The organism is Streptococcus sp. 68 (genome assembly GCF_013277415.1).
Lineage (GTDB): Bacteria > Bacillota > Bacilli > Lactobacillales > Streptococcaceae > Streptococcus.
In genome coordinates this window covers 1-54,315 of record NZ_VMMX01000012.1, presented here as the reverse complement: position 1 = coordinate 54,315, position 54,315 = coordinate 1, and the positions used below count along the sequence as shown (strand labels likewise).

General features: G+C 39.6%; 74 protein-coding genes (1 of these 74 only partly in view). 41 read left to right on the top strand and 33 right to left on the bottom strand.

The genetic code is table 11. From position 1 onward, the window contains the following. From HT720_RS07770 to HT720_RS07725, 10 genes are all read right to left on the bottom strand, one after another. Nucleotides 1-884 carry the 5' portion of a capsid protein gene (locus tag HT720_RS07770; protein WP_173275441.1) on the bottom strand. Its footprint begins 31 nt before the window's first position, so the window shows 884 of its 915 coding nt (coding positions 1-884); it begins with the start codon at nt 882-884; its stop codon lies off the left edge, out of view. Nucleotides 885-909: 25 nt separating this feature from the next. Continuing rightward, nucleotides 910-1,476, bottom strand: coding sequence for a phage scaffolding protein (locus HT720_RS07765; RefSeq protein ID WP_173275438.1), 567 nt, complete (start codon nt 1,474-1,476; stop codon nt 910-912). A gap of 125 nt (nt 1,477-1,601) precedes the next feature. Then, nucleotides 1,602-1,814, bottom strand: a complete 213-nt coding sequence (locus tag HT720_RS07760) for a hypothetical protein (protein ID WP_173235128.1) — start codon at nt 1,812-1,814, stop codon at nt 1,602-1,604. A 43-nt stretch (nt 1,815-1,857) separates the two neighbouring features. Beyond that, on the bottom strand, nt 1,858-2,271 hold the full coding sequence (locus HT720_RS07755; RefSeq protein WP_173275435.1) for a GTP pyrophosphokinase: 414 nt from the start codon (nt 2,269-2,271) through the stop codon (nt 1,858-1,860). After that, complete coding sequence (locus HT720_RS07750; RefSeq protein ID WP_173214019.1) at nt 2,268-2,477, bottom strand: hypothetical protein; 210 nt, start codon at nt 2,475-2,477, stop codon at nt 2,268-2,270. Before HT720_RS07750 ends, HT720_RS07755 begins: the two co-directional genes overlap by 4 nt. A gap of 1 nt (nt 2,478) precedes the next feature. Beyond that, a complete protein-coding gene (locus HT720_RS07745) occupies nt 2,479-4,203 on the bottom strand; it encodes a minor capsid protein (RefSeq protein WP_173275431.1) in 1,725 nt (574 codons plus the stop codon). Continuing rightward, nucleotides 4,166-5,593 carry a phage portal protein gene (locus HT720_RS07740; RefSeq protein ID WP_173275429.1) on the bottom strand — a complete coding sequence of 476 codons (1,428 nt, stop codon included), beginning with the start codon at nt 5,591-5,593 and terminating at the stop codon, nt 4,166-4,168. The genes HT720_RS07745 and HT720_RS07740 overlap by 38 nt, the downstream gene beginning before the upstream one ends. Before the next feature lie 11 nt (nt 5,594-5,604). Then, the gene (locus HT720_RS07735; RefSeq protein WP_173275425.1) at nt 5,605-6,861 is read right to left on the bottom strand and encodes a PBSX family phage terminase large subunit; all 1,257 of its coding nucleotides are present in this window, start codon (nt 6,859-6,861) and stop codon (nt 5,605-5,607) included. Further along, the gene (locus HT720_RS07730; RefSeq protein WP_345890281.1) at nt 6,851-7,336 is read right to left on the bottom strand and encodes a terminase small subunit; all 486 of its coding nucleotides are present in this window, start codon (nt 7,334-7,336) and stop codon (nt 6,851-6,853) included. The genes HT720_RS07735 and HT720_RS07730 overlap by 11 nt, the downstream gene beginning before the upstream one ends. Nucleotides 7,337-7,804: 468 nt before the next feature. Further along, nucleotides 7,805-8,233 (bottom strand): ArpU family phage packaging/lysis transcriptional regulator, encoded by a 429-nt coding sequence (locus tag HT720_RS07725; RefSeq protein ID WP_173275422.1) that lies wholly within the window; start codon nt 8,231-8,233, stop codon nt 7,805-7,807. Between the two features lie 129 nt (nt 8,234-8,362). Between HT720_RS07725 and HT720_RS07720 the strand changes: the two genes are divergently transcribed. Both HT720_RS07720 and HT720_RS07715 read left to right on the top strand, forming a co-directional pair. After that, nucleotides 8,363-8,578, top strand: a complete 216-nt coding sequence (locus HT720_RS07720) for an AbrB family transcriptional regulator (protein WP_049524334.1) — start codon at nt 8,363-8,365, stop codon at nt 8,576-8,578. Then, entirely contained in the window at nt 8,562-8,915 is a 354-nt protein-coding gene (locus tag HT720_RS07715; protein WP_112445311.1) for a type II toxin-antitoxin system PemK/MazF family toxin, read from the top strand. The genes HT720_RS07720 and HT720_RS07715 overlap by 17 nt, the downstream gene beginning before the upstream one ends. A 20-nt stretch (nt 8,916-8,935) precedes the next feature. Here HT720_RS07715 and HT720_RS07710 read toward each other — a convergent pair whose 3' ends face one another. The 12 genes from HT720_RS07710 to HT720_RS07665 form a co-directional block, all read right to left on the bottom strand. After that, the gene (locus tag HT720_RS07710; protein WP_173275419.1) at nt 8,936-9,343 is read right to left on the bottom strand and encodes a YopX family protein; all 408 of its coding nucleotides are present in this window, start codon (nt 9,341-9,343) and stop codon (nt 8,936-8,938) included. A gap of 11 nt (nt 9,344-9,354) precedes the next feature. After that, nucleotides 9,355-9,777 carry a hypothetical protein gene (locus HT720_RS07705; protein WP_050199228.1) on the bottom strand — a complete coding sequence of 141 codons (423 nt, stop codon included), beginning with the start codon at nt 9,775-9,777 and terminating at the stop codon, nt 9,355-9,357. Beyond that, on the bottom strand, nt 9,774-10,034 hold the full coding sequence (locus tag HT720_RS07700; RefSeq protein ID WP_173275416.1) for a DUF1372 family protein: 261 nt from the start codon (nt 10,032-10,034) through the stop codon (nt 9,774-9,776). The genes HT720_RS07705 and HT720_RS07700 overlap by 4 nt, the downstream gene beginning before the upstream one ends. Beyond that, a complete protein-coding gene (locus tag HT720_RS07695) occupies nt 10,031-10,459 on the bottom strand; it encodes a RusA family crossover junction endodeoxyribonuclease (RefSeq protein WP_173275513.1) in 429 nt (142 codons plus the stop codon). Before HT720_RS07695 ends, HT720_RS07700 begins: the two co-directional genes overlap by 4 nt. Before the next feature lie 156 nt (nt 10,460-10,615). After that, nucleotides 10,616-11,665 (bottom strand): DUF1351 domain-containing protein, encoded by a 1,050-nt coding sequence (locus HT720_RS07690; protein ID WP_173275413.1) that lies wholly within the window; start codon nt 11,663-11,665, stop codon nt 10,616-10,618. A 1-nt stretch (nt 11,666) separates the two neighbouring features. Beyond that, nucleotides 11,667-12,407: a phage recombination protein Bet gene (gene bet, locus HT720_RS07685; protein WP_173234082.1), complete on the bottom strand. Its 741-nt coding sequence runs from the start codon at nt 12,405-12,407 to the stop codon at nt 11,667-11,669. Next, on the bottom strand, nt 12,404-12,583 hold the full coding sequence (locus HT720_RS10280) for a hypothetical protein (protein ID WP_240149013.1): 180 nt from the start codon (nt 12,581-12,583) through the stop codon (nt 12,404-12,406). The genes bet and HT720_RS10280 overlap by 4 nt, the downstream gene beginning before the upstream one ends. Further along, nucleotides 12,580-12,702 (bottom strand): hypothetical protein, encoded by a 123-nt coding sequence (locus HT720_RS10375; RefSeq protein ID WP_275690485.1) that lies wholly within the window; start codon nt 12,700-12,702, stop codon nt 12,580-12,582. The genes HT720_RS10280 and HT720_RS10375 overlap by 4 nt, the downstream gene beginning before the upstream one ends. Continuing rightward, nucleotides 12,689-12,832: a hypothetical protein gene (locus HT720_RS07680; protein WP_173212775.1), complete on the bottom strand. Its 144-nt coding sequence runs from the start codon at nt 12,830-12,832 to the stop codon at nt 12,689-12,691. Before HT720_RS07680 ends, HT720_RS10375 begins: the two co-directional genes overlap by 14 nt. A gap of 16 nt (nt 12,833-12,848) precedes the next feature. Next, nucleotides 12,849-13,175 (bottom strand): hypothetical protein, encoded by a 327-nt coding sequence (locus HT720_RS07675; protein WP_173275410.1) that lies wholly within the window; start codon nt 13,173-13,175, stop codon nt 12,849-12,851. A gap of 10 nt (nt 13,176-13,185) precedes the next feature. Continuing rightward, nucleotides 13,186-13,476, bottom strand: a complete 291-nt coding sequence (locus tag HT720_RS07670) for a hypothetical protein (protein ID WP_020903598.1) — start codon at nt 13,474-13,476, stop codon at nt 13,186-13,188. A gap of 97 nt (nt 13,477-13,573) precedes the next feature. Next, a complete protein-coding gene (locus HT720_RS07665) occupies nt 13,574-13,717 on the bottom strand; it encodes a hypothetical protein (protein ID WP_173275407.1) in 144 nt (47 codons plus the stop codon). A 106-nt stretch (nt 13,718-13,823) separates the two neighbouring features. Between HT720_RS07665 and HT720_RS07660 the strand changes: the two genes are divergently transcribed. After that, on the top strand, nt 13,824-14,015 hold the full coding sequence (locus HT720_RS07660) for a hypothetical protein (RefSeq protein ID WP_125458557.1): 192 nt from the start codon (nt 13,824-13,826) through the stop codon (nt 14,013-14,015). 273 nt (nt 14,016-14,288) lie between these two features. On the opposite strand, the gene HT720_RS07655 is transcribed toward HT720_RS07660, so the two are convergent. From HT720_RS07655 to HT720_RS07610, 10 genes are all read right to left on the bottom strand, one after another. Continuing rightward, the gene (locus HT720_RS07655) at nt 14,289-14,552 is read right to left on the bottom strand and encodes an HTH domain-containing protein (RefSeq protein ID WP_173275403.1); all 264 of its coding nucleotides are present in this window, start codon (nt 14,550-14,552) and stop codon (nt 14,289-14,291) included. A 136-nt stretch (nt 14,553-14,688) separates the two neighbouring features. Continuing rightward, the gene (locus HT720_RS07650) at nt 14,689-14,904 is read right to left on the bottom strand and encodes a hypothetical protein (RefSeq protein ID WP_061438988.1); all 216 of its coding nucleotides are present in this window, start codon (nt 14,902-14,904) and stop codon (nt 14,689-14,691) included. Between the two features lie 33 nt (nt 14,905-14,937). Further along, on the bottom strand, nt 14,938-15,348 hold the full coding sequence (locus tag HT720_RS07645) for an ORF6C domain-containing protein (RefSeq protein WP_173275399.1): 411 nt from the start codon (nt 15,346-15,348) through the stop codon (nt 14,938-14,940). Further along, entirely contained in the window at nt 15,345-16,220 is an 876-nt protein-coding gene (locus tag HT720_RS07640) for a DUF3102 domain-containing protein (RefSeq protein WP_173275396.1), read from the bottom strand. The genes HT720_RS07645 and HT720_RS07640 overlap by 4 nt, the downstream gene beginning before the upstream one ends. Beyond that, entirely contained in the window at nt 16,217-16,414 is a 198-nt protein-coding gene (locus HT720_RS07635) for a helix-turn-helix transcriptional regulator (protein ID WP_173275394.1), read from the bottom strand. Before HT720_RS07635 ends, HT720_RS07640 begins: the two co-directional genes overlap by 4 nt. A 282-nt stretch (nt 16,415-16,696) precedes the next feature. Further along, entirely contained in the window at nt 16,697-16,879 is a 183-nt protein-coding gene (locus tag HT720_RS07630; RefSeq protein WP_173275391.1) for a hypothetical protein, read from the bottom strand. 12 nt (nt 16,880-16,891) lie between these two features. Continuing rightward, a complete protein-coding gene (locus HT720_RS07625; protein ID WP_000274132.1) occupies nt 16,892-17,077 on the bottom strand; it encodes a helix-turn-helix transcriptional regulator in 186 nt (61 codons plus the stop codon). A gap of 116 nt (nt 17,078-17,193) precedes the next feature. Further along, on the bottom strand, nt 17,194-17,403 hold the full coding sequence (locus tag HT720_RS07620; RefSeq protein ID WP_001166514.1) for a helix-turn-helix transcriptional regulator: 210 nt from the start codon (nt 17,401-17,403) through the stop codon (nt 17,194-17,196). Between the two features lie 15 nt (nt 17,404-17,418). Further along, on the bottom strand, nt 17,419-17,577 hold the full coding sequence (locus tag HT720_RS07615; protein ID WP_173275388.1) for a hypothetical protein: 159 nt from the start codon (nt 17,575-17,577) through the stop codon (nt 17,419-17,421). A gap of 265 nt (nt 17,578-17,842) precedes the next feature. Further along, nucleotides 17,843-18,118 (bottom strand): hypothetical protein, encoded by a 276-nt coding sequence (locus HT720_RS07610; RefSeq protein WP_173275385.1) that lies wholly within the window; start codon nt 18,116-18,118, stop codon nt 17,843-17,845. A gap of 163 nt (nt 18,119-18,281) precedes the next feature. Here HT720_RS07610 and HT720_RS07605 point away from each other — a divergent pair, with 163 nt between their 5' ends. The 33 genes from HT720_RS07605 (at nt 18,282) to gap (ending at nt 49,479) form a co-directional block, all read left to right on the top strand. Next, nucleotides 18,282-19,097 (top strand): S24 family peptidase, encoded by an 816-nt coding sequence (locus HT720_RS07605; RefSeq protein WP_173275382.1) that lies wholly within the window; start codon nt 18,282-18,284, stop codon nt 19,095-19,097. Nucleotides 19,098-19,104: 7 nt separating this feature from the next. After that, complete coding sequence (locus HT720_RS07600) at nt 19,105-19,569, top strand: hypothetical protein (RefSeq protein WP_031233729.1); 465 nt, start codon at nt 19,105-19,107, stop codon at nt 19,567-19,569. After that, nucleotides 19,562-20,350, top strand: a complete 789-nt coding sequence (locus tag HT720_RS07595) for a DUF1828 domain-containing protein (protein WP_173218409.1) — start codon at nt 19,562-19,564, stop codon at nt 20,348-20,350. Before HT720_RS07600 ends, HT720_RS07595 begins: the two co-directional genes overlap by 8 nt. 435 nt (nt 20,351-20,785) lie before the next feature. After that, complete coding sequence (locus HT720_RS07590) at nt 20,786-21,382, top strand: CD20-like domain-containing protein (RefSeq protein ID WP_173275379.1); 597 nt, start codon at nt 20,786-20,788, stop codon at nt 21,380-21,382. A 172-nt stretch (nt 21,383-21,554) separates the two neighbouring features. Further along, nucleotides 21,555-22,700: a site-specific integrase gene (locus HT720_RS07585; protein ID WP_173275377.1), complete on the top strand. Its 1,146-nt coding sequence runs from the start codon at nt 21,555-21,557 to the stop codon at nt 22,698-22,700. 197 nt (nt 22,701-22,897) lie between these two features. Further along, nucleotides 22,898-24,040: a tRNA guanosine(34) transglycosylase Tgt gene (tgt, locus tag HT720_RS07580; protein ID WP_173275373.1), complete on the top strand. Its 1,143-nt coding sequence runs from the start codon at nt 22,898-22,900 to the stop codon at nt 24,038-24,040. Between the two features lie 100 nt (nt 24,041-24,140). Then, entirely contained in the window at nt 24,141-25,958 is a 1,818-nt protein-coding gene (locus HT720_RS07575; protein ID WP_173275369.1) for an acyltransferase family protein, read from the top strand. 151 nt (nt 25,959-26,109) lie between these two features. Beyond that, nucleotides 26,110-27,261 carry an N-acetylglucosamine-6-phosphate deacetylase gene (nagA, locus tag HT720_RS07570; RefSeq protein WP_173275366.1) on the top strand — a complete coding sequence of 384 codons (1,152 nt, stop codon included), beginning with the start codon at nt 26,110-26,112 and terminating at the stop codon, nt 27,259-27,261. A gap of 162 nt (nt 27,262-27,423) precedes the next feature. Beyond that, the gene (locus tag HT720_RS07565; protein WP_173275363.1) at nt 27,424-28,482 is read left to right on the top strand and encodes a zinc-dependent alcohol dehydrogenase family protein; all 1,059 of its coding nucleotides are present in this window, start codon (nt 27,424-27,426) and stop codon (nt 28,480-28,482) included. 150 nt (nt 28,483-28,632) lie between these two features. Further along, nucleotides 28,633-28,998, top strand: a complete 366-nt coding sequence (locus tag HT720_RS07560) for a DUF1033 family protein (protein ID WP_000286405.1) — start codon at nt 28,633-28,635, stop codon at nt 28,996-28,998. Nucleotides 28,999-29,074: 76 nt separating this feature from the next. Beyond that, entirely contained in the window at nt 29,075-30,016 is a 942-nt protein-coding gene (gene comGA, locus HT720_RS07555; RefSeq protein ID WP_173275360.1) for a competence type IV pilus ATPase ComGA, read from the top strand. Further along, the gene (comGB, locus tag HT720_RS07550; RefSeq protein WP_173275510.1) at nt 29,964-30,980 is read left to right on the top strand and encodes a competence type IV pilus assembly protein ComGB; all 1,017 of its coding nucleotides are present in this window, start codon (nt 29,964-29,966) and stop codon (nt 30,978-30,980) included. The genes comGA and comGB overlap by 53 nt, the downstream gene beginning before the upstream one ends. 1 nt (nt 30,981) lies before the next feature. Next, nucleotides 30,982-31,305 carry a competence type IV pilus major pilin ComGC gene (gene comGC, locus HT720_RS07545; protein ID WP_000738649.1) on the top strand — a complete coding sequence of 108 codons (324 nt, stop codon included), beginning with the start codon at nt 30,982-30,984 and terminating at the stop codon, nt 31,303-31,305. Further along, on the top strand, nt 31,268-31,702 hold the full coding sequence (gene comGD / locus HT720_RS07540) for a competence type IV pilus minor pilin ComGD (RefSeq protein WP_173275356.1): 435 nt from the start codon (nt 31,268-31,270) through the stop codon (nt 31,700-31,702). The genes comGC and comGD overlap by 38 nt, the downstream gene beginning before the upstream one ends. Next, on the top strand, nt 31,665-31,967 hold the full coding sequence (comGE, locus tag HT720_RS07535) for a competence type IV pilus minor pilin ComGE (protein ID WP_188111084.1): 303 nt from the start codon (nt 31,665-31,667) through the stop codon (nt 31,965-31,967). The genes comGD and comGE overlap by 38 nt, the downstream gene beginning before the upstream one ends. Beyond that, nucleotides 31,930-32,391 carry a competence type IV pilus minor pilin ComGF gene (comGF, locus tag HT720_RS07530; protein WP_173275354.1) on the top strand — a complete coding sequence of 154 codons (462 nt, stop codon included), beginning with the start codon at nt 31,930-31,932 and terminating at the stop codon, nt 32,389-32,391. The genes comGE and comGF overlap by 38 nt, the downstream gene beginning before the upstream one ends. Further along, nucleotides 32,369-32,782, top strand: coding sequence for a competence type IV pilus minor pilin ComGG (comGG, locus tag HT720_RS07525; protein WP_173275351.1), 414 nt, complete (start codon nt 32,369-32,371; stop codon nt 32,780-32,782). Before comGF ends, comGG begins: the two co-directional genes overlap by 23 nt. Nucleotides 32,783-32,814: 32 nt before the next feature. Next, complete coding sequence (locus tag HT720_RS07520) at nt 32,815-33,402, top strand: class I SAM-dependent methyltransferase (protein ID WP_173275348.1); 588 nt, start codon at nt 32,815-32,817, stop codon at nt 33,400-33,402. Between the two features lie 60 nt (nt 33,403-33,462). Continuing rightward, nucleotides 33,463-34,416, top strand: coding sequence for a class I SAM-dependent methyltransferase (locus tag HT720_RS07515; protein WP_173275345.1), 954 nt, complete (start codon nt 33,463-33,465; stop codon nt 34,414-34,416). 50 nt (nt 34,417-34,466) lie between these two features. After that, nucleotides 34,467-35,657, top strand: a complete 1,191-nt coding sequence (locus HT720_RS07510; RefSeq protein WP_173275342.1) for an acetate kinase — start codon at nt 34,467-34,469, stop codon at nt 35,655-35,657. Between the two features lie 147 nt (nt 35,658-35,804). Beyond that, nucleotides 35,805-36,176, top strand: coding sequence for a ribonuclease P protein component (gene rnpA / locus HT720_RS07505; protein ID WP_173275338.1), 372 nt, complete (start codon nt 35,805-35,807; stop codon nt 36,174-36,176). Then, nucleotides 36,151-36,975 carry a membrane protein insertase YidC gene (locus HT720_RS07500; RefSeq protein ID WP_345890280.1) on the top strand — a complete coding sequence of 275 codons (825 nt, stop codon included), beginning with the start codon at nt 36,151-36,153 and terminating at the stop codon, nt 36,973-36,975. Before rnpA ends, HT720_RS07500 begins: the two co-directional genes overlap by 26 nt. 17 nt (nt 36,976-36,992) lie before the next feature. Next, nucleotides 36,993-37,979: an RNA-binding cell elongation regulator Jag/EloR gene (jag, locus tag HT720_RS07495; protein ID WP_173262330.1), complete on the top strand. Its 987-nt coding sequence runs from the start codon at nt 36,993-36,995 to the stop codon at nt 37,977-37,979. A 50-nt stretch (nt 37,980-38,029) separates the two neighbouring features. Continuing rightward, the gene (locus tag HT720_RS07490; RefSeq protein WP_173275333.1) at nt 38,030-38,653 is read left to right on the top strand and encodes a ribonuclease P; all 624 of its coding nucleotides are present in this window, start codon (nt 38,030-38,032) and stop codon (nt 38,651-38,653) included. Nucleotides 38,654-38,770: 117 nt separating this feature from the next. Continuing rightward, nucleotides 38,771-40,747: a transketolase gene (gene tkt / locus HT720_RS07485; protein ID WP_173275330.1), complete on the top strand. Its 1,977-nt coding sequence runs from the start codon at nt 38,771-38,773 to the stop codon at nt 40,745-40,747. A gap of 116 nt (nt 40,748-40,863) precedes the next feature. Beyond that, the gene (yajC, locus tag HT720_RS07480; protein WP_042900241.1) at nt 40,864-41,163 is read left to right on the top strand and encodes a preprotein translocase subunit YajC; all 300 of its coding nucleotides are present in this window, start codon (nt 40,864-40,866) and stop codon (nt 41,161-41,163) included. Nucleotides 41,164-41,209: 46 nt separating this feature from the next. Next, nucleotides 41,210-41,653, top strand: coding sequence for a low molecular weight protein-tyrosine-phosphatase (locus HT720_RS07475; RefSeq protein ID WP_173275328.1), 444 nt, complete (start codon nt 41,210-41,212; stop codon nt 41,651-41,653). Continuing rightward, nucleotides 41,640-42,050, top strand: a complete 411-nt coding sequence (locus HT720_RS07470) for an MORN repeat-containing protein (RefSeq protein WP_000429317.1) — start codon at nt 41,640-41,642, stop codon at nt 42,048-42,050. Before HT720_RS07475 ends, HT720_RS07470 begins: the two co-directional genes overlap by 14 nt. A gap of 298 nt (nt 42,051-42,348) precedes the next feature. Then, nucleotides 42,349-45,000, top strand: coding sequence for a bifunctional acetaldehyde-CoA/alcohol dehydrogenase (adhE, locus tag HT720_RS07465; protein WP_173275325.1), 2,652 nt, complete (start codon nt 42,349-42,351; stop codon nt 44,998-45,000). A gap of 111 nt (nt 45,001-45,111) precedes the next feature. Beyond that, complete coding sequence (locus tag HT720_RS07460; protein ID WP_173275322.1) at nt 45,112-46,023, top strand: XRE family transcriptional regulator; 912 nt, start codon at nt 45,112-45,114, stop codon at nt 46,021-46,023. A gap of 315 nt (nt 46,024-46,338) precedes the next feature. After that, nucleotides 46,339-47,022 carry an ABC transporter ATP-binding protein gene (locus tag HT720_RS07455; RefSeq protein WP_049512664.1) on the top strand — a complete coding sequence of 228 codons (684 nt, stop codon included), beginning with the start codon at nt 46,339-46,341 and terminating at the stop codon, nt 47,020-47,022. Next, entirely contained in the window at nt 46,991-48,292 is a 1,302-nt protein-coding gene (locus HT720_RS07450) for an ABC transporter permease (protein ID WP_173275319.1), read from the top strand. Before HT720_RS07455 ends, HT720_RS07450 begins: the two co-directional genes overlap by 32 nt. 176 nt (nt 48,293-48,468) lie before the next feature. After that, on the top strand, nt 48,469-49,479 hold the full coding sequence (gene gap, locus HT720_RS07445; protein WP_000260662.1) for a type I glyceraldehyde-3-phosphate dehydrogenase: 1,011 nt from the start codon (nt 48,469-48,471) through the stop codon (nt 49,477-49,479). Nucleotides 49,480-49,550: 71 nt separating this feature from the next. Here the strand turns inward: gap and HT720_RS07440 are convergent, their stop codons facing one another. Continuing rightward, complete coding sequence (locus HT720_RS07440; RefSeq protein WP_173275316.1) at nt 49,551-50,426, bottom strand: RluA family pseudouridine synthase; 876 nt, start codon at nt 50,424-50,426, stop codon at nt 49,551-49,553. Between the two features lie 86 nt (nt 50,427-50,512). Between HT720_RS07440 and pbp2a the strand changes: the two genes are divergently transcribed. The 5 genes from pbp2a to HT720_RS07415 all read left to right on the top strand — a co-directional run bounded on the left by pbp2a (nt 50,513) and on the right by HT720_RS07415 (nt 54,290). Continuing rightward, on the top strand, nt 50,513-52,708 hold the full coding sequence (gene pbp2a / locus HT720_RS07435; RefSeq protein ID WP_173275313.1) for a penicillin-binding protein PBP2A: 2,196 nt from the start codon (nt 50,513-50,515) through the stop codon (nt 52,706-52,708). A gap of 52 nt (nt 52,709-52,760) precedes the next feature. After that, nucleotides 52,761-52,913 (top strand): 50S ribosomal protein L33, encoded by a 153-nt coding sequence (rpmG, locus tag HT720_RS07430; RefSeq protein ID WP_173275310.1) that lies wholly within the window; start codon nt 52,761-52,763, stop codon nt 52,911-52,913. A gap of 9 nt (nt 52,914-52,922) precedes the next feature. Then, on the top strand, nt 52,923-53,099 hold the full coding sequence (gene secE / locus HT720_RS07425; RefSeq protein ID WP_001210991.1) for a preprotein translocase subunit SecE: 177 nt from the start codon (nt 52,923-52,925) through the stop codon (nt 53,097-53,099). 54 nt (nt 53,100-53,153) lie between these two features. Continuing rightward, nucleotides 53,154-53,690 carry a transcription termination/antitermination protein NusG gene (gene nusG / locus HT720_RS07420; RefSeq protein ID WP_000376734.1) on the top strand — a complete coding sequence of 179 codons (537 nt, stop codon included), beginning with the start codon at nt 53,154-53,156 and terminating at the stop codon, nt 53,688-53,690. A gap of 120 nt (nt 53,691-53,810) precedes the next feature. Then, on the top strand, nt 53,811-54,290 hold the full coding sequence (locus HT720_RS07415) for a sigma-70 family RNA polymerase sigma factor (protein WP_173229650.1): 480 nt from the start codon (nt 53,811-53,813) through the stop codon (nt 54,288-54,290). Nucleotides 54,291-54,315 lie beyond the last annotated feature (25 nt).

Sequence of the window (54,315 nt, the reverse complement as noted above, 5' to 3'; positions counted from 1 at the left end):
TGCTTAGTCTGGAATAGCAATACATCATCGTAAGATTGTTCGTAATACAAGTAGTTACCGCTTGAAGAAGCACTTGGTGCGTCAAGTCCAACAAATTCATATTTTTGTGGCGCTGCCATACATGGAATATGAATCAAGAAGAAATGGATTTGTTTAGCAGTTGGGTCAACTTTAGCCCCATTTGTGAAGTTGTACAAGGTCTTCATGCGGTCAGATGGAATAGCTGTCTCAATAGTCACATCATCCAAACGGCCAACTGAACGGTCAATCACTGTACCTTGACCGTGAATATTAACAGTACGACCAAATTGCTTGATGTTTTTGATCATACGTTTAACTGCTGGTGTACAGAAAATAACACGACCTTCTGCTGGTACTCCAGCTTCGTCCATTTGTTCCATCAACTCATCGAAGGTTGCGAGGAAGTTTTCCTCAGTCAAATTCAATGACTTAATTTGTTTACTTTCTGTATCCAGTGCTTTCTTACGCGCGAACAATTTAGATACCATGAATTTATCCATTTCTGGAACTTTTTCAGTATCGTTGAATGTTTTAGTAATGTTAGCAATGGAAGTAACATAATTAGTTTCATCAACATCTGACGGGTCGACTAGTGTTGACCAGTAACGCTCATTGGTCAATGTGTATGTTTCCCATTGGTTTTCATAGTTGGCATCAATGTTCGTAATTGTGCGACGTGTACGGTCTTTACGCCCTTCTTTAATCAAAAGACGTGGTACTTTTACTTCTTTAGCGCCTGTGAACTTCAAAAGTGTGTTGGATGGAGAATTCCATAGTTTTTGAGTTAATAACAGTCCGTTTTCACTATAACGATTTTGCAAACCTTGTTGGTAAGCCTGTGCATAGTTCAATGTTGCTGGCATATCTGTTCCTCTTTTCTATTTTTGATTATAAATCTGACGTGAACGCATGAATCATCTGCGTTGTCAGGTCATTAGCAACTGTTTCTTCTTGTGTTGTCCCTTGTGGCTTAGCACCAGCGATATGTGGTTCTACAGCTTTTTCTGGAGCAAATAAAAAGCCTTTAGATTCCTTCAAAGCCGTCAACTGTTCATCTAATCCAGTCACCGCTCCGTTGTCACCTAATCCCAATTTAGACTTATCTAGCAGACTAGACACTATTCCAGCGTCATGAACCTTACCGCTCAAGTGCATTTCAATAGCATGATCTAACTGCATTGTCTTGAGTTGTTGTTCATGTTCCTTCTGTTGTGTCTTGTACTTGCTGTCCAAGTCTGAGTATTTTTGTTGTAGGTCAGCATTGCCCTCAGCGTCTTGTTTGAGCTGTTTCATGTCCTTATCACGCTCTCTCAACTGGTCTTGCAAGCCCTTGGCATTGTCTTCTGCAGCAGACACCTTTGCTTGTAGGTCCTGTGTTGATTTCCCGTGTTCGGTCATAACTGCTTCAACTTGTTCTTCAGTCAATCCTAACTGTTCCAAAAATTTACGATTCATTTCTTTTCCTCCTGTACGTTTGTTTAACGTGGCAACGACCACGACATTTTGGTAAAGTAAAAAAGCCTTTTAACGCCATGCCCAGGGCGAAAAGAAAACCGTACGGGATTCCATACGGTTAGGTTTTATAATTTTATTTCTTCAATTTTTGCACGCTGTTCCAGAGTTGAAAGGTAATCCCACATAACCGAACGTTGTCTCTTTAACAAATCGATAGGACATCTAGGTTCAAACTCGAGTTGCCCTTTTTCGTATCGACCAATCATCATGTCTAACTTCTGAAATCGTTCTTTCAATTCGTAGTATTCTTTTTTAAAGCGTTCTTTCCAATCTTCCATATCTTTGCTCCTTTCTAAGCATAAGAAAAGCACTTAGATTTCTCTAGGTGCTTAAGTAATAAATTGCATTTTTATATTTTTTAACACGCTCGTAGTCTGTATTGGTAACAGATTTCAAACGTGATAAATCTGAGTTGTGTTTCAAATCTGCAAGTTTTACAACTCTTGCTAAATTATTTGATTTTACTTTCTCAAGATATTCTTGATAACTTTGACCTTTTTTCTTTGTCAAAATTTGTACCGCTGTAACAACTTCATTTGACAAACCAGACGCCAATAAATCGGCAGCAGTTACATCACTATCCTCAATCACATCATGCAAAAGAGCGACAGTTTTTTCTTGTTCAGTTTTGACTTGACTGGCCACGTAGAGAGTATGCTGTATGTAATCAACACCCGCTTTATCCACCTGCCCTGTATGTGCTTTTTTAGCAATAGCTAAAGCAATATCAATCATGCCACTACCATCCTACCAATATAAGCAAATGCATCCTTTTCTGAAATTTCTTCGAAATCCGTGAAGTCATTGAAAAAGATTTTATTAAACCAGTCAATGCTATCAATCCACTTTTTTTCAATGTCAAAAACTTGCATGACACCATCGATTAAACGAAGTACTTGAGGATTGTTCGTTGTTGTGTGGTAGTATTTAATATCTTTCATATCACTTCACCCTCTCTATGTTTTTAGGAATCTCAAGTTCATTACTTAAATCAAGCATTTCTTTGAATAAGTTCATGCGTTCTAGATCAGATGTATTCGTATCACGATACATCTCATAGAGTTCATGTAATGAACCATTTTTTAAGTCGAAACTTTCCTGAGTATGATACTGCATTTCAAAGTTGATACCATCTTTTTCAACGACTGTATTCACACCTTTATATGGTCCATCTATTAGCCAAGTGTTTTTTACTTTTACAATTTTATAACCTTCTGCGATGAGCTTCTGTTTCATCTTCAAATACTCTTCTGCAAAAGTATCGTAATCGAAAATAGTTGTGTACCTTAAGGCGTCGTTAATCTTACTCACAGCTTTTGACAAACTTATATTTTCAACTAGGCTATCTGCAATAATTTTACGTGATAATGACTCAACTGTTTTCTTCCTAAATTCAATACCGGCTAGTTTATTTCCCCCAGCAATACGTTGCATATCGCTTGTAATTTTCGGCTCGGCTTTCGAAATCTTGGACAATAATTGCTCACTATAAAATTTCGCTTTAGTTTCCCTTGTATCTTGATTATACACCTTTTCTCTGTCTTTCGCAAACAGTTTTTCTTTAACAGCTTCCCCTTCACGCTCCCAACCTGCAAAGATTTCATCCAGAGAACGTTTCTCTTTTGCCATTTTTACAGGGGCGTTATTTAGTAATATATCGAGATACGGACTAATCTGTTCTGCTTCTTCTGTCCTGTCAGTCTTATCAGTCTTGCCTTTCTTATCGGACTTGACTGCAGGCCTGATAGTAGAACGGCAACGGACATGGAATGGCGGTGCGGTTCGACCTGGTTCATATTCCTTAACAGAACGAACCTCGTGATTTTCTAACCTGCAAATCTCACTTGTACGACTGTCTAAGACCGCTACGATTTCGTAGTGGTCACCGCCCAACTCCTTGATGGTATCTAGCGTCGCGAGGTTATTATAAAAGGTCGTCTCAGTCCTGACAAGCGTGTCTGCTCGATGATAGGCGACTCCTGTACGTTCAGAAAGAGCTCTAGTCATTCTATCAATAGACCAGCCACCTGTTAGGCCTTTATTCAGGACATCACTGATTGCCTTATAAGCAACTTCTTTATGAACCCAAACATTTTCAGAAAAGGTTTTACCACTCCAGTTACTAGCCATCTTATGCTTTACGGCATCGACACCTAATATTGGTTTCTCGATGATTCCAAAATGAGCCAAGTTTTTAGCTTGATGGATTTTACCTTTGATGTAGACGTCACTCAGAGCCTCTGTGACTTTGTCATGTATGCCGTCTGGCTTTCCATATAGTTCAGCTGTTAGACGCTCAATTTCGGCAAGCAAAGCCTCCTTACGACTGATACGATGGCGATAACTCAAGGCGTCCAACAAAGGTGTCGGTGTGTCAGGATTTAAGGCCATCTCACGGAATCTTTCAAGGGTTACATGCTTAAACTCTCTGCGCTCTTTATCCGTTAGATATTGCTTGGCTTCTGCATGAGTCATTTTATTATCAACTGCATACCTGGCATAGAACTTCTCAATCTCAGAAACCAACTGATGTTTATAGTCAGCTAAGGATTGGCCAATCTGAGCCATGTACCTATCAGCAACTATCTGAGCGTTTTGTTCCTGTTGTAAAGCACGCTCAGTCCAATACTCATCTATCTTTTTCTTGTCCTTGGTCGTCATGGTCATCCTCTACCTTTTTAAAATTAGTCTGAGAGTATGGATCTTGTCCTTGTTCCTGTTGTTCTTTCAATCGTTCCTCAACTTGGGGTTGATACCATGGGTGTTGTTCACGAATACTTAGATCGTCTAAGATACCGATTGAGTTCACACAATCTTGAATAGCTTCAGACTCGTTTGAAATGATGTCACGGTTAAATACATAAGTAAATTTAGATGCGTCAAATGCTACCCCTTTGTTAGCTGCATACTGTTCTACGAACCAAAGGAATTGCTTGATACCTTTTTGAAACTCGTTTTCTAGCTCGTTACAGTCCAAATCAAGGTCTGTATAGCGCCATTTAAGAGCCTGACCACTTGCATTACCTAGATTATCATCTTGGGTATCAATGGCTCGAGCAGCCTCATACAAGAACTTACGAGAGCGTTCGATATCTGCTTCAACTCCGCTAGTATCATTGTCTGCTTGTAGGGTATCTACACCACCATCACTAGAAACTTTGATAGAGCGGAACTTATTCAGATTATTCATGAACTCGCCCAAGTCTGCGCCCTGATAGTTTTTCAAAACATAAATCAGCTTCGGCATATCTGCCAACATATCAGCATTAGTAGACATTTGAAGTTGAATATTATCAATCAAAGACTTGGTTTGGACTAAAAGACCGTCCTCATACTCGTTGTAGCGGAATGGAATCAGAGGCACTTTCTCCCAAGTATAAGGAGTCCGTGTACCGTCTGCATTGACATAATAAAAATTTCCCTTGGTCTCCTTGGATAGTGGATTGAGTTCAAGGTGTGAACCTGTCCAAATATAATCTGTAATTCCTTGTTCATCGTAGTATTCTACAAATGTTTTGGTCTTCTTCACTCCGCTTTCGTAGACGGCTTGTTTGTAGACACGCACAAAGGCGGATAATTCCAAATGACGCTCATCTTTCCAAAAAGGGATAATCTGTTCACTTGGGATTTTAAACAAGCGTAGACGGCCGTTCTCGTCGTAATAAGGCAAGCCGTAGGCTATCCCTTTTATCACTGCTTCCTTACCGAGTGACTTAATCGTAGATAAAAGATCCTCGTCAAACACGCTATCTAAAAAATCTTGTGATTCTTCTCCCTCTAGCGAGATGGTAGGTTGTTTAGAAAACAAATACCCGACCTTCTGGTCTACCAGCTTCTTAAATAAACCTAATTCAATCCTTGAGTTCGTCCGCCAATCAACATCTACTTTCTTATTTCGAATATCCGTGCGATTTCGATAGTAGTTGTAAGCCTCTTTCATCGTGCTTACTTTCTCAGATGCCTGATGTTCTCTTATCTCAATCTCTAGTATTTCATTTTGGGTTGTATTCTTAATCAACAACCGCCTGATTAACCATTTAAACCAATTACTCAACATTTCTCCTTCTCCTACCAGAATGATATTCCTGGCTGTCTCATATCGTCTTCAAACGCATATCTTGTAGCGTCGATTGTGTGGTCGTTTACTTCTTCTAGCTTGGGTTTGGGATTTCCATCACGGTCAACTGCATAGTCGGCACTTTCGAACTCTCTTGCGATATTCGGTGTGCGTTCTGGATCTATCACAATCGCATCCAAATCATCCAACCAGCGTTCTCCATACTCACGACTATCAGGACCTTTCTTAGCGCCTTGAACAAGTGGAATATTCAGCTGCAGTTTTAACTCATCAATCGACTTAGGCTCCGCACTATCACAGGTTATCATCTGAGATTGATAGCCTTTCTCACGGATTCTTTCAGCTAACTCACGGTTGCTAATCTTCACGCCATAAATCTCATCAATAGCGTAGATAACTCGTTTCTTCTTGTCGTAATGCCATCTTACAAAAGCCAGAGGGTCGTTGGCGTAACCAAAGTCATTCCCTTGCCGAATGTTATCAAACCTTGCTATTTCCTCATCTGTAATCTTTCGGAATACCAGATTTTCAAACGGTGCTACACCCGAACCGATAGCCTCGCCCAGATACTCCCAACGGTAACGCTTCTCTGAACGCTCTCTCGTGGCCTCTGCTTCTTCTATAAACTCTTTGGCGATAAAAGGGTTATCTTTGTATGTCGAATGGTGTATGTGCGTATTAGGAGGCTGTATAACACTCTCGTATTTCTTATTCACCCAAGACTGTTTTCTTTTTGGAGGATTGTAAGAGTAAAAGAACTTATAAAAAAGACCATCAGCCAATTCTCCACGAAGAAGGGAGTTGGTGATTGTCTTTACTTCATCTTCAGTTTTAAACTCAGCAAGCTCTTCAATCCAGCCGATTGCGAATGGAAAACGGCTGTCTTTCAAGGATTTAATACGCTCTGGATCTTGTGCACCACGGAAGATAATATAATTTCCTCTTGGGATATAGGTTATCTTCAAAGGGGATTTATTAATCTTAAATAAATGACTGACCCCTTGCTTACTAATCGCCCATTTCAATTGCTCGTAAACCGACTGTTCTAATGTGTTATCTGTCTTACGAATACACACCGCATTGACTGGATAGCGCATAATCAATTGAACAATAACGTGTCCGATGTCGCTGGACTTGCCAGAACCACGGCCACCCTTTTCAACCACATGTAAGATTTTAGGGTCAAATGCTGCACGCCACATAGAGTAAAAAGCCTTTGGGATAAACTCACTCATTCTACGCTTCATCGCTAACTCCTATATCATCAACGAATTGAACAGCCGAAGACATCTCGATTTCTTTTCTCTCTAAATACGCACCATTCACTCTGAATATATGGTCTAGGGAACGTTGTCTTTCTTCAATCGTCGGAGTAAATTCATAAGTCGTTTCCGATACCTCCACACCTTCAGCAGTCTTTACAGTTTTTTTAGAATATCCTTGTTGAGTTTCTCCTCTAGCGATACTGGCAGAGATTGCCAAGGCTTCTACGATTGACATTGAACGTTCATCAAAAAGTTCTTCAGTACGTTTTTTAATGTATTCAGAAATCTCAACATTTTTCAACAATCTTTGCCCTATGCTATATGCCGTTTTCTCTGAGTAACCCACCTTAATAGCGGATTGTGTTGCGTTTCTGCTGATGATGTACTCATCTGCGAATCGTCTTTGTCTTTCATTCAATTTTCCATCACCACCTTTCGACAAAATAAAAAGCCACACGATGTGTGACCTTCGCGTGTTAATTAGAAATAAATTTTCTGATTTATTTTTTTGTAGTCTTTACAACCTCTGAGGGAATCAAACCCTCTAGCTTATAACTTACCTAGGATATAAGTAGCTATGCAATCATGCGAGGTTCGGTCGCTTCTGCAACCATTTTTAAGTTAATGAGTGATATATGAATGCTAAGCCTACTGCCTACCCCATTCTGGGACACAAACACTCAAATGACAGCAGCTGGAATCGAACCAGCTGGTCTAGCAGTAAAACGCACGTTTGGTAAAAGTTTCAAGGAGACCCAAACAACCTGCTAACCTGTCCTTACTGTCTAAGAGGCCGAAGCCTCTATATTTTTAGGAGTCCTCATGACTGTTCGTTGCCAATCATTGGATAATACTATTTTAGCACCTTTTTCCGTTCCAATTCTCCCAAGATTTTCCCAGATTTTTCCCAAGATTTTCCCAGAAATCACTTATAAACCAAAAGGTTGCTGGCTTGATAGGACTCCGCAAACTCTAAAAGAGCTTTGTTTAATATCCGATAATACTCACTAGATGAGTAGCCTAGTTCTGAATAAATGCTGTAGTCTTCCCTCCTTTTCTTCCTGCAATATCGTTCGATTAGGATACGTGTGTATTCCATATCGGAAAGATTGTTGATTGCTTTAGCGATGAGTTCTAGGTCCTGCTGAGCTGATACTCTACGCAAGACCATGCTTTCTACCTGCTTGCTTGTCTGACCACTTGATGACCTTGGCTCAAGTGAGTAGGATATTGTTATTTTGGGGGCGTATTCTTCTCCAGCTATCCGTCTCAGACGACTGTATTTTTTAAGGACTTTGATAGCTTCCGTTCTGGTCTTCTTTTCGTCGATGATATCCAATAACTCTATTTGCACACGAACTCCTCCTCATGATATAATAGTTATGCTAAACTATAACACGAGAAGTCAGCTGTGCTGGCTTTTTTCTTGCCTTACTCCCTTTTTAGGTGTATACTGGATGTATACAAAATAAAGGAGAAACAAATGAATACTGTTAAAACTCGTAAGGTTGGGAACTCTGTCACTGTGACCATTCCGAAAACACTCAATGTTCCAGAAGGTCAGGAAATGTTTGTCTACAAGGGTGTAGATAATGTCATTGTCCTTGCTCCAAAAATTCCAGACCCATTTAGCGGCGATGCAGACCTACGCATGGAAGATGACTTTGAGGGGGTAAGATTCCTTGACAGCGAAATATGATTACATCCCAGAAAAACAGGACATCATCTGGATTGACTTCGACCCGTCTGTTGGACGTGAGATTCAGAAACGCCGTCCTGCTATTGTCGTCTCGCGTAGAGAATATTCGGAGCGGACTGGATTTGTGGCTGTATGCCCTATTACACACGGTCAAAGCAGACTAGAAGAACAAGGTCTGCTCGTTCCAGTGCGTTCCAATAAGGTAGATGGCTCTGTCAATCCACTCCAACTCTATACTTTTGACTTTAGAGAGCGCAGGGCTCAAAAAATCACAACCATGGATACAACCAGTTTTCAGAAGGTTGTCCAACTCTACAATTTCATCTTCGAAGCCTAGTCCTTATGGATTGGGCTTTTTTATTCCTCCAAAAATTCATGGTTTTCGTAGATGTTGCCGATGACTTCTTCATGCTCAGTCCACGCATATCCTTCTCCCAAGTCTTTTAGGTATACAGCTGGCATTCCACCTATGAATGTACCACCATATTCTTTTTCTAAATACACTTCATGTGGACATCCTCTTGTGCATTTGATAATATCTCCGACAAAGACCTCTTTGCCGTTCTTATCCTTGAGTCCTGTTGATTGCATGAGTACGATTTCGTCAAAATCATAAAAATAGATATCTCTATCGTCTGGTAAACCATTCTTAAAATAAACTTGTTGTGTCACTATTTCTTTGTTTGCGTAGTCAATATTAAGAATGTCATCTGATAAAAGCATACGTTTTTCTGTTTTTATCCACGCTCTAAATTTTGGAATCATGTTAAATCCTCCTAAGCATTAACAACTGGAAAATGAATATCACCAATCACTAAAGAGCCTACGCTGTAATAATAGCCGTTATGCTCTGCTTCACAATTGGCAATAGCTACAGGGTTCTGATTATGGAAGATAGTTACTTTGTTTTTATAACCAGTTCCCCAATGGTCGGGGATTTCTTCCGGTTCTCCAATTTCAACATTAGTAATCACAGCGTCAAGTGATACATCTTGGAACTCCCCACCTGCTGAGGCACAGCAATCACTTTCAGACATTTCAATAGTGACCTTTGTGCCGTCTTCAAGCAGCAAAAAGTCCTTATCCCATTTCACAATACGCTTAAAGAGCAACAATTCTTTAAGCTCTTCCAACGACCCGTACCTTGCATTTTTCCAATCAGGCTCATAATAGTCTGGTAGTTTAATAGTTTCTGTCATAGTAACACCTCATCCCCAACTTTCACTTTATCGTACACGTCCTTCGTAACCACGAATACACCGTAGTCACGTATCGTAAGCGTGTATAGCTTGCCGTGTCGTCCTTTCTCGACGACTTTACCAAATATCTCAGCGCCTACGTTATCCGCCTTGTAGATAACCATCGGCTTCTTCTCTTCTAAATCTCGAATCCTGTCCATCTGCCAGATATTTAGCCCAGCTGATAGCAGAATCCAGATAGCTATGAATCGTTTCATCCTTCCACCTCCTCAATTTCTACTTCAATTCTCGGATTCAGGCTGTAAAACTTGCCTACATCATGCAGAGCTATCTGACCGTCGTCCTGGAAGACAATCCCTGACATGCTGTCATATAGCGCTTTTTCGTAGTTATCTATGTCAGGCTTTTTGCCTACTAGAATGATTTCATCCAGGAGGGCCTGTTGGTTCTTCTTGACCTTTGAGATATACTGAGGAGGCTTGATGTAAAATCTAAGTCGTGCCTTCAGCGCACCCTCAAGCATAGACTTACCAGCGTACTGTTTAGCAATCAATAACTGGCAATGATCACGCCAGATTTTCATATCCTGTTCTTCGTATGCTTTAACAAAATTCCCACGTTTTGCAAATCTTGGTCTGGATTGTGGTTTAGGTTCTATCTCTAAAATCAATCGTTCTTTCATGTCTTTTTGTTCATACTTCCTACCAAAATCCCACGCCTGCCAAATTGTGAGCAAAGCAAGCGTGAGTGAAATTCTTTGCGTCATTCGTCCAAGGTCACATAACCTTTACTGACGCATTTTCTAGTTCGCTTTTTTCGTGGTTCACGGCACGTTGTTTTATTTAATCAGTTCATCCAATTCTGCCTGTGTCAACGGTTCAATTCGTTGATAACCTTGAACAGTGTAGTTTTTCTTGTATTCAAATCCCAAATCCGCAAGGCTATTCTTGAAATAGTCTTTTTCTTCCGTGTCAGTGAAATACACTTCCAAGGTCATTTTTTGGGTATATCGTTTTAAGTCATTTTCAGCCCCTCTGACGACTTCTTGTCGATTTTGGGATAATTGCCCACCGTCTAAGATTTCGCCCGTCTCTGGGTCAAATTTTGCGGTCTCCGTTGATTTTGGCGCTTGCTCTTGTTGCTGAGCTAAAACTTCCTCACGTTCTCGTTCAGCTCGCTCTTGAGCCAATCTAACTTCTTCTTTTTGCTTTTCAAATTCATAATCAGCTTTAATTTGTTCAAAGACCTCAGCAAGCGTCAAGTCTTTCAGCTGTCGGATGTAAGGTGAGTCAGTTATGCCATACTCAGCACATAACCCTGAAATATCTGACTTAGCCTTTTCAAATTCTTGCTGTTTCTGAAACTCAAATGTAATCATGTCATCAAGCGACTTCATCGTTACTTTCTTGAGTGTCACACCGTCAGCCATGAAATCGCCTGCCTTGATGTACTCAAGGGCTTTCTCGTCAAATAGACGAGGATCTAGCATGTACTCAGCTGATTTATTGGCTATGTAACTCTTAACCGTATCTATTTTTAGTTGTCTGTGATGTTCTTCAATTTCCTTGATACCTTTATCAAATTCACTAACTACGGTTGCAAATGGTTCAATAATTGACTTTGCATAACTATCCCATGTATTAGCCGTCTCTGATAGCAAATTTTTAGTGTCGATACGGATACGATTTTTAGACTCAATTAGCTTATTAAATTCAGCTCGCTTTGCCTTGTCGTCTTTGAGAGTGCTAGCTGTAGGAATATAGTCCTTGTACTTTTCAGTAGCCTCTATGAGGTCTTTTTCAAAAGACTCTCTAGTAAGCTCATCCGTTGTAATCATTTCATAAATTTTATTGATTTTCTTATCATCAATAACTTGTAATTCTTGCATGTTAGTACTCCATTTCCTCTAAGAGTTCACCTTGTAGTGGTTCGTCTTCAAAATCAGGAATTTCATCTTCTGGATAAGCTGATGTTTGATGTTTCTCCTGATCTCGCTTCATCTCTTCAATCTGAGCCATTTTCCTCGTTCTCACTTCTTCTTGAGATTCTTGAGGAGTTACATCGATAGGAGCTGCTTGTTCCATTTCCTCACTTGTATAAAGTCCTCCCACATCTTCTGAGAACGAATCACGGACTGCTGCAACAATTGCAACTTTCTCAATCATCTGCCCTGGCGCTTTTTGCCACCAGTTCTTCCCAGTGTTATACGCTGACAACTCAACTTCACGATATACTGGTCTAGTTCTATCTTTACGATAAACCTCACACCAACCACCGATTAGAGTACAATTTTTAGGTAAGATGACGCCTTTTTTATTTTTTAACTCTCCACTTGCATCTTCGTAGATAATTCCACTTTCAAAACCGTCATAATTTTGATTTTGTTCCGCACGCTTCATAAAAGCGTCCTTTGAGACAACAATCTGTGCAGGATTGTTTCCGTACTTGATAAAGTAAACTTCTTTTGTGAATGGGTTTAAATTCCGATTTTTCACGATAGCCAGTAAAGTTTGTAATTCTTGTGGGCTTGCTTGATGTTTTGGGTCAACAAAATTTCGCAATGTTGCTCCGTCTAGTTTTTGCAAGTCTGTTAGATATGCGCCTTTTGTTTGTGTTAGTTCGTTTGTCATTTTCTTCTTCCTTTCGTCTTCTTCAAATTCCAATTTTCACGTTTTAAGTGTCTATTTTCGTTTTGTAATCTCAAAATAATATCCTGTTGGTCGTTGATGATTTCTCCGAGCTCTCGGCCAAGATGCATATATTCAGCTCGCCAGTTGTCGATTTCTTCGTGTAGCTCCTGGATCATATTTCATCACCCACGTATCGATACTGCCCACATCCAACATAGATGTACTGGCTTGGGTCAAGCTCTTCATGTTCTTCAGGCGGTTGAATCATATCTCTGTCATAATCAAACATGAGCATACACCTTTCCAAGTTCCAGAACTCGTTTCACATATCCGGCCTTGGACGTTAGCCCAAGATCCAGTAATTCGTTTTTTTCTTCATGATTGGCCAAAAGCCACACACGGTTTTCAAGTTCAATTCTAGTCATTAGCGTCTCCTTTGCTCTATCCCAAATGCTTTGCATAGCGTGCTCTTCGTGGTTCTGGCAAAGCTAACGGTTCAGGGCGCAAGCCTACAGGCGGTTCGTTATCAAATGTGAAGCCTTTGAACTCCCGACGGATATTCTTGCGGATTTCTTGACGCTGTGCCTCTCTACCACGTTCGTATGCTTGGTTGTACCCTTGAATAATCATAGACGCAAATTCTTGCTCTTCTCGTCTTTCTTTTTCCTTACGCTCCTCTTGCAATTTGATATGACGGCAAAGCCCTGCAAATCCAATCAGCAGAGCTCCAACACCCATCAACTGGTCTAAAATCGGTGGTTCAAACATTTTTATCTCCTTATGCTCTTAATTTTCGTACTTCTTTCTCTAATTCCAAAATCTCATAAACATCATTGACATCGTACATAATATCTTTCCCTTGCTTACGAAATCTTAATCCTTTGCGTTCTAACTTCTTAATATAGCCATGAGTGAAGCCAAACTTCTTCATCAAAGCCTGTTGATTGATTGGCATGCGATCATTCTCTAACTGCTCCTTGACTTGCTTTTCAGCAAAGGCCAGTAATTGGTTTGTGAACAATTCAGCACTTTCGCCGTCCAATCGTAATTGTAACGTTATACCTTCCATTTTTTACATCCTCTCAACTATGCGGGCAAGCATTTTTGTGATATAATGATTTTGATTATTTTAGTATGCGCCTGATTACCGTCAGGTGCTTTTTTGTTTAAAAAGTCTTGCTTTCCATTGCCCTGAGTTCAATCTCATGGCTGACTTGTCTCAATAGCTTCTCACACGCTATTTTAGCTTCTCTGTACGTTGTGTTTTCGCTGATGAAGTAATCAGCAAGTTCAATAATTTTATCTTCCATTCAACCTCCTATATCAGTCTCAAGACCGATGAAATATCCTCCTACTGCTCCTTTCTGTCTCTAATCTCCATTTCTGCTATAATATAAGCAGAAAGGAGGTGATTTTATGAAATCCTTTAAAGATTTTCGAGAATCTTTAACAGCTGAAGATATGCAAGATATTGCTGCTAAAGCTAATGAAGCTACTAAACAGATTGACCATACCGACGGATTGCAACTTGGGATGGTCAGTAGTTTAACTTCTGCAATAACTACTATTGAGTTACTTGAGAAGTATCATGAATGGCTTCATAGCTAAGACGCTTGAATTTTTCTAAGTCTATCTGAAAATTGATAGGCTTTTTTCTTTTCCCACTATACGGATATCGTCTTGGTCTCATTTCTTTCTCCTTTGAATTTATTTTTTTCTACCCTCTCTTTTATTTATTTAGAGAAGTAGTACTTGTTGTCTTTTAATATTTATTGTTATTTAATACTTGTTGTTAGTTAATACTTATTAGTGCCTTATTTTACTGATTTGTAAAATACAGATTTGTAAAATACAGATTTGTAAAATAAGGAAATGTAACTGCTAATCTGTGGATAACTTTTCTAAAGCCTCCTCTAAACTCTGTTGCATCATCTCAAATTGAAAATCAGTTATTTTTGTATCTGAGAAGAATCTGAAAGTCTGAACTCCTCGCCCTCTGCCGAGACTTTTTTTAAAAGTTCTGAGATAACCTGCCTTCTCTATCTTTTTGAAATGCCTATCTACCATATCCCGACTCACTCCTAAGCGCTTTGCGATTTCTTCTGGATAGACCAGCCAATTTTCTTTATTGCTGAGGACGACCATCAAGATACCGATAGAAGCAGGCTCTAGGTTCGAATCTTTGAGAAAATCATTGCTGACAGAAGTGTAATCATTAACTGGATTTTTGAAAGATGAGCTGAGCTTCCAAGTTCTTAAAATCTAACATGATTTCTCCTTCCTAATCCTCAAATACCAAGCGTTTTCTGGTGACTGTTTCCGTCTCTATGCGGACGTTTTTCAGTCCGTTTTTAAAGATATAATCCGCCGCTTGACTGATTGGTATTCCGCTTCCTTGAGCTAGCTCATATAAATCCTCAAATAGTTCATCTGAGATTGCGACCGTGCGAACTCCACGGCTACTCTTTTTTGCTGGTCTCCCTTTACCTGGTTGCATCTTTACTATCTCCTTCTCTAAATTGCTTAGCATTTACCCATTTATGGTCTTGATTTCCATCTTGGTATTATGTGATGGCTCCCATGATTTCCAGTAATCAAAAGCCCTCTCTTCGTCTTTTTTCTTCAGCAGGTCATACCGTGGAATCCTAAAGAATTCTTTAAAGTCTTTAGCAGCCTGACGAAAGACTTTGCTGGCAAAAGAACGGTCTTTATAAGCTTGACTATCCTTACCGCCAAGAGCCATGATAACTTTCACTCTTCGTAAATTTTCAAGTTCCAGACAAATGGACGGATTAACAGGCTGCTCATTTTTTAAATAATCAACATCCCCTGCTAACACTTCCTGATTTTGCTTTAATTCTTTTTGAGTTTGTAGAACCTGAATTAAAATATCTTCTTGGGTTAGTTCGCTTGGTTGAATTGCAACTACTTCATGCGTCATAAGATTTCTCCCTCTAAGATTTGATTGTCTTTATTTCTGATTGCTTGTAAATCCGTAAAGAATCGGATGCCTCGATTGACGAAACTATCGAACTCCTGACCAGCAACACCGTCCGTATGCAGGACTTTTTCTTCATCTGCGTAGATGAGACCGCCCATATTGGCAAGAAAATCATTCCCTTTCTGGATAAGGCTAAGGATATTCTTGTAGGAAGCGATTTTTTTCTGGTAGTCGTCCAACTGCCCTTTGGATAGCTGGATGGCTTTTGTCAATTCATCGTACTTGTTCGATTTTTCATCCACTTCTGCACGTTGAGAGTAGAGGTCTTTTAATTGAGCTTCAAGAAAAGCATTCCTTTCCTCTGCAGACTTGGCACGCGCTTCTAGTTTTTGACGATTCTGGAGAGCTTCTTGGTAGTCTGCTGGCATAACAGGAACTTCTTTCACGATTTCCTTAGTTGGTTCTTGCCCCTTTTGCAGTTCCATTATTTTTCTTTTAGCTGCAGAAAATTTTAATTTCAAATCTTGCAACTCTCTGACTGTTGGGTTATCACCTTGCTCAATCCTGTTAATTTGAGCTTGTTTCTCTTCTTCTGGAAGTGTTGCGATGAGATAAAGGGCTGTACTACCCAAATTACCCAACGTTGGGTAATTTGGTAATTCTTTAGCAACCTTCATCATGCGATTTGCTTCCGACCAATTCAAATCAACTTTTTTCAGCCACGCCATAAACTGACCATGAGTCAAATCGTGTTCCTTAACATGATTGAGTCGTCTGCCGATTTCCCAAATTGATTGCCCTGCAATTTGTTTGTGATGATTGATTTCTAGTTCAATCTGATTGAGGTTGTTTGATAAAGATATTTCATTCATTCCCTCTCCTCTCTAAATTCATCCAAGCTGACTTCCAGTGCATCAGCGATTTTGCACATGTTCGTCCATGACATCTCTTTCAATCTTCCAGCCTTTAGATTAGAAAAATTGGATGGATGGACATCCGATTCCTTAGCTAAACGATACATCGACCAGCCTTTTATTTTTAATTGTTTTTTAATTTTACCCCACATCAAAAATACCATATGTTGTGTTTTTCAAGCACATCAGTTCCTTTCTTATACAATATGTTGACAAATAAAAATGTTTGAGTTATAATATATCCTGACTAAAACGATTTGATAAGACCTTTCAAACTCCTTATGAAAATCGCAAGTCAAATAATTAAGAAAGGAGAATTGCTTATGGTAAAAAATACTAAGCAGACCTCTACTAAAGTCGCCACCAAGGCAAGCAAAGCTCTTCGTGACGGGCGTTCTTCTGCTCGAACAAAGTCTATCGCTGGATCGGCGCTTTCACAGACTCGTAAAAAGTAATACGATATAGTCTGAGTTTAAAATATAGCTTTTTCCTTTTTCAGAAACTTTTATAAGATTCTGTTCTGGGAAAAGCTTTTTTATTTCTTCAGGAACTTCTTGAATACAGCACTCCCCGAAAAAAATTTCTGAGTCTATCGTTGTAATTCCATCAATTTTCATGCTTCCTTCCTCCTACAACATATCTTCTACCCTACACCCTAGCGCCTTGGCGATGACCACCGCCTGCGACAGCGTCACTGCCTTCAGGTCGTTCTCGATCCGTGACAAGGTCGTGTAGTCTATCAAGGTTCGCTTAGCAAGCTCACGCAAACCCAGCTTTTGAGCCGTTCTCAGCTCCCTCATTTTCGCTCCGTACATCGACTTTTTCCTTTCTACTAATAGGTCTTTTCAAAACTGTTGGTACTTGTCAACAGTTTTGATAGAATTATTCTATCGATTTTGAAAAAGTTTGACCTTTTTTGATTTTAGGTGTTTTATTTCACTTTTCGTGAAGTCTGAGGTGTGAATATATCGCCCAATTCTTTACCGAAATAATGGGCGATTTTGAACATTTCACTCAGTTTAAAATCTTGTTTACCTAATTCTTTGTTGCGATAGCTATTCTCGCTTTTTCCGATAACATCTGCCATTTCTTTCTGAGAAATATTTTTCTCCTTCCTCAGTTTATATAAAAGAATTTGCAAACCATAATCACCTCCCTATCTGAAAATTAAATATAAAATTAGTACGATAATACCAGACCAGAACAATATACTCGGAATAAGTCCACCTCGAATTTCCAAGGAAGTTTTTGCATGATTGTCTTGACTTGTCTTTTCGTAATCAAAGTTACCAAACAAGAATTTTTTCCAATCCATATTTTTCTCCTTTTTCTTGCAGGAGATACAGCCTATGTGATATAATGACAGTGCCCCGTAAAGGGGAGGGGCTTTAGGTCAGCCCCTTAAGTTCCTACCACTCTATTGAGTAATGGAACTCAATTTTGAACCAGAGAATTTGGATTTTTAAGCCGAATTCTCTTTTTTTAGGTCTTTTTTCCTGTCGCCTCATTGGCTGCACCTCCTTTTTTATTTTGCTCTTGGAGCAACAACCTGCCAAGGATTCGAACCTTGGTGATACCAATCAGGCTACATTCATTTTGTCCAGCATTCCTGCGAACGCTGCATCGAAACGAATGTCATCGATTTCATCTTGAGTGAAACCAGAATCGAGAAGGTAACGCTCTTGGCGTTCAATCTCCTCTGCTAACTCTGTCCATCCAAAAGCGAATTGACGGCAGTTAGTACAGAATGCTTCAAGTTGGCTGTAGAGGAAGTTTTCCTCGTAAGTGCCTTGGATTAAAGTTTCCTTAGCTACTGCTTTAAAGATGTTGATTGCTTTCTCGTTTAATGTATTCATGTTATTTCCCTCCGGTTTGTTTTTTGTTATTTCCTTAAGCTTGATTATATTATACCTCACTTTTCGTGAAGTGTCAACAGTTTTTTTGCGAAAAAACAAAAAAACTTTTCTTTCCGTGAATATTTTGTTATAATCTACTTAAGAAAACACTCAGGAGAAATATATGACTGACAAAGAATTAGCTATATACATTGGTACAAAAATAAAAGAATATCGGTTGCAGCGTGGATTAACACAAAAAGAATTAGCTACTTTAGTGGATATGGGGGATACAACTATAGCAAACTATGAAAAAGGTTTCCGTACTCCTAAAAAGAATACTTTGTTTAAAATATCCTCTGCTCTCAGCGTAACCATTGACGATTTATTTCCACCTATTCGTAAAGCAGACACCCCCACAGCGTCCCCAGATTTGCTCACACAGCAGATAACGGACAAGGTGGTACAATTAACCCCAGATAATAAAAAAATCGTCCTACGGACTTCTAAGGAGCTTCTGGAGAGACAAAAAGCAAATGGCGAGATTTACACAGAGCAAAACGAAGAAGAAACGAAGATAAACGAAGTATCGGAAGTTCTCAGCTTGTACCAAGTTGAGGTTGTATCTGAGACGGCAGCAGCTTCTGGATTTAACTACGGATTTGGCTACGACGATACAGACAGAGAGACTATAGAGGTTGACGAGCAACCACCATATCACGATATTGCGACTAAGGTCAGCGGAGACTCCATGCAGCCTGACTACCAAGACGGAGACATTCTCTATTTAGTAGACAAAGGACTGACCACCTACAACGGAGACCTAGCAGTTATCGCATACGGAGACCGTTCTTACTTCAAAAAGATCTATACCGAAAATGGACGCTTACGCCTAGTGTCGCTCAATGACAAGTATGAAGACATCACCCTAGACTTCCCACCAGCCGAAGACACACACATCAAGATTTATGCAGTTATCGGGGTGTATAGAGGGGAGTAAGGAAAAAATGAATTACAACGACTTAAATGATCAGCAGGTACAAGAATTAATTAACAAACTGAAGTACCCCAAAAACGAACTTTCTTTTAATGAAATCCATACTACAATCTCGTCTTTATTTGGTAAAATAGATATAGACGAAGCTATTATTGATGATGATGACATTCAATATATACTTCACATATACAGAGGAAGGATGAATCCTGAGCGCTACAGCATTCATATTAGATTTAAAAATTCCCATAATCATTTAGTTAGGGTAGACATTAATCCATCTAATAGACATGTGAATCCTGATGACTCAATTGTAGAGGGGAATCACATTCATATATACTCCAATCACTACGATAAAAAGGATAGAGTTGCTATCCCGCTTGAAGATTCTGACTTCCCTAATTTAACTCACATTGTGGACGTATTTTCTGAATTCATCAAATATACACATATCAAGACGGAGGCTGATGATGAATAACTCAAATACACTAAAAAATATATATTTTGATTGGTTATTAAAAGAGTATAAGTTCAATGATCTAGAGAAAAATATAGTAGAAATTAGAACACCGTTTTTAGATAATGATTTTGATCATATCATCCTATATGCTGAGTTTTTATCAGATGGTAGGGTCACACTCACAGATGACGGATGGACCATTAACAATTTAAAAAGTCACGGCGTTAGTTTCTCAAATCGTTCAACATACAAAAATAACTTACTAAATACAATCGTAAACAATTTAGGTACGAGAGCTGAAAATGGAGAGTTGTTTATCACAACCAGCCTCGAAAAATTCCCACTTGCAAAGCAACGGTTGCTCCAAACTATTATGCAGGTGAATGATATGATAGTCTTACGAGATACAACAATTAAAAATGTTTTCCATGACGAAATAGAAAACACCTTAGTACAGAGAGAGGTTCTTTTTACAAGAAGGCCGTCTTATTCAGGTAAAGAGGGGATAACTGTGCAATTTGACTTCGCAATTCCCACAATCAAAAAAGAAAGACTTGTAAGGACTATTTCAAACGGAAATGATCTCAACAGGGCTAAATTACTCGCAATGGATACACGTATTTTACAGAACCATAAAGATAACGTTGAATATATTGCTGTAGTCGACGATATACACCATAGATTTGATAAAGTGGCAGAAACCCTAGCGGTATTTAACGAAAATAGCAAAGATAAAATAATATTGTTATCTCATAAAGATATCTTAGAAAATTCTCTTTTATTATCAAATGTGATATAAAAAATCCCCGCACTCGGCAATAGTCCCCCATATCCAAGAAGTCTATTGTGCAAAATTGATATTTTTTGAAAATTATATTACAATACAGCTATCAGGAGTTTAGCTCCATAAAGTTTAGGTTTGGATTTTAGATCCATATCGTGATGGTAGCCGTATTTGATACGGCTACTTTTCTTTTCATATTCTAGTAAACATAAGTCGTTAAAATAAGTTGACGTTTGACAGAAATTAAAAAAAGAAATACACTAAGAATGTAAAAAAGCCTTGTTCGTCAAGGATAAAATCGTCTGGTGTACTTCTAAGAGGTACACCTTATTTTATTATCTGACGAGCTGCCAACTGTTTCCATTTTGGAAATAGTTGGCATGTAAAAAACAGAAATAAAAATATGTGCAATAACTGATCCACACTAAAAGCTGATAGAGAGGTTTCATTATGAAACAAGAACGCAAAGTTTTAGGTATTTTAGCTATTATTTTTGGAGCAATTGCTCTACTTGGCTCATGGATGCCTATCATCAATAATTTTTCATTCATTCTAGCTATTTTAGCTCTTATCTTCGGTTTAATTGGTTTTGCAGTAAATCGAAAAAGACCAAAAACACTAGCTATTATTGGGACGGTTCTAGCAGTCGTGTCTATTGCTATTGTATTAGTAACTCAAGCAATGTACGCTAAATCATTGAAAGAACTAGGTAAAAACATTGAAGAGACTGTTAGCTCTGTAAGTTCTTCTATCGAATCATCTCAAAAAGAGGAAGATGCTAAATTTAACTGGACAAAAGAACAGTTTGATGCGCTTCAAGTTGGTGATATTATCAACTATGGAGCTGGTGGAACTAACTACGATGACGTTGCTAGCGTTCACGGAGAACCTAACAATGTGACAACTAGTTCAGTAAATGACCACGACAGCAAGACAGTATCATATACTTCTACTGGTAGCAAATATAAGAGCGTTATTCTTTCGTTTTCAAAACAAGACGACGGTTCTTTCTTGTTGACTTCTAAAATCAGCTCAGGTCTAGAGTAAAAAAGACAACAAAAAATCCCCACACTCTCCATCGCCAAACTTTGAGTGTGAGGATTAAACTTTCCATCAAGCAAGCAATGGAAAGGATGATAAAAAAATACAACTATAGTTTATCATAAGTTCTACACCTTTTCAACTATGCGGGCAAGCAATCGAAAAGAAAGGACTTTTTATGATAAAAAAATATATTACAAAAAAAGGAGAGACTAGATATCTCTTTCAAACATACCTGGGCATAGACCCTGCTACTGGAAAAGAAAAACGGACAACACGCCGTGGTTTTAAAACCATTAAAGAGGCCAAGGCAGCCGAACGTGACCTTCTCTTAGACGTTGAAGAGAATGGTTTTTCAAACAATGAAGATTTCCAGAACCCTACTTTCGCTGAAGTTGCTGAGTTATGGCTTGATAGCTATAAGAGCACTGTGAAACCAACAACATATCAGAATACTAAGAAAAAACTTAATATTATGATTGACTCATATTTTACAGATATGAAGATTCAGCAGATCAGTGTAGCTTATTGTCAGAAGGTTGCTATTAAGTTAAGTAATCGCTATATCCTCTATGCCAATTACTACTCTGTAATCAGCCGTATTTTCAAGTATGCCACTTCTATTGACATCATTAAGTCAAATCCTTTAGACAAGATTATCAAGCCTAAAAATAGGCCATTAAAGGGCAAAGAAAACTACTATACAAAACAGGAACTAACCGAGTTTCTTAAAGTTTACAAAGCAAATTGTAAACCAGTAAACTACACTTTTTTCCACTTACTCGCTTTTTCTGGATTGAGAACTGGAGAAGCAATTGGCCTCATGTGGTCAGATGTTGACTTTGAAAATAAGTTGTTAAGCATTTCTCGCACGGCTGTCGTGATTGGTAAAAAACAAACTGTTCAGGATCCTAAAACCAAAAGGAGTAAGAGGGTTATCACCTTAGATGATGAAACTCTGAATGTATTAAAACTCTGGAAACGACAGCAAATAAAAGAATATTTCCAGGCTGGTGTGCCTTATAAACATGATTTGAATTATATTTTTACGAACAATGACGGGGGATGGCTTTTAGCTGCAACTATGAAAGTGAAACTTTTAAGATTCTTTCGTAAACACAATAATCTTAAAAAAATTTCGCCTCACGGGTTTAGACATACACACGCTTCTCTCCTATTTGAAGCTGGTATTACAGCAAAAATTATTTCGGACAGATTAGGTCATAATAATGTTCAAACTACCCTTGATATGTATACCCACATCAACGATAATCAACGTGTTGAAGTCGTTAATCAGCTCATGGATTTCATCCGATCCAGCTAAAAGTAGAGTCGTATTCAATCTCGTATTCACTTTTGGTAGACATGCTAGAAACCCACTGATTTCAAGGGACTAGGAAACCGTGAGCAGTTTATACCATAGTTCGTGACAGTTCCTACTTTTTTTGATAAAATCATACAGTATGCCCTTGGGCACAAAGTATGAACTGGGACTGTTTTTCCCAGCTTCGGAGGTAAAAAATGTCAGATTCACCAATCAAATATCGTTTGATTAAGAAAGAAAAACACACAGGAGCTCGTCTGGGAGAAATCATCACTCCCCACGGTACTTTCCCAACACCTATGTTTATGCCAGTTGGGACACAAGCCACTGTCAAAACTCAGTCGCCTGAAGAATTGAAGGAGATGGGTTCGGGAATTATCCTGTCAAACACCTATCATCTCTGGCTTCGCCCTGGAGATGAACTCATCGCACGCGCAGGCGGTCTTCATAAGTTCATGAACTGGGACCAGCCAATCTTGACGGATAGTGGTGGTTTCCAGGTTTATTCCTTAGCAGATAGCCGCAATATCACAGAAGAAGGGGTAACCTTTAAAAACCATCTCAATGGTTCTAAGATGTTCCTATCGCCAGAAAAAGCTATTTCTATTCAGAATAATCTGGGCTCAGACATCATGATGTCCTTTGACGAATGTCCTCAGTTTTATCAGCCTTATGACTACGTTAAGAAATCAATCGAGCGTACCAGCCGTTGGGCTGAGCGTGGTCTGAAGGCTCACCGTCGTCCGCATGACCAAGGGCTATTTGGGATTGTGCAGGGGGCAGGATTTGAAGACCTGCGTCGCCAATCAGCTCACGAACTTGTCAGCATGGGCTTCCCAGGCTACTCTATTGGTGGTTTGGCAGTGGGAGAAACCCACGAAGAGATGAATGCTGTCTTGGACTTTACAACTCAACTGCTGCCTGAAAATAAACCTCGCTATTTGATGGGTGTGGGAGCGCCAGATAGCTTGATTGATGGGGTGATTCGTGGGGTGGATATGTTTGACTGTGTCCTGCCGACTCGTATCGCTCGTAATGGGACTTGTATGACCAGTCAGGGACGTTTGGTTGTCAAAAATGCCCAGTTTGCTGAGGACTTTACACCACTGGATCCTGAATGTGATTGCTACACATGTAAGAACTACACACGCGCCTACCTTCGTCACCTGCTCAAGGCTGATGAAACCTTTGGTATCCGCTTGACAAGCTATCATAATCTTTACTTCTTGCTTAACCTGATGAAGCAAGTGCGACAAGCCATCATGGATGACAATCTCTTGGAATTCCGTGAGTATTTTGTGGAAAAATATGGCTATAATAAATCAGGACGTAATTTCTAAAATGGAATTGATATAAGCTAAAAATCCTAAGTTTTCTCTTAGGATTTTTCTTCTTTTTTTGATAGAATAAAGTGTATAATGAAAGGGAGAATAAACTCGTATGCGCATTAAATGGTTTTCCTTGATTAGGATTACTGGTTTACTACTGGTACTCTTATATCACTTCTTTCAGACCATCTTTCCTGGAGGATTTTTCGGGGTGGATGTCTTTTTCACATTTTCAGGCTTTCTGATTACGGCTCTACTTATCGAAGAATTTTCTAAAAATCACGAGATTGACTTGATAGGATTTTTTAGGAGACGTTTTTATCGGATTGTGCCACCTGTGGTTTTGATGGTCTTGGTAACCATGCCCTTTACTTTTCTAGTTCGGCAAGATTATGTGGCTGGAATTGGTGGTCAGATTGCAGGTGTCTTAGGCTTTATGACCAACTTCTATGAACTTCTAACAGGTGGGAGTTATGAATCTCAGTTCATTCCACATTTGTTTGTTCATAATTGGAGCTTGGCTGTTGAGGTTCACTACTATATACTCTGGGGATTGGCAGTTTGGTTCTTATCTAAACAGTCCAGATCAAATGGTCAGTTGAGAGGAATGGTCTTTCTTTTATCTGCTGCTGCCTTCTTGATTAGTTTCTTCTCCATGTTTATTGGTAGTTTTCTAGTAACCTCTTATTCCTCTGTTTACTTCTCCAGTTTAACTCATGTCTATCCATTCTTTTTGGGAAGTATCCTAGCAACGATTGTAGGCGTTCGTCAGACGACTTCCCTCGTCAAGCAGTTGGATAAAATCTGGGATTTACGCAAGACCCTGTTGATTTTTGCAGGAGCTTTTGGCTTCTTACTCATTTTGACTTTTTTAGTCAAATTTACCTATCTCTTTGCCTATCTTATTGGCTTCCTGCTTGCCAGTCTTGCAGCCCTTACTATGATTCTGGCGGCGCGTGTCTTACATGAAAAGACTCCTAACGTACAGGAACCAAAGATTATTAGTTTTTTAGCAGATACTAGCTATGCGGTTTATCTTTTCCATTGGCCTTTCTATATTATTTTCTCACAGTTGACCTCAAATCCTTTTGCTGTGTTGCTGACTTTGATTTTTTCTTATGGCTTTGCTAGCCTATCATTCTATGTATTGGAACCTTGGATTGCAGGAAAGAACACACCTATTATACAAACTCTTCGTCCCCTGCCTTATATTCACGCAATTCTTGCAACAAGTACAGGAATCTTGGCCTTCATTGTCTTCTTAGTAACTCTGTTGGCACCACAAGTGGGAGCGTTTGAGACAGACTTAACTGTCAATGGTTTGAAGCAAGCTGCAACAAATATTAGCCAGACCAAGGTGATGGCAGAACGAGCAGAAGCTGATAGTTTGGGAATTGCTGATGGCACTATGTTAATTGGTGACTCGGTTGCTTTAAGGGCAAATACAGCTTTGCAGACAGCCCTTCCTGGAGCACAGATAAATGCTCAGGTCAGCAGAACAACCAAGAATGCCAATGAAATCATGCTAAACAATAGCCAGAATAAATTTCTACCAAAGATGGTAGTTATTGCAACTGGTGTGAATAATCCTGAAAATTACAAGGAAGATTGGGATAGTATCGTGAAAAATCTTCCTAAGGGCCATCATATGGTTTTGGTGACTCCTTATGAGGGAGATAAGACAAAAGAGACCTATGCCATCGTTGAGAAGGCTGCTGCCTATATGAGAGAATTGGCAGAGAAGACACCTTACATCACGATAGCAGATTGGAATCAAGTTGCGAAAGAGCATCCAGAAATTTGGGCAGGAACAGACCAAGTCCATTTCGGAAGTGACACTAGCACTATTGAAGCAGGAGCACAATTGTATGCAGATACCATTGCCACAGCCTTGAAAACAGCTCAAGACAAGCCCGTTAAATCAAAATAACTTGTATTAAAAAGAGAAGAGTTGGAGAAATCCAGCTCTTTTAAAATATCTCCAAAAAATAGGTCTATACCATTTACAAATAAAAAAGAAAGGTTTATAATGTAATTGACATAATAAATTGTAGAATAAATCTTTTAAGGAGGTTAATATTATGCCTAACTATATTAAAGCGGATCAATTTTTCTACCCACACGGAGTTCGTCGTGGTGGTTATTTGGAACTTGTGGATGGCAAGTTTGGAAAACATGTCGAGCAGATTCCTGAAGGGGCTGAGGTGATTGACTATACAGGTTATAGCATTGCCCCAGGACTTGTGGATACCCACATTCATGGATTTGGTGGTGTGGATGTTATGGATAATAACATCGAAGGAACGCTTCATACTATGAGTGAAGGACTACTCAGCATGGGGGTAACGAGCTTCTTGCCAACCACTTTGACATCGACTTATGAGCAATTGCTGGCGGTAACTGAAAATATCGGTGCTCGTTACCAAGAAGCAAGTGGTGCGAAAATTCGTGGAATTTATTTTGAAGGGCCTTATTTCACAGAGAAATACAAGGGGGCTCAAAATCCTGCTTACATGAAAGATCCTCGCATGGATGAGTTTCGTGCTTGGCAAAAAGCAGCAAATGGTTTGCTAAACAAAATTGCTCTTGCGCCAGAGCGTGAAGGTGTAGAAGACTTTGTACGTACAGTTACGGACGAAGGTGTGACGGTTGCTCTTGGGCATTCAAATGCAACTTTTGATGAGGCTAAAAAGGCAGTAGATGCTGGGGCTAGTGTTTGGGTACATGCCTACAATGGGATGCGTGGGTTGACGCACCGTGAACTGGGTATGGTTGGTGCCATGTATCAATTGCCACATACCTATGCAGAGTTGATCTGTGACGGTCACCACGTAGATCCAAAGGCCTGCGAAATTCTTATCAAACAAAAAGGAACAGAAAACATCGCTCTTATTACGGACTGTATGACAGCTGGTGGGCTTGAAGACGGTGACTATATGTTGGGAGAATTCCCAGTTGTCGTTGCCAATGGAACTGCACGCCTCAAATCGACAGGTAATTTGGCAGGTTCTATTCTCAAACTTAAAGACGGTTTGAAAAATGTTGTTGAATGGGGAATTGCGAATCCACACGAGGCGGTCATGATGGCTAGCCTTAACCCAGCAAAATCTGTTCACATTGATGATGTTTGTGGACAAATCCGTGAAGGTTATGATGCGGACTTTATCGTATTAGATAAAGATTTGGGATTGGTAGCAACCTACCTAGATGGAGTGAAACGTTATCAAGCATAAGAGAGAAGGCAGAAGTTAGAGATTAGCTTCTGCTTTTTTATCTATATTGCTTTACCAGTAAATAAAAAAGTTAAAAAAATCACAAAAAATCTTGAACAAGCAAATGAAAAGGTTTACAATTATATTATAAATAGTACAAATAAAAAAACGGAGGAGTGCTTTATGAAAGCCTATACTTATGTTAAACCAGGACTTGCTTCTTTTGTTGACGTTGACAAACCAGTGCTTCGCAAGCCAACAGACGCTATTGTGCGTATCGTAAAAACCACTATTTGTGGAACAGACCTCCATATTATCAAAGGGGACGTTCCTGCTTGCCAAAGTGGTACCATTCTTGGTCACGAAGGGATTGGGATTGTTGAAGAAGTTGGGGAAGGAGTTTCTAACTTCAAAAAAGGCGATAAGGTCTTGATTTCTTGTGTCTGTGCCTGTGGTAAATGCTACTACTGTAAAAAAGGAATTTATGCCCACTGTGAAGACGAAGGGGGCTGGATTTTCGGTCACTTGATTGATGGTATGCAGGCTGAATATTTACGTGTCCCTCATGCAGATAACACTCTTTACCATACTCCAGAAGACTTGTCAGATGAAGCCTTGGTTATGCTATCAGACATTCTGCCTACTGGATATGAAATTGGTGTCTTGAAAGGGAAAGTAGAACCTGGTTGCAGCGTAGCTATTATTGGTTCAGGACCAGTTGGATTGGCTGCTCTTTTGACAGCTCAATTCTACTCACCAGCTAAATTGATTATGGTAGACCTAGACGATAACCGCTTGGAAACTGCTGTATCATTCGGTGCGACTCATAAGGTTAATTCTTCAGACCCTGAAAAAGCCATTAAAGAAATTTATGATTTGACAGATGGTCGTGGTGTGGATGTCGCTATCGAAGCTGTTGGTATTCCTGCAACATTTGATTTCTGTCAAAAGATTATCGGTGTAGATGGAACAGTTGCTAACTGTGGTGTACACGGTAAACCAGTTGAATTCGATTTAGATAAACTTTGGATTCGTAACATCAATGTAACAACTGGTTTGGTATCTACAAATACAACTCCACAATTGTTGAAAGCACTTGAAAGTCATAAGATTGAACCAGAAAAATTGGTAACTCACTATTTCAAACTCAGTGAAATTGAAAAAGCCTATGAAGTCTTCAGTAAGGCAGCAGACCACCATGCCATTAAGGTCATTATCGAAAACGATATTTCTGAAGCCTAGGTAGTAACAAGATTTTGGAACATAAGCAAATAGAAATTCAGTCATCCATCAGATGGCTGGATTTTTTATCGAGAAATTAAGAAATGAGCATATTTCTTTCCTTGTCTAGCGGAATTAGTTATAATATACGGTACAAAGGAATGAATGAATATGTATCGTGTTATAGAAATGTACGGAGATTTTGAACCGTGGTGGTTCTTAGAAGGTTGGGAAGAAGATATTGTAGCAAGTAAGAAATTTGATCAGTATTATGATGCTCTCAAATACTACAAAACTTGCTGGTTTAGATTGGAACAAGAATCCCCTCTTTATAAAAGTAGAAGCGATTTGATGACCATTTTTTGGGACCCGGAAGACCAACGCTGGTGCGATGAATGTGATGAGTATTTACAACAATACCATTCTTTAGCTCTTTTACAGGATGAGCAGGTTATTCCAGATGAAAAACTACGCCCAGGCTATGAAAAACAAACAGGTAAGGAAAGGCACCGTTCTTGCCGTATGAAATTAAAATAGAGAAAAAGTAACTTTTTTGGAGTTGCTTTTTTTATTTTCCCAAATCTTTGCGAATAGTATAGGTGAGGAGGTAAGTATGGTTCAAGAAATTGCACAAGAAATCATTCGTTCGGCCCGGAAAAAAGGGGCGCAGGATATTTATTTTGTCCCTAAGTTAGACGCCTATGAGCTTCATATGAGGATAGGAGACGAGCGCTGTAGAATTGGTTGTTATGATTTTGAAAAGTTTGCGACCGTTATCAGTCACTTTAAGTTTGTGGCGGGTATGAATGTTGGAGAAAAAAGACGTAGTCAGCTTGGTTCCTGTGATTATGCCTATGACCAGAAGATGGCGTCTCTACGTCTATCTACTGTAGGCGATTATCGAGGGCATGAGAGTTTAGTTATTCGTTTATTGCATGATGAGGAGCAGGATTTGCATTTTTGGTTTCAGGATATGGATGAATTGGGCAAGCAGTACAGGCAACGGGGACTTTATCTTTTTGCTGGTCCGGTCGGTAGTGGCAAGACAACCTTGATGCATGAATTAGCTAAGTCCATTTTTAAGGGGCAACAGGTTATGTCTATTGAAGATCCAGTCGAAATCAAGCAGGACGACATGCTCCAGTTACAGCTAAATGAAGCAATCGGACTGACCTATGAAAATCTGATTAAGCTTTCCTTGCGACATCGACCAGATCTCTTGATTATCGGAGAAATTCGGGACAGCGAGACGGCGCGTGCAGTGGTCAGAGCCAGTTTGACAGGGGCGACAGTCTTTTCAACCATTCACGCCAAGAGTATTCGAGGTGTTTATGAGCGCTTGCTGGAGTTGGGTGTGAGTGAGGAAGAATTAGCAGTCGTTCTGCAAGGAGTCTGCTACCAGAGATTAATCGGGGGAGGAGGAATCGTTGACTTTGCAAACAAAGGCTATCAAGAACACCAGCCAACTAGCTGGAATGAACAGATTGACCAGCTTTTTAAAGATGGACATATCACAAGTCTTCAGGCTGAAACGGAAAAAATTAGCTACAGCTAAGCAAAAAAATATCATCACCCTGTTTAACAATCTCTTTTCCAGCGGTTTTCATCTGGTGGAGACTATCTCCTTTTTAGATAGGAGTGCCTTGTTGGATAAGCAGTGTGTGACCCAGATGCTCACGGGTTTGTCTCAGGGAAAATCATTCTCAGAAATGATGGAAAGTTTGGGTTTTTCAAGTGCCATTGTCACTCAGTTATCCCTAGCGGAAGTCCATGGAAATCTCCACCTGAGTTTGGGAAAGATAGAAGAGTATCTGGACAATCTGGCCAAGGTTAAGAAAAAACTAATTGAAGTAGCGACTTATCCTTTGATTTTGCTAGGTTTTCTTCTCTTAATCATGCTGGGGCTACGGAACTACCTACTACCACAACTGGATAGTAGCAATATTGCCACCCAAATCATTGGCAATCTGCCACAAATCTTTCTAGGCATGGTAGGGTTTGTTTCCATACTTGCCCTTTTAGCACTAACTTTTTATAAAAGAAGTTCTAAGATGCGCGTCTTTTCTATCTTAGCACGCCTTCCCTTTCTTGGAATCTTTGTGCAGACCTATTTGACAGCCTATTATGCGCGTGAGTGGGGGAATATGATTTCGCAGGGAATGGAGCTGACGCAGATTTTTCAGATCATGCAGGAACAAGGTTCACAGCTCTTTAAAGAAATCGGTCAAGACCTAGCTCAATCCCTACAAAGTGGCCGCGAATTTTCTCAAACCATAGCAACCTATACTTTTTTTAAGAAGGAGTTGAGCCTCATTATCGAGTATGGGGAAGTCAAGTCCAAGCTGGGTAGTGAGTTGGAAATCTATGCTGAAAAAACTTGGGAAGCCTTTTTTACCCGAGTCAACCGCACCATGAACTTAGTACAGCCACTGGTTTTTATCTTTGTGGCTCTGATTATCGTTTTACTTTATGCGGCAATGCTCATGCCCATGTATCAAAATATGGAGGTAAATTTTTAATATGAAAAAAATGATGACATTCTTGAAAAAAGCTAAGGTTAAAGCTTTCACTCTGGTAGAGATGTTAGTGGTCCTTTTAATCATCAGCGTGCTTCTCTTGCTCTTTGTACCTAATTTGACCAAGCAAAAAGAAGCGGTCAATGACAAAGGAAAAGCTGCTGTTGTTAAGGTGGTGGAAAGCCAGGCAGAACTTTATAGTTTGAATAAAAATGAAGAGGCTACTCTAAGCAAATTACAAGCAGATGATCGCATCACAGAAGAGCAAGCTAAAGCTTATAAAGAATATCATGCAAAACAAAATAAGACTCAAACGGTCGCGGATTAAGGCCTTTACCATGCTGGAAAGCCTCTTGGTTTTGGGTCTTGTGAGTATCGTAGCCTTGGGCTTATCCGGCTCTGTCCAGTCCACTTTTGCGGCGGTAGAGGAGCAGATTTTCTTTATGGAGTTTGAAGAACTCTATAGGGAAACCCAAAAACGCAGTGTAGCCAGTCAGCAAAAGACTAGTCTGAACTTAGATGGGCAGACCATTAGCAATGGCGGTCAAAAGTTGACAGTTCCTAAAGGAATTCAGGCACCATCAGGACAAAGTATCACATTTGACCGAGCTGGGGGCAATTCGTCCCTGGCTAAGGTTGAATTTCAGACCAGCAAAGGAGCGATTCGTTATCAATTATATCTAGGAAATGGAAAAATTAAACGCATTAAGGAAACAAAAAATTAGGGCAGTGATTTTACTGGAAGCAGTAGTTGCTCTAGCTATCTTTGCCAGCATTGCGACCCTCCTTTTAGGACAAATTCAGAAAAATAGACAAGAAGAAGCAAAAATCTTGCAAAAGGAAGAAGTCTTGAGGGTGGCTAAGATGGCTCTGCAGACAGGTCAAAATCAGGTAAACATAAACGGAGTTGAGATTCAGGTGTTTTCTAGTGAAAAGGGATTGGAGGTCTACTATGGTTCAGAACAGTTGTTGGCAATCAAAGAGCCATAAGGTCAAGGCTTTTACCTTGTTAGAATCCCTGATTGCCCTCATTGTCATCAGTGGAAGCTTACTTCTCTTTCAAGCCATGAGTCAGCTCCTTATTTCAGAAGTTCGATACCAGCAACAAAGCGAGCAAAAGGAGTGGCTCTTGTTTGTGGATCAGCTGGAGGCAGAGTTAGACCGTTCGCAGTTTGAAAAAGTGGAGGGCAATCGCATCTATATGAAGCAGGATGGCAAGGAAATTGCGATAGGTAAGTCAAAATCGGATGATTTTCGTAAAACAGATGCCAGTGGACGGGGTTATCAGCCTATGGTTTATGGACTCAAATCTGCGCAGATTACAGAGGAGAATCAACTGGTTCGCTTTCGTTTTCAATTCCAAAAAGGCTTAGAAAGGGAGTTCATCTATCGTGTGGAAAAAGCAAAAAGTTAAGGCAGGTGTTCTCCTCTATGCAGTCACTATGGCAGCCATCTTTAGTCTTTTGTTACAATTTTACTTGAACAGACAAGTCGCCCACTATCAAGACTATGCTTTGAATAAAGAAAAGCTGATTGCTTTTGCTATGGCCAAGCGAACCAAAGATAAGGTTGAGCAAGAAAGTGGAGAACAGGTCTTTAATCTAGGTCAGGTGAGTTATCAAAATAAGAAAACAAACTTGGTGACAAGGGTTCATACGCCTAAGAGCCAATATGAATTTCTGTTTCCTTCAGTCAAAATCAAAGAAGAGAAAACAGAGAAAAAGGAAGAGGTAGCGACCGATTCAAGCGAAAAAGCGGAGAAGAAAAAATCAGAAGAGAAATCTGAAAAGAAAGAGAATTCCTAGCCAATTAAGCTACTTTGTGTTAAACTAAAAGCATGAAACATGATTTTAACCACAAAGCAGAAACTTTTGATTCCCCTAAAAATATCTTTCTTGCAAATTTGGTATGTCAAGCAGTCGAGAAACAGATTGATCTTCTATCAGACAAAGAAATTTTGGATTTCGGTGGAGGGACGGGTCTGTTAACCTTGCCCCTAGCCAAGCAGGCCAAGTCTGTAACATTGGTGGATATTTCGGAGAAAATGCTGGAGCAAGCTCGTTTGAAAGCGGAGCAGCAAGACATCAAGAATATCCAATTTTTGGAGCAAGATTTACTGGAAAAACCCTTGGAGCAAGAGTTTGATTGCATTGTTGTTAGTCGGGTTCTTCACCATATGCCTGATTTGGATGCGACTCTCTCACTGTTTCATCAACATTTGAAGGAAGATGGACAACTCCTACTTGCTGATTTTACCAAGACAGAAGCTAACCATCATGGATTTGAATTGGTTGAACTGGAAAACAAGCTAGCCCAGTTTGGTTTTTTGAGCATTGATAGTCAGATTCTTTACAGTGCTGAAGACCTATTTCAAGGAAATTACTCAGAGCTCTTTTTAACAGTAGCCCAAAAATCACTCACCTAGTCAGGGAGTGATTTTTCTATAAGGATGGAAAAAAGAAGGGAAATTTGATAAGATAGGAATATGGATTTTGAAAAAATTGAACAAGCTTATACCTATTTACTAGAGAATGTCCAAGTCATTCAAAGTGATTTGGCGACCAACTTTTATGACGCCCTAGTGGAGCAAAACAGTATCTATTTGGATGGTGAGACTGAGCTAGAACAGGTCAAAGACAACAATCAATCTCTTAAGCGTTTAGCGCTTCGCAAAGAAGAATGGCTCAAGACCTACCAGTTTCTATTGATGAAGGCTGGGCAAACAGAACCTTTGCAGGCCAATCACCAGTTTACGCCAGATGCCATTGCTTTACTTTTGGTGTTTATTGTGGAAGAGTTGTTTAAAGAGGAGGAAATTACTATCCTCGAAATGGGTTCTGGCATGGGAATTTTGGGTGCTACTTTCTTGACCTCGCTTGATAAAAAGGTGGATTACTTGGGAATGGAAGTGGATGATTTGCTGATTGATTTGGCGGCTAGTATGGCAGATGTAATTGGTTTGCAGGCTGGCTTTGTCCAAGGAGATGCCGTTCGTCCACAAATGCTCAAAGAAAGCGATGTGGTCATCAGCGACTTGCCTGTCGGCTATTATCCTGATAATGCCGTTGCGTCGCGCCATCAAGTTGCTTCTAGTCAAGAACATACTTACGCCCATCACTTGCTCATGGAACAAGGGCTTAAGTACCTCAAGTCAGATGGATATGCTATTTTTCTCGCTCCGAGTGATTTGTTGACCAGTCCTCAAAGTGACTTGTTGAAAGGCTGGTTGAAAGAAGAAGCAAGTCTGGTTGCTATGATTAGTTTACCTGAAAATCTCTTTGCCAGTTCTAAACAATCTAAGACTATTTTTATCTTACAGAAGAAAAATGAAATAGCAGTGGAGCCTTTTGTTTATCCACTTGCTAGCTTGCAAGATGCAAGTGTTTTAATGAAATTTAAAGAAAATTTTCAAAAATGGACTCAAGGTACTGAAATATAAAATAGATTTTGTTATAATAGATGAAAACGCTTAAAAAGGGGTATCATGTTATGACAAAAACAATTGCAATCAATGCAGGAAGTTCAAGTTTGAAATGGCAATTATACTTAATGCCAGAAGAAAAAGTATTGGCGAAAGGTTTGATTGAACGTATCGGTTTGAAAGATTCAATTTCAACTGTAAAATTTGACGGCCGTTCTGAACAACAAATTTTAGATATTGAAAATCACACACAAGCTGTTAAAATTTTATTGGATGACTTGATTCGTTTCGACATTATCAAGGCTTATGACGAGATTACAGGTGTTGGTCACCGTGTTGTTGCTGGTGGAGAATACTTCAAAGAATCAACAGTTGTTGAAGGAGATGTTTTAGAAAAAGTTGAAGAGTTGAGCTTGCTGGCTCCTCTCCACAATCCCGCCAATGCGGCAGGTGTTCGTGCCTTCAAGGAATTGTTGCCAGACATTACGAGTGTAGTTGTCTTTGATACATCATTCCACACAACTATGCCAGAGAAAGCTTATCGCTACCCTCTACCAACAAAATATTACACAGAAAACAAGGTTCGTAAATACGGTGCCCACGGGACAAGTCACCAGTTTGTAGCAGGAGAAGCAGCAAAACTCTTGGGCCGTCCATTAGAGGACTTGAAATTGATTACTTGCCACATCGGTAATGGTGCTTCTATTACAGCTGTTAAGGGTGGCCAATCTGTGGATACTTCAATGGGCTTCACTCCACTTGGTGGTGTGATGATGGGTACTCGTACAGGAGATATTGACCCAGCTATCATTCCTTACTTAATGCAATATACAGAGGACTTTAACACGCCTGAAGACATTAGTCGCGTCCTTAATCGTGAATCAGGGCTTATGGGTGTCTCAGGTAAATCTAGTGATATGCGTGATGTGATTGCTGCGAAAGAAGCAGGAGATCATGATGCTAGCTTGGCCTATGAAATCTATATTGATCGTATCCAAAAACATATCGGTCAATACCTTGCAGTCCTAAATGGAGCAGATGCTATTATCTTTACTGCAGGTGTTGGTGAAAATGCAACCGATGTACGTGAAGATGTTATTTCAGGTATCTCTTGGTTTGGCTGTGACGTTGATCCAGAAAAGAATGTCTTTGGTGTGACAGGAGACATCTCAACAGATGCAGCGAAGATCCGTGTATTGGTTATTCCAACAGATGAAGAATTAGTCATTGCCCGTGATGTTGAACGCTTGAAAAAATAAGTAAAACTAGAAAAATATTCAATACAAGGAGTTGGGAAAGAGATTTTCCGGCTCCTTTTTCTGATGAAATTGTCCAAAACCTTGCTATGATTGGCTTTTTTGAAAAATATGGTATAATAGTAGTAATTTAATAGATGGAGTTGAGTTTTGAAGAAAAACTTTCGTGTAAAAAGAGAGAAAGATTTTAAGGCGATTTTCAAGGAGGGGACAAGTTTTGCTAATCGTAAATTTGTTGTCTACCAATTAGAGAACCAGAAAAACCATTTTCGAGTAGGTCTATCAGTTAGCAAAAAACTGGGGAATGCCGTCACTAGAAATCAAATCAAGCGACGGATCCGACATATTATCCAGAATGCAAAAGGGGGTCTGGTAGAAAATGTCGACTTTGTTGTCATTGCTCGGAAAGGGGTCGAAACCTTGGAATACGCAGAGATGGAGAAAAATCTACTCCACGTATTAAAATTATCAAAGATTTACCAGGAAGGAAATGGGAGTGAAAAAGAAACTACAGTTGACTAGTTTGCTAGGTCTGTCTCTATTGATCATGACAGCCTGTGCGACTAATGGGGCAACTAGTGATATTACAGCCGATTCGGCTGATTTTTGGAGTAAATTTGTTTACTTCTTTGCGGAAATCATTCGCTTTTTATCGTTTGATATCAGTATCGGAGTGGGGATTATTCTCTTTACGGTCTTGATTCGTACAGTGCTCTTGCCAGTCTTCCAAGTGCAAATGGTGGCTTCTAGGAAAATGCAGGAAGCTCAACCACGCATTAAGGCGCTTCGAGAACAATATCCAGGTCGAGATATGGGAAGCAGAACCAAACTAGAGCAGGAAATGCGTAAAGTCTTTAAAGAAATGGGTGTCAGACAGTCAGACTCTCTTTGGCCGATTTTGATTCAGATGCCAGTTATTTTGGCCTTGTTCCAAGCTCTATCAAGGGTTGACTTTTTAAAGACAGGTCATTTCTTATGGATTAACCTTGGTGGTGTAGATACAACCCTTGTTCTCCCGATTTTAGCAGCAGTATTCACCTTTTTAAGTACTTGGTTGTCCAATAAAGCCTTGTCTGAGCGTAACGGAGCTACAACTGCGATGATGTATGGGATTCCAGTCTTGATCTTTGTTTTTGGAGTCTATGCTCCGAGCGGAGTCGCTCTCTACTGGGCAGTGTCCAATGCTTACCAAGTCTTGCAAACCTATTTCTTGAACAATCCATTCAAGATTATCGCAGAGCGCGAGGCTCTAGTACAGGCACAGAAAGATTTGGAAAATAGAAAAAGAAAAGCCAAGAAAAAGGCTCAGAAAACGAAATAATAAGGAGGAATCTGGTAATGGTAGTATTTACAGGTTCAACTGTTGAAGAAGCAATCCAAAAAGGATTGAAGGAATTAGATATTCCAAGGAAGAAGGCACATATTAAAGTCATTTCTCGTGAGAAAAAAGGATTTCTTGGTTTATTTGGTAAAAAACCAGCCCAAGTAGATATTGAAGCGATTAGTGAAACGACTGTTGTCAAAGCAAATCAACAAGCTGTAAAGGGAGTTCCAAAACAAATCAATGATTTGAATGAGCCTGTTAAAACAGTCAGTGAAGCAACTGTTGATTTGGGTCATGTTGTAGAAGCAATTAAAAAGATTGAAGAGGAAGGTCAAGGTATTTCTGATGAAGTCAAGGCTGAAATCTTAAAACATGAAAGACATGCCAGCACTATCTTAGAAGAAACTGGCCACATTGAGATTTTAAATGAACTTCAAATCGAGGAAGCGATGAGGGAAGAAGCGGGCGCTGATGACCTTGAAACTGAGCAAGACCAAACTGAAAATCAAGACTTGACAGAGATGGGATTGAAAGTTGAACCGAGCTTTGATATTGCTCAGGTGGCTACGGATGTGACTGCCTATGTTCAAGCGATTGTGGATGACATGGATGTTGAAGCCACACTTTCAAATGATTATAACCGTCGTAGCATCAATTTGCAAATTGATACTAACGAACCAGGTCGTATTATCGGCTACCATGGTAAAGTCTTGAAGGCCTTGCAACTGTTGGCTCAAAATTATCTTTACAACCGCTATTCCAGAACCTTCTACGTTACAATCAATGTCAATGATTATGTTGAACACCGTGCAGAAGTTTTGCAGACCTATGCGCAAAAATTGGCGACTCGTGTTTTAGACGAAGGACGTAGTCATCAAACAGATCCCATGTCGAATAGTGAACGCAAGATTATCCACCGTATTATTTCACGTATGGATGGCGTGACTAGTTATTCTGAGGGTGATGAGCCCAATCGCTATGTCGTTGTAGATACAGAATAAACAAAATCAGGCTTGACCTGATTTTTTGCTAGCTAGAGGAGATTAAACTAATGTTGAATAAGATAAGAGATTATTTAGACTTTGCTGGTTTGCAGTACCGTAATCCTGACAAAGCAGGAGCAGAGCGAGAGAAAATGCTGGAATTGCGCCACAAAGGCCAAGAGGCTCGAAAGGCTTTTACAGAACTGGCTAAAGTCTTTCAGGCAAATCATCCAGAATGGCAACTCCAACAGACTAGCCAGTGGATGAACCAAGCGCAGCGCTTGCGACCACACTTCTGGGCTTATATACAGCGTGAGGGGAAAGTGACAGAACCTATGATGGCTCTTCGTTTGTATGGAGTACCCTCTTATTTTGGTGTCTCACTAGAAGTTAGTTTTATCGAGCGCAAGAAAGACGAACAGACCTTAGACAAGCAAGCCAAAGTTTTAGACATTCCAACCGTTAAAGGAATTTATTATCTAGCCTACTCAGATGGTCAAAGTCAAAGATGGGAGGCGAACGAAGAAAATCGCCAGGCCTTAGTCAAGAAGATGGGCAGTCAAGAAATCCGAAAAGTTTTAGTGAAGGCAGATGTTTCTTTTATTGAAAATCAATCACTAGAAGTGATTTTAGAAAAATTAGATGAAGCTTATGAACGTTTACTTCCCTACTATCAGGCGACCAGAGGGTAGAAGTCACGAGACTTATCTAGCGTCGAATTGTTTAATTGCTATTCTATGTATTTTTTCATATAATAGTAAAATAGAATGTGTGATACAAATAATCACCTCAAATAGAAAGGAAATTCTATGTCAAATCTATCTGTTAATGCAATTCGTTTCCTAGGTATTGACGCTATCAACAAAGCCAACTCAGGTCACCCAGGTGTGGTTATGGGAGCGGCTCCGATGGCTTACAGCCTCTTTACAAAACAACTTCGTATCAATCCAGCTCAACCAAACTGGATTAACCGCGACCGTTTCATTCTTTCAGCCGGTCATGGTTCAATGCTTCTTTATGCCCTTCTTCACCTTTCTGGTTTTGAAGATGTCAGCATGGATGAAATCAAGAGTTTCCGTCAATGGGGTTCAAAAACACCAGGTCACCCAGAATTTGGCCATACAGCAGGAATTGATGCTACTACTGGACCTCTAGGTCAAGGGATTTCAACTGCTACTGGTTTTGCCCAAGCAGAACGTTTCTTGGCAGCTAAATATAACCGCGAAGGCTACAATATCTTTGACCACTACACTTACGTTATTTGTGGAGACGGAGATTTGATGGAAGGTGTTTCAAGTGAGGCGGCTTCATACGCAGGCTTGCAAAAACTAGACAAGTTGGTTGTTCTTTATGATTCAAATGACATCAACTTGGATGGTGAGACAAAAGATTCCTTTACAGAAAGTGTTCGTGACCGTTACAATGCCTACGGTTGGCATACTGCCTTGGTTGAAGATGGAACAGACTTGGAAGCAATCCAAGCTGCTATCGAAACAGCTAAAGCTTCAGGCAAACCATCTTTGATTGAAGTGAAGACTGTGATTGGATACGGTTCTCCAAACAAACAAGGAACTAATGCTGTACACGGTGCTCCTCTTGGAGCAGATGAAACTGCAGCAACTCGTCAAGCCCTTGGTTGGGACTACGAACCATTTGAAATCCCAGAACAAGTATATGCTGATTTCAAAGAACATGTTGCAGATCGTGGTGCATCAGCTTATCAAACTTGGACAAAGCTAGTTGCTGATTATAAAGAAGCTCACCCAGAATTGGCTGCAGAAGTAGAAGCCATCATCGACGGACGTGATCCAGTTGAAGTGACTCCAGCAGACTTCCCAGCATTAGAAAATGGCTTCTCTCAAGCAACTCGTAACTCGAGTCAGGATGCCTTAAACGTTGTAGCGGCTAAGTTGCCAACCTTCCTGGGTGGATCAGCTGACCTTGCTCACTCAAACATGACTTATATCAAGACTGACGGACTTCAAGACGATGCCAATCGCTTGAACCGCAACATTCAGTTTGGTGTTCGTGAATTTGCCATGGGAACTATCTTGAACGGGATGGCCCTTCACGGTGGACTTCGTGTATACGGTGGAACTTTCTTCGTCTTCTCTGACTATGTGAAGGCAGCTGTCCGCTTGTCAGCCTTGCAAGGTCTTCCTGTGACTTATGTCTTTACCCACGATTCTATTGCGGTAGGGGAAGATGGCCCAACGCACGAACCAGTTGAGCACTTAGCAGGTCTTCGTGCTATGCCAAATCTAAATGTTTTCCGTCCAGCAGATGCGCGTGAAACTCAAGCAGCTTGGTACCTTGCAGTAACAAGTAAGAAAACGCCAACTGCCCTTGTCTTGACACGTCAAAACTTGACTGTTGAAGAGGGAACAGATTTCGACAAGGTTGCTAAAGGTGCTTATGTCGTCTATGAAAATGCAGCAGATTTTGATACCATCTTGATTGCGACAGGTTCAGAGGTCAATCTAGCTGTCTCAGCTGCTAAAGAATTGGCTAGTCAAGGAGCAAAAGTTCGTGTAGTCAGCATGCCGTCTACAGATGTCTTTGATAAACAAGATGCAGCATACAAGGAAGAAATTCTTCCAAATGCAGTTCGTCGTCGTGTCGCAGTTGAAATGGGTGCAAGTCAAAACTGGTACAAATATGTTGGACTAGATGGTGCAGTTCTTGGTATTGATACCTTTGGAGCCTCTGCTCCAGCACCAAAAGTGTTGGCAGAATATGGCTTTACTGTTGAAAATCTTGTAAAAGTCGTTCAAAACTTGAAATAATCCTAAAAATCAGGGCGCAAGCTCTGGTTTTTCTTACTAGAAAAGCAAGGTACAATCTTGTAAAAGTAGCTGAAATTTGATATAGTAGTCCTATGTAAAAGACAAAGGAGAAACTAATGAATCCAAATTATACATTTTTAATCATACTAGTCCTTATGATGGGCTTGATGTTCTTTACGCAACGCTCTCAAAAGAAACAAGCACAAAAACGTATGGAAAGCTTGAATAAACTACAAAAAGGCTATGAAGTGATTACAATCGGTGGACTTTATGGAACAGTCGATGAAGTAGACACTGAGAAGAGAACAATTGTTCTTGATGTAGATGGAGTTTACTTGACGTTTGAACTAGCTGCTATCAAGACAGTATTACCGCTGAAAGAAACAGCTTCATTAGAAGGCGCAATTGAAAAATAAGACGGGATCACTAACTCCCGTTTTTCTATAAAAGAAAGGAAATGGGATGAAAAAACTAGTCTTTGTCTGTCTGGGAAATATTTGTCGCAGCCCTATGGCCGAGTTTGTTATGAAATCAATGACAGATAACTACGAAATCCAAAGTCGAGCGACGTCCTCTTGGGAACATGGCAATCCGATTCATAAGGGCACTCAGGGAATTTTTCAACAGTATGAGATTCCTTATGACAAGCACAAGACATCGCTTCAGATTAGTACGGAAGATTTTGAAGACTTTGATTATATTATCGGAATGGACGCTTCAAATGTTTCTGACTTACGTCAGATGTGTCCAGCAGACTGTCAAGATAAGATTTACTCATTTGCATCTGAAAGTGTACCAGATCCTTGGTATACAGGAGATTTTGAGGAAACCTATCGACGTGTTCAAGAGGGCTGTCAAGTTTGGCTAGAACGTTTAGAAAAGGAGAGTGAAGGTGGAAAATCTTAAGAATTTTTACGAAAAGTATCGAGTGTATCTGACTCGTCCACGTTTAGAGCTTTTAGCAGTAGTTGCCATTGTTTTCTGTGCTGTACTCGTCTTTTTTCTAAATATTCCCGGAAAAGGTGTTCTAAAACTCGATAATGGAACGATTGTTTACGACGGCAGTCTTGTACGTGGTAAAATGAATGGACAAGGTACCATTACCTTCCAAAATGGAGACCAATATACAGGTGGCTTCAACAATGGAGCCTTCAATGGAAAAGGTACCTTTCAATCCAAAGAAGGCTGGACTTACGAAGGTGATTTTGTAAATGGTCAGGCTGAAGGAAAAGGAAAACTAACAACAGAACAAGAAGTTGTTTATGAAGGAACTTTTAAACAAGGCGTTTTTCAACAAAAATAAAGCCTCCTTATCAAAGGAGGTATTGTTAAAATGTTTAAGTAAGCGCTTACCTGCAAATCCCTTTCTTTCCAAGTCCCTCTTCCATGAAAGCTTGTGAAATAAAAAATATTTGAAATAAATTTCACAAACTTTAAAGAAAAAGCTTGCTAAGAAAAGAAAATAACAAACATTTCACAAGGTGCTAAAAATTCTTTGTGAAATGTTTATGAAACTGTTTACAAAGTTGAAATAATACGTTATAATAAACTTGTGAAAAAATTAACAAAGGATTAAATCCTTGAAAGCTATGGAGGAAAATATGGCTGATAAAAAAACTGTGACACCAGAGGAAAAGAAACTCGCTGCTGAAAAGCATGTCGATGGATTGGTGCAAAAAGCTCTAGTTGCTCTTGAAGAAATGCGTAAGTTGGATCAAGAGCAGGTTGACTACATCGTTGCCAAAGCATCAGTAGCAGCTTTGGATGCCCACGGAGAATTGGCTTTACATGCCTTTGAAGAAACAGGACGTGGTGTATTTGAAGATAAAGCAACTAAGAACTTGTTTGCTTGTGAACACGTAGTAAACAACATGCGCCACACTAAGACAGTTGGCATTATCGAAGAAGACGATGTAACAGGTTTGACTCTTATCGCTGAACCAGTTGGTGTTGTTTGTGGTATCACTCCAACAACAAACCCAACATCAACAGCAATCTTCAAATCATTGATTTCATTGAAGACCCGTAACCCAATCGTCTTTGCCTTCCATCCATCAGCTCAAGAATCATCAGCTCACGCAGCTCGTATCGTCCGCGATGCAGCTATCGCAGCTGGTGCTCCTGAAAACTGTGTGCAATGGATTACTCAACCATCTATGGAAGCAACAAGTGCCCTTATGAACCACGAAGGTGTTGCAACAATCCTTGCAACTGGTGGGAATGCCATGGTTAAAGCTGCATACTCATGTGGTAAACCAGCTCTTGGGGTTGGTGCCGGAAACGTTCCAGCTTATGTTGAAAAATCAGCTAACATCCGTCAAGCAGCACACGATATCGTCATGTCTAAATCATTTGATAACGGTATGGTCTGTGCATCTGAACAAGCGGTTATCATTGATAAAGAAATTTACGATGAATTTGTAGCAGAGTTCAAATCTTACCACACTTACTTTGTAAATAAAAAAGAAAAAGCTCTTCTTGAAGAATTCTGCTTCGGCGTAAAAGCAAACAGCAAAAACTGTGCTGGTGCGAAATTGAATGCTGACATCGTTGGTAAACCAGCAACTTGGATTGCAGAACAAGCAGGATTTACAGTTCCAGAAGGAACAAACATTCTTGCTGCTGAATGTAAAGAAGTTGGTGAAAATGAGCCATTGACTCGCGAGAAATTATCACCAGTTATCGCAGTTTTGAAATCTGAAAGCCGTGAAGATGGTATTACTAAGGCTCGTCAAATGGTTGAATTTAACGGTCTTGGACACTCAGCAGCTATCCACACAGCTGACGAAGAATTGACTAAAGAATTTGGTAAAGCTGTTAAAGCTATTCGTGTTATCTGTAACTCACCTTCTACTTTCGGTGGTATCGGGGACGTTTACAATGCCTTCTTGCCATCATTGACACTTGGATGTGGTTCTTACGGACGCAACTCAGTTGGGGATAACGTTAGTGCCATTAACCTCTTGAATATCAAAAAAGTCGGAAGACGGAGAAATAACATGCAATGGATGAAACTTCCTTCAAAAACATACTTTGAACGTGATTCAATTCAATACCTTCAAAAATGTCGTGACGTTGAACGTGTCATGATCGTTACTGACCATGCCATGGTAGAGCTTGGTTTCCTTGATCGTATCATCGAACAACTTGATCTTCGTCGCAATAAGGTTGTTTACCAAATCTTTGCTGATGTAGAACCAGATCCAGATATCACAACTGTAAACCGTGGTACTGAGATTATGCGTGCCTTCAAACCAGATACAATCATCGCTCTCGGTGGTGGATCTCCAATGGATGCTGCTAAAGTAATGTGGCTCTTCTATGAACAACCAGAAGTGGACTTCCGTGATCTTGTTCAAAAATTCATGGATATCCGTAAACGTGCCTTCAAATTCCCATTGCTTGGTAAGAAGACTAAATTCATCGCAATCCCAACAACATCTGGTACAGGATCTGAAGTAACTCCATTTGCCGTTATCTCTGATAAAGCAAACAACCGCAAATACCCAATCGCTGACTACTCATTGACACCAACTGTGGCAATCGTAGACCCTGCCTTGGTATTGACAGTTCCTGGATTTGTTGCTGCTGATACTGGTATGGACGTATTGACTCACGCGACTGAAGCTTATGTATCACAAATGGCTAGCGACTACACTGACGGTCTTGCACTTCAAGCCATCAAACTTGTATTCGAAAACCTTGAAAGCTCAGTTAAGAATGCAGACTTCCACTCACGTGAGAAAATGCATAACGCTTCAACAATCGCTGGTATGGCCTTTGCCAATGCCTTCCTAGGTATTTCTCACTCAATGGCCCATAAGATTGGTGCGCAATTCCACACAATCCACGGTCGTACAAATGCAATCTTGCTTCCATACGTCATCCGCTACAACGGTACACGTCCAGCCAAGACAGCAACATGGCCTAAGTACAACTACTACCGTGCAGATGAAAAATACCAAGATATCGCACGCATGCTTGGACTTCCAGCTTCTACTCCAGAAGAAGGTGTGGAATCTTACGCAAAAGCTGTCTACGAACTTGGTGAGCGCGTAGGTATCCAAATGAACTTCAAAGCACAAGGAATTGATGAAAAAGAATGGAAAGAACATTCTCGTGAATTGGCCTTCCTTGCTTATGAAGACCAATGTTCACCAGCTAACCCACGTCTTCCAATGGTTGACCACATGCAAGAAATCATCGAAGATTCTTACTATGGCTACAAAGAAAGACCAGGACGCCGTAAATAATTGTTTATCAGCCTAGAGGCAGGAATTTCCTGTCTCTTTTTTGTCGTTTTCACCAAACTATGATAGAATATAAAAAATTATATTTTTAAAATATAGGAGAAAGTCGAAGGAATGAACAGTTTTGGTGAAAAAGTAAGAGGTTTAAGAGAGGAAAAAGGGCTTAGTCGCCCAGTATTTTGCGGGGATGAGTCTGAATTATCAGTCCGTCAGTTGGTGAGGATCGAAAAAGGAGAATTTCGACCGACGATAAAAACCCTAGAATATATTGCAGATCGATTAGAAATTCCGTCCTATGTCTTGATGCCAGATTATAAGGAATTGCCTAAACGCTACCAAGAATTAAAGTACTTTCTTTTACATCATCCTGACTATGGAGACAAGGAGTTGCAGGAACAAAAGGAAGAATATTTCGATGAGATTTTTGAGAATTTTTATGATGATTTGCCACGTGATGAGAAGATGATAGTGGATTGTCTTCAAGCAATAGATGAAGTGAGAGCGACGGATAATGAACAGTATGGAATAGCGCTTTTAGATGAATCTTTTGAGGAACTATGGAATCAAAGAGAATTTTCGTTTTCAGATCTTTTGAAAATTCGATTGTATTTTTTATGTAGTTATTTAGAAAATATAAAAAAAGGACAGTTATCTATTAGCGAACAGCAGAAACTTCAATTAATGTTTCAAAAAGTGTGTAATAACGTAGAAAATAGCGGTACGGACGATTTATTTCTTGTTCGTGATGTGTTATTTGCAGGGCTGGGAAGTTGTGAATTATTGAATGACTTAGAGTTATTTAAGTTAGCTGTGGAAAAACTTAATTGGATTTCTGAAAAAACACGAGATTTCCAAAAGCAACCGATTGTCTTGATGGTGGAGTGGAAATATTATCTTCAGACTGATTATAATACGGCAAAACAAAAGTATGAAGAAGCAAAAATGATGGCGAGGATGTTTGGCAATGAGAAGTTAATCGTTAGTTTAGATAAGGAATGGAGCGAAGACTTAGAAAGGTATTGTTAAATGCTTTATAGGAGTGACATTTCTGTCATTGAGGGAATGCCGCTTTTTTGTTACAATGAATTTTATACTCAATGAAAATCAAAGAGCAAACTAGGAAACTAGCCGCAGGCTGTACTTGAGTACGGCAAGGCGACGTTGACGTGGTTTGAAGAGATTTTCGAAGAGTATTACTTGATATACATCCAGAAGCAAACTAGGCAATAGAGAGAAAATTCTAAGCAGTAGGTTCATAGTGGCAATCAGTGCTGATGTAGCTTGAAGGATTTTCTATAAGTGTGATGTATGACGACAACAGTTTTAAACAAGGGGGAAAGAATGTCCATTTTATCCATTAGAAATATTTCAAAGTTTTACACTTTGGACGGTAAACATCAAGAGCAGGCTCTAAGAAATATAAACCTGCAGATTGCAAAAGGTAAAATTACAGCGATTTACGGTCCATCAGGCTGTGGCAAAACCAGTCTACTCAATATCATCAGCGGTTTAGATAGACAATATGAAGGAGATTTAGAGTTTAAAGGGGAATCCCTCCGTGACTTATCAGAGATTGAACTAACTCAATTTCGTAAAGATAAGATTGGATTTGTGTTTCAAAACTTTAACCTCATTCCTCATCAGTCTGTCTTGGACAATGTCAAGCTACCTCTCTATGTCAAAGATTTATCTGACAGGGAGATGACAATGATTGCAAAGGAGCAATTAAGTAACTTAGGCATGGAGCCTTTTGTAGCTAAAAATGTTAAACAACTTTCTGGTGGGCAAAAGCAACGTGTAGCAATCGCGCGTGCACTGGTAAATCAGCCAGATATGATTGTAGCAGATGAGCCAACGGGTTCGCTGGATTCTCAATCCCAAGAAATGGTATTGGAAGTGTTTAAAAAATTAGCCCAAACAGGGAAAACAGTATTGATCGTAACCCATAATCCAGAGGTTGCTGAATATGCAGATGTGATTATCAAAATGAAGGATGGTGAAGTCGTTGAAGAAGTCAAAAAATAAAGGATTATCATTGAAAAATAAATTCAAACTTTCTTTAAATAACTTTCTGGAAAGAAAGTGGCGTAACCTATTGATTGCGCTAGCAACCTCAATCGGTTTTGTAGGAGTCTTAATTTCTTTCGGCTTGGGAAATGCATTGATTTCGATGATTGATGAAAATACGAATGGAGGTCAAATCCCTTCTCAAGTTCAGATTGCTTTAAACACAAAAAATGTTGGACGAGGCTTTTTGAACCAAGATGATAAGAACTATATCACAGATACAGTTGGAAAAGAAGCTATTAAATATTTGGAGAGTCCTTTTGGGATGACCATGTCAAATATGACTATAGATGGGCAAAAAATGGATCTGAGTCAAACGATGCCTTCTTATGCTCAAGTAGTGAGTCTCTATGAGGATACAAGTATCTCTGTTAGTAGTAATGAGACGGACAAAGTGTTGGCTGGCTCCCTCTATACTGATGCAAATGAACAAGGCTTAACGATTCCAATCAGCTTACTAAAAAATTGGAATGAACAGACAGGAAAAAATCTGACAGCTAGTGATGTTATTGGCAAATCAGTCTCAGCAAGTATTGTAGAAAATGCTGCCGAAGCTAGCAAGACTGCTCAATTTCAAACAAAGATTGTGCGTGTGATCAATGATGAAGATGACATGGAGGACAGCAACAGTTTCATGCCGTCTCATCAAATGGAAACGATTTTGAAAGAGGCTGGATTTACAAAAGCTGTATCTTATTTTATCTTGGAACTCAAAGATCCATCACAGACAAAAACGGTAACAGAAGAATTACAGAAAAATAAGAAGTATACTGTTCTTTCTCAACAGAAGGTTCTTGATATTGTGATTACCTTTATTCGTGTCATTCAGGGATTGTTGATTGTGCTTTCCTCACAAGCTATTGTGGTAGCAGCGGTCATGATTGGTATTATCATTTACATCAATATCATGCAACGTTCTAAGGAAATAGGTGTCATGAAGGCAGTTGGTTATCAAAATCGTGATGTCAAAGGAATTTTTATTTACGAGGCTATCTGGATTGTAGGAATCGCCTTGCTACTGGCCTTTTTGGTTGCACAAGGGGTGGGAAGTTTGGCGAATGCGGTTGTAAATCACTTTTACCCATCCATCACGAAGGTTTTTGAATTAAATTTGTTATCTGTTTTAGGAACTCTAGCTTTCGCTCTATTACTTGGTTATGTCTCAGCCTACTTCCCAGCGCGTAAAATTAGTAAAATGGATCCTGTAGAATCGCTACGATATGAATAGTAAGGAAGTTCTTGATTTATAGCCTTAAAAAGAAACTAACATAGAAAAACAATGCCCGTACTTGCAATTAAACTTAAATAGTTATATAATAGGTTTGTTGAAAGGTGATTTGTAGTGATTCAAGTTACTCTTTTCACAATAAAAATTTCATGATTTTCATAAGGAGGAAATCACTAATGGTAGTTAAAGTTGGTATTAACGGTTTCGGACGTATCGGTCGTCTTGCTTTCCGTCGTATCCAAAACGTAGAAGGTGTTGAAGTTACTCGTATCAACGACCTTACAGATCCAGTTATGCTTGCACACTTGTTGAAATACGACACAACTCAAGGTCGTTTCGACGGTACTGTTGAAGTTAAAGAAGGTGGATTTGAAGTTAACGGTAAATTCATCAAAGTTTCTGCTGAACGTGATCCAGAACAAATCGACTGGGCTAACGACGGTGTAGAAATCGTTCTTGAAGCTACTGGTTTCTTTGCTAAGAAAGCAGCTGCTGAAAAACACTTGCACGCTGGTGGAGCTAAAAAAGTTGTTATCACTGCTCCTGGTGGAAACGACGTTAAAACAGTTGTATTCAACACTAACCACGACGTTCTTGACGGTACTGAAACAGTTATCTCAGGTGCTTCATGTACTACAAACTGCTTGGCTCCAATGGCTAAAGCTCTTCAAGACAACTTTGGTGTTGTAGAAGGATTGATGACTACTATCCACGCTTACACTGGTGACCAAATGATTCTTGACGGACCACACCGTGGTGGTGACCTTCGCCGTGCTCGCGCTGGTGCTGTAAACATCGTTCCTAACTCAACTGGTGCTGCAAAAGCTATCGGTCTTGTAATCCCAGAATTGAACGGTAAATTGGACGGAGCTGCTCAACGTGTTCCTGTTCCAGCAGGTTCTGTAACTGAGTTGGTAGCAGTTCTTGAAAAGAACGTTACTGTTGACGAAGTGAACGCAGCTATGAAAGCAGCTTCAAACGAATCATACGGATACACTGAAGATCCAATCGTATCTTCAGATATCCTAGGTATGTCTTACGGTTCATTGTTTGACGCAACTCAAACTAAAGTTCTTGACGTTGACGGTAAACAATTGGTTAAAGTTGTATCATGGTACGACAACGAAATGTCATACACTGCACAACTTGTTCGTACTCTTGAATACTTCGCAAAAATCGCTAAATAATTCTTGAGTCGATAAAAAGCAAGGCCTCTTGGTCTTGCTTTTCTTATATAGAAAAATGGATGACACAACAATCATCCATTCTTTTTTAATTCTCTTTCGAAAGTATCTGAAAGTGCATTGAAGCTTAATTTCTCTAATGTAAGCGGATGGGTAAAGGAAAGTCGAAAGGCGTGGAGCATAAGGCGATTTGTTTTTGATTTACTATTATAGAGAGGGTCACCCAAGATAGGAAGATTATGATGTGAAAGGTGCACACGGATTTGATGTGTTCGACCTGTCTTTAGTTTGCAACGAACTAATGAAGTCTTGTTTGAGAATTGCTTTAATCTGCTTACATGCGTTTCAGCATATTGCCCATTTTTTGTATCAACTATTCGTTTTCTGCGGTCATGGCGATCACGCCCAATTTTGTCTTTGAAAACAAGTTCTTTGCTGTTGGTATGTCCGTCGACCTGTGCCCAATATTCCCTAGAAATCTCTTTTTTCTCCAATAAGCGATTGAGAATAGGTAGGATAAAAGGATTTTTGGCAAAGAGAACTAAACCACTGGTTTCCATGTCCAGACGATGAACGACATAGCAGGTTTGGCCAACATAGGCACTGACATGGTTAAGAAGGGCGATTTCGTTTGGCTGATTACCATGTGTTTTCATCCCCTCTGGTTTGTTCACAATAACCAAGTGTTGATCTTGATAAACTTCCTGAACGAGATTTGGGTTGCCCCAAGGAATTTCCTTTTTGGGATAATCTTCCTCATCAAAAGTCAACTGGCAAACATCTCCAGGACTTACCATCTCGTTCCAATGAACTTCTCGCTGATTAATCAAAATATGTTTCTTGATTCTCAAAAAATGCCGAATTTTTCTAGGAATGAGGAGTTGTTCCTCCAGTAATTGCTTAACCGTTATTTGAGATAGAGAGTCTGGTAAAGTAAAAGTGAATTTCATACAGATATTGTAACAAAAAAAGCCCTATTTGGATAGGAAATAGCTAAATTCTTGTCTTCCTATGATGAAGATGATAAAATAAACGCATGAAATTAGATAAATTATTCGAGAAATTTCTTTCTCTTTTTAAAAAAGAAACAAGTGAATCAGAGGATTCTGGGTCTACTAGCTTGCGTCGTTCTCGCAGTGATCGAAAAAAATTAGCCCAAGTGGGTCCGATTCGAAAATTCTGGCGTCGCTATCATCTAACGAAAATCGTTGTTATACTAGGTTTGAGTGCAGGCTTGTTAGTAGGAACCTATTTGTTTGCTGTAGCCAAGTCAACCAATGTTAACGATTTGCAAAACGCCTTGAAAACTCGGACTATCATTTTTGACCGTGAAGAAAAGGAGGCTGGTGCCTTGTCTGGTCAAAAAGGAACTTATGTTGAATTGACTGATATCAGTAAAAATTTGCAGAATGCCGTTATTGCGACAGAAGACCGCTCTTTCTATAAAAATGATGGGATTAACTATGGTCGTTTCTTCTTGGCGATTGTCACTGCTGGTCGTTCAGGTGGTGGTTCTACTATTACCCAACAGCTAGCTAAAAATGCCTATTTGTCACAGGATCAAACTGTTGAGAGAAAAGCGAAAGAATTTTTCCTTGCCTTAGAATTGACAAAAAAATATAGTAAGGATCAGATCTTAACCATGTACCTTAACAACGCCTATTTTGGAAATGGTGTGTGGGGCGTTGAAGATGCGAGTAAGAAATACTTTGGAGTTTCTGCGTCAGAAGTGAGTTTGGATCAAGCTGCGACTCTGGCAGGGATGCTCAAAGGGCCGGAACTGTATAATCCCTTGAATTCTGTAGAAGATTCTACCAATCGTCGCGATACTGTCTTGCAAAATATGGTTGCAGCAGGATATATTGATAAAAACCAAGAAACCGAAGCTGCAGAAGTTGATATGACTTCGCAATTGCACGATAAGTATGAAGGAAAAATCTCTGATTACCGCTATCCTTCTTACTTTGATGCGGTGGTTAACGAAGCCGTTTCCAAGTATAATCTAACAGAGGAAGAAATTGTCAATAATGGCTACCGCATTTACACAGAGCTGGACCAAAACTACCAAGCAAATATGCAGGTTGTCTATGAAAATACATCGCTATTTCCGAGGGCAGAGGATGGAACATTTGCACAATCAGGAAGTGTAGCTCTTGAACCGAAAACAGGAGGAGTTCGTGGAGTTGTCGGTCAAGTTGCTGACAATGATAAAACTGGATTCCGGAATTTCAACTATGCAACCCAATCAAAACGTAGCCCTGGTTCTACAATTAAGCCTTTAGTTGTTTATACGCCAGCAGTTGAGGCAGGTTGGGCTTTGAATAAGCTCTTGGATAACCATACCATGCAGTATAACAGCTATAAGGTAGATAACTATGCAGGAATCAAAACGAGTCGAGAAGTTCCTATGTATCAAGCCTTGGCAGAATCGCTTAATCTACCTGCTGTTGCCACTGTTAATGATTTGGGCCTTGATAAGGCTTTTGAGGCGGGCGAAAAATTTGGACTCAACATGGAAAAGGTCGACCGTGTTCTTGGTATTGCCTTGGGAAGTGGTGTCGAAACCAACCCACTTCAAATGGCTCAAGCATATGCTGTTTTTGCCAATGAAGGTTTAATGCCGGAAGCTCATTTTATTAGTAGAATTGAAAATGCTAGTGGACAAGTTATTGCTAGCCATAAAAATTCACAAAAACGGGTGCTTGATAAGTCTGTAGCTGACAAGATGACTAGTATGATGTTGGGGACATTCACCAACGGAACCGGTATTAGTTCATCGCCTGCAGATTATGTCATGGCAGGGAAAACTGGTACAACCGAAGCTGTTTTTAATCCGGAATACACAAGTGACCAGTGGGTGATTGGTTATACTCCGGATGTGGTGATTAGTCATTGGCTTGGTTTTCCGATCACTGATGAAAATCACTATCTAGCAGGATCTACTTCAAACGGTGCAGCCCATGTCTTTAGGAATATTGCAAATACCATTTTACCTTATACACCAGGAAGTACCTTCACAGTTGAAAATGCATATAAGAAAAACGGAATTGCACCAGCTAACACAAAAAGACAAGTACAAACCAATGATAATAGCCAGACAGATGATAATTTGTCTGATATTCGAGGACGTGCGCAAAGTCTAGTAGATGAGGCTAGTCGGGCTATCTCAGATGCGAAGATTAAGGAAAAGGCTCAAACAATATGGGATTCGGTAGTCAATCTATTTCGCTAAGATGCTTGTCAAAGCCTAGCTTTCTTGTTATAATAGATAAGATGGAGGCGTTATGGCACTAAAAAAAGCAAGCCTAGCTTGTGCGGTTTGTGGTTCTAGAAACTATTCAATCAAGATTAGTGGAAACCCCAAGCCTACACGACTAGAAGTAAATAAATTTTGTAAGAATTGTGGCAAGTATACTACACACAGAGAAACGAGATAGGAGAGAGCGATGCGTTTTATTGGAGATATTTTTAGACTTCTTAAAGACACAACATGGCCAACTCGCAAGGAAAGCTGGAGAGATTTTCGTTCTATCATGGAATACACAGCTTTCTTTGTAGTAATTATTTACATTTTTGACCAGTTGATTGTTTCAGGTTTGATTCGATTTATTAACATTTTTTAGAAGGTTAGTGGAGTTAATTACACTAGAAATCTTCTATTTATGAAAGGAAATATCATGGATAGTTTTGATAAAGGATGGTTTGTCTTACAAACTTATTCTGGTTATGAAAATAAGGTAAAAGAAAATCTATTACAACGTGCACAAACCTACAATATGTTGGATAATATTCTACGCGTTGAAATTCCAACACAAACAGTGCAAGTTGAAAAAAATGGAAAGAGAAAAGAAGTAGAAGAAAATCGCTTTCCAGGTTATGTTCTTGTAGAAATGGTCATGACAGATGAAGCTTGGTTTGTTGTTCGAAATACACCAAATGTTACAGGATTCGTCGGATCACACGGGAACAGATCAAAACCAACTCCATTATTGGAACAAGAAATTCGTGACATTTTGATATCTATGGGACAAACTGTTCAAGAATTTGATTTCGATGTTGAGGTTGGTCAAACTGTACGTATTATTGATGGTGCTTTTGCAGACTACACTGGTAAGATTACAGAAATTGATAATAACAAAGTAAAAATGATTATCTCTATGTTTGGTAATGACACAGTTGCAGAAGTAAACCTAAACCAAATTGCAGAATTATAACCCTGAGAGAGGCTGAGCCTCTCTTTTTTGTGCAGTTTAGACGGTGTAGGAAACAGAATGGATGAAATGTGCCAAAAGTATTTCTGAATCTGTTAGACTGTATCTAGAAAGGGGAACATTATGATTAAAGAATTATATGAAGAAGTCCAAGGAATTGTATATAAGTGTAGAAATGAATATTACCTTCATTTATGGGAATTGTCGGACTGGGATCAAGAGGGAATGATTTGCTTACATGAATTGATCAGTAGAGAAGAAGGGCTTGTAGAAGATATCCCTCGTTTAAGGAAATATTTCAAAACCAGGTTTCGAAATCGAATTTTAGACTATATCCGTAAACAAGAGAGCCACAAACGAAGATATAATAAAGAACCTTATGAAGAAGTGGGTGAGATAAGTCATCGTATAAGTGAGGGCGGTCTGTGGCTAGATGATTATTATCTCTTTCATGAAACACTAAGAGATTATAGAAACAAACAAACTAAAGAGCAACAAGAAGAACTAGAACGCGTCTTAAGCAATGAACGATTTCGAGGGCGTCAAAGAGTATTAAGAGACTTACGTATTGTGTTTAAAGAGTTTGACATCCGTACCCACTAGGAAGTCATGCAAAAAAGTAAAAAAA

Coding starts and splice junctions, on each gene's coding strand:
- HT720_RS07650 (WP_061438988.1), bottom strand. CDS start 14,904: ATGCAACCAGGTAAAGGGAGACCAGCAAAAAAGAGTAGCCGTGGAGTT.
- HT720_RS07660 (WP_125458557.1), top strand. CDS start 13,824: ATGAAATCCTTTAAAGATTTTCGAGAATCTTTAACAGCTGAAGATATG.
- HT720_RS07595 (WP_173218409.1), top strand. CDS start 19,562: ATGAATAACTCAAATACACTAAAAAATATATATTTTGATTGGTTATTA.
- HT720_RS07670 (WP_020903598.1), bottom strand. CDS start 13,476: ATGGAAGGTATAACGTTACAATTACGATTGGACGGCGAAAGTGCTGAA.
- HT720_RS07655 (WP_173275403.1), bottom strand. CDS start 14,552: ATGGTCGTCCTCAGCAATAAAGAAAATTGGCTGGTCTATCCAGAAGAA.
- HT720_RS07510 (WP_173275342.1), top strand. CDS start 34,467: ATGACAAAAACAATTGCAATCAATGCAGGAAGTTCAAGTTTGAAATGG.
- comGC (WP_000738649.1), top strand. CDS start 30,982: ATGAAAAAAATGATGACATTCTTGAAAAAAGCTAAGGTTAAAGCTTTC.
- HT720_RS07565 (WP_173275363.1), top strand. CDS start 27,424: ATGAAAGCCTATACTTATGTTAAACCAGGACTTGCTTCTTTTGTTGAC.
- HT720_RS07560 (WP_000286405.1), top strand. CDS start 28,633: ATGTATCGTGTTATAGAAATGTACGGAGATTTTGAACCGTGGTGGTTC.
- HT720_RS07625 (WP_000274132.1), bottom strand. CDS start 17,077: ATGTACGGAGCGAAAATGAGGGAGCTGAGAACGGCTCAAAAGCTGGGT.
- HT720_RS07610 (WP_173275385.1), bottom strand. CDS start 18,118: ATGAATACATTAAACGAGAAAGCAATCAACATCTTTAAAGCAGTAGCT.
- HT720_RS07740 (WP_173275429.1), bottom strand. CDS start 5,593: ATGTTGAGTAATTGGTTTAAATGGTTAATCAGGCGGTTGTTGATTAAG.
- HT720_RS07590 (WP_173275379.1), top strand. CDS start 20,786: ATGAAACAAGAACGCAAAGTTTTAGGTATTTTAGCTATTATTTTTGGA.
- HT720_RS07690 (WP_173275413.1), bottom strand. CDS start 11,665: ATGCAAGAATTACAAGTTATTGATGATAAGAAAATCAATAAAATTTAT.
- HT720_RS07710 (WP_173275419.1), bottom strand. CDS start 9,343: ATGATTCCAAAATTTAGAGCGTGGATAAAAACAGAAAAACGTATGCTT.
- HT720_RS07415 (WP_173229650.1), top strand. CDS start 53,811: ATGATTAAAGAATTATATGAAGAAGTCCAAGGAATTGTATATAAGTGT.
- HT720_RS07745 (WP_173275431.1), bottom strand. CDS start 4,203: ATGACCATGACGACCAAGGACAAGAAAAAGATAGATGAGTATTGGACT.
- nusG (WP_000376734.1), top strand. CDS start 53,154: ATGGATAGTTTTGATAAAGGATGGTTTGTCTTACAAACTTATTCTGGT.
- HT720_RS07440 (WP_173275316.1), bottom strand. CDS start 50,426: ATGAAATTCACTTTTACTTTACCAGACTCTCTATCTCAAATAACGGTT.
- HT720_RS07645 (WP_173275399.1), bottom strand. CDS start 15,348: ATGACGCATGAAGTAGTTGCAATTCAACCAAGCGAACTAACCCAAGAA.
- HT720_RS07705 (WP_050199228.1), bottom strand. CDS start 9,777: ATGACAGAAACTATTAAACTACCAGACTATTATGAGCCTGATTGGAAA.
- secE (WP_001210991.1), top strand. CDS start 52,923: ATGCGTTTTATTGGAGATATTTTTAGACTTCTTAAAGACACAACATGG.
- HT720_RS07765 (WP_173275438.1), bottom strand. CDS start 1,476: ATGAATCGTAAATTTTTGGAACAGTTAGGATTGACTGAAGAACAAGTT.
- comGB (WP_173275510.1), top strand. CDS start 29,964: ATGGACATATCACAAGTCTTCAGGCTGAAACGGAAAAAATTAGCTACA.
- HT720_RS07490 (WP_173275333.1), top strand. CDS start 38,030: ATGTTGAATAAGATAAGAGATTATTTAGACTTTGCTGGTTTGCAGTAC.
- rpmG (WP_173275310.1), top strand. CDS start 52,761: ATGGCACTAAAAAAAGCAAGCCTAGCTTGTGCGGTTTGTGGTTCTAGA.
- HT720_RS07735 (WP_173275425.1), bottom strand. CDS start 6,861: ATGAAGCGTAGAATGAGTGAGTTTATCCCAAAGGCTTTTTACTCTATG.
- HT720_RS07755 (WP_173275435.1), bottom strand. CDS start 2,271: ATGATTGATATTGCTTTAGCTATTGCTAAAAAAGCACATACAGGGCAG.
- tgt (WP_173275373.1), top strand. CDS start 22,898: ATGTCAGATTCACCAATCAAATATCGTTTGATTAAGAAAGAAAAACAC.
- HT720_RS07515 (WP_173275345.1), top strand. CDS start 33,463: ATGGATTTTGAAAAAATTGAACAAGCTTATACCTATTTACTAGAGAAT.
- comGA (WP_173275360.1), top strand. CDS start 29,075: ATGGTTCAAGAAATTGCACAAGAAATCATTCGTTCGGCCCGGAAAAAA.
- HT720_RS07680 (WP_173212775.1), bottom strand. CDS start 12,832: ATGACTAGAATTGAACTTGAAAACCGTGTGTGGCTTTTGGCCAATCAT.
- HT720_RS07750 (WP_173214019.1), bottom strand. CDS start 2,477: ATGAAAGATATTAAATACTACCACACAACAACGAACAATCCTCAAGTA.
- HT720_RS07450 (WP_173275319.1), top strand. CDS start 46,991: ATGGTGAAGTCGTTGAAGAAGTCAAAAAATAAAGGATTATCATTGAAA.
- HT720_RS07635 (WP_173275394.1), bottom strand. CDS start 16,414: ATGTGGGGTAAAATTAAAAAACAATTAAAAATAAAAGGCTGGTCGATG.
- gap (WP_000260662.1), top strand. CDS start 48,469: ATGGTAGTTAAAGTTGGTATTAACGGTTTCGGACGTATCGGTCGTCTT.
- HT720_RS07585 (WP_173275377.1), top strand. CDS start 21,555: ATGATAAAAAAATATATTACAAAAAAAGGAGAGACTAGATATCTCTTT.
- nagA (WP_173275366.1), top strand. CDS start 26,110: ATGCCTAACTATATTAAAGCGGATCAATTTTTCTACCCACACGGAGTT.
- HT720_RS07475 (WP_173275328.1), top strand. CDS start 41,210: ATGAAAAAACTAGTCTTTGTCTGTCTGGGAAATATTTGTCGCAGCCCT.
- HT720_RS10375 (WP_275690485.1), bottom strand. CDS start 12,702: ATGCTCATGTTTGATTATGACAGAGATATGATTCAACCGCCTGAAGAA.
- HT720_RS07600 (WP_031233729.1), top strand. CDS start 19,105: ATGAATTACAACGACTTAAATGATCAGCAGGTACAAGAATTAATTAAC.
- pbp2a (WP_173275313.1), top strand. CDS start 50,513: ATGAAATTAGATAAATTATTCGAGAAATTTCTTTCTCTTTTTAAAAAA.
- HT720_RS07520 (WP_173275348.1), top strand. CDS start 32,815: ATGAAACATGATTTTAACCACAAAGCAGAAACTTTTGATTCCCCTAAA.
- tkt (WP_173275330.1), top strand. CDS start 38,771: ATGTCAAATCTATCTGTTAATGCAATTCGTTTCCTAGGTATTGACGCT.
- HT720_RS07640 (WP_173275396.1), bottom strand. CDS start 16,220: ATGAATGAAATATCTTTATCAAACAACCTCAATCAGATTGAACTAGAA.
- HT720_RS07665 (WP_173275407.1), bottom strand. CDS start 13,717: ATGGAAGATAAAATTATTGAACTTGCTGATTACTTCATCAGCGAAAAC.
- comGF (WP_173275354.1), top strand. CDS start 31,930: ATGGTTCAGAACAGTTGTTGGCAATCAAAGAGCCATAAGGTCAAGGCT.
- HT720_RS07605 (WP_173275382.1), top strand. CDS start 18,282: ATGACTGACAAAGAATTAGCTATATACATTGGTACAAAAATAAAAGAA.
- comGE (WP_188111084.1), top strand. CDS start 31,665: ATGGAAAAATTAAACGCATTAAGGAAACAAAAAATTAGGGCAGTGATT.
- bet (WP_173234082.1), bottom strand. CDS start 12,407: ATGACAAACGAACTAACACAAACAAAAGGCGCATATCTAACAGACTTG.
- HT720_RS07575 (WP_173275369.1), top strand. CDS start 24,141: ATGCGCATTAAATGGTTTTCCTTGATTAGGATTACTGGTTTACTACTG.
- HT720_RS07615 (WP_173275388.1), bottom strand. CDS start 17,577: ATGGATTGGAAAAAATTCTTGTTTGGTAACTTTGATTACGAAAAGACA.
- HT720_RS07455 (WP_049512664.1), top strand. CDS start 46,339: ATGTCCATTTTATCCATTAGAAATATTTCAAAGTTTTACACTTTGGAC.
- HT720_RS07460 (WP_173275322.1), top strand. CDS start 45,112: ATGAACAGTTTTGGTGAAAAAGTAAGAGGTTTAAGAGAGGAAAAAGGG.
- HT720_RS07760 (WP_173235128.1), bottom strand. CDS start 1,814: ATGGAAGATTGGAAAGAACGCTTTAAAAAAGAATACTACGAATTGAAA.
- jag (WP_173262330.1), top strand. CDS start 36,993: ATGGTAGTATTTACAGGTTCAACTGTTGAAGAAGCAATCCAAAAAGGA.
- HT720_RS10280 (WP_240149013.1), bottom strand. CDS start 12,583: ATGATCCAGGAGCTACACGAAGAAATCGACAACTGGCGAGCTGAATAT.
- HT720_RS07720 (WP_049524334.1), top strand. CDS start 8,363: ATGAATACTGTTAAAACTCGTAAGGTTGGGAACTCTGTCACTGTGACC.
- HT720_RS07630 (WP_173275391.1), bottom strand. CDS start 16,879: ATGAAAATTGATGGAATTACAACGATAGACTCAGAAATTTTTTTCGGG.
- comGD (WP_173275356.1), top strand. CDS start 31,268: ATGCAAAACAAAATAAGACTCAAACGGTCGCGGATTAAGGCCTTTACC.
- adhE (WP_173275325.1), top strand. CDS start 42,349: ATGGCTGATAAAAAAACTGTGACACCAGAGGAAAAGAAACTCGCTGCT.
- HT720_RS07700 (WP_173275416.1), bottom strand. CDS start 10,034: ATGAAACGATTCATAGCTATCTGGATTCTGCTATCAGCTGGGCTAAAT.
- yajC (WP_042900241.1), top strand. CDS start 40,864: ATGAATCCAAATTATACATTTTTAATCATACTAGTCCTTATGATGGGC.
- HT720_RS07695 (WP_173275513.1), bottom strand. CDS start 10,459: ATGAAAGAACGATTGATTTTAGAGATAGAACCTAAACCACAATCCAGA.
- HT720_RS07675 (WP_173275410.1), bottom strand. CDS start 13,175: ATGTTTGAACCACCGATTTTAGACCAGTTGATGGGTGTTGGAGCTCTG.